The following is a 57671-nucleotide window of genomic DNA, read 5'->3' as shown; positions in this document are numbered from 1 at the left end:
TCTGCGTCGCCGCGCCGGTGATGCTTTCACCGAGACTTTTGACGCCTCCGCTGTACACCCCCAAGAATTCTTTGAGAGCCTTAATGTCGGCCACAAACACGCGGCGCTGGTGGTCGACCACTCGCACGAGCGCGCTGGTCGAGACCAAGACGTCGTGGAGTGGCTCGCCAGCGACGACGCCAGCTCGCTCGAGTTGTGCCTGGATTCGGGCCAGCTGAGCCTCCAAAGGACTCGGGGGTAGCGGGGAGACGGCAGTCTGCTCACGATAGGTCACGGCGCGACCCTCCAGTGCGACCGGGCGGCGGCCTTCGCCGCCAGTTCCCTGTCGAGGACGGCAACGAGGTCGCCGATCGGTGCGAAGCTCATCCAGTCGGCGATAGGCGCGAACGCCTTGGGCAGTGCCCGCAGCCACTTGGCGGTGGCTGCGGCGGCGAACGGCGCCAGGCAACGACCGTTGGCGTTGGGCCGGCCCAACGCTGCGTCCATGTATGTTAGCCCGAGCGTCTCGATCTGCTCAGCGGACGTCAGGCGCGGAAGCCGTACGAGGCGGCCACCCCGTTCGAGCGCAGCACGGATCTGTTGCGTTTCGAGATACGGATCGAACGCCGAGATCTCGCGACCGGGATCGGTCAATCCCTCGTTGCAGCAGATGACGAAGTCGGCTGAAGCCAGTGAGGGATGGTTCAGGTACGGTTCGATGTATGAGACATCTCCCCGTGCAGGACCGATCATGCTGAAGATAAGCAGTTGCTTGCCGTAGTCCCTCATTAGGCCAGAGAGATCGACCTCGTCGAGGATCCCTTCAAAAACCGGATTGCCTGCGCCGAAATCGATCAGGCTCGATCCGTTGCCTTCCAGCTGAGTTTCGAGTTTCCGTTGAACGAAGGTTCGTAGATCCTGCAGGCTGGCGCTCTCCGGGCCGTCGACAGGCTTGTGGACGTCTTTCAGACCTGCGTTGGCGCGATCGGCGTCGCTGAAGCTCAGGGGACGCCCTGCGACCATCGCGCACTCTACCATCAATCGGCTGACCAATGTCTTTCCCGACTTTCCTCGACCGTGAGGGATGGCGCATGTACTGCTGAGTAAATCCTCTTTGAGATCGAAATCGTCTCGCGCGACCCCCATCCCATCGAACTTACCATTCAGGCGCGCCGCGGCGGGATCGGAGATCTGGGTTGCAGCGCCGCTCTTGGCAGCGCCATTATTCTTGGTCATGATTACTGTCCTTTCGAGTACTTCTATCACTTGGTCGGAATTTCGATGGTGCCGGGCATCGGCCGAGTTCCGGCACGTTGATCGCGGCGGAACCTTGCGATCTGCTCGTCAGCGCTCAGACGCGGCGGAGCTTGATGTCTCACAGCGGGCTGGCTCGGCCCGGATCGGGAAAATGAGCTCAGTGTCGGCGCCTCATGCGGCGAGACGGGAGCCGGCACTGGCCGCGGGGCGATTGAGGGTCTGAAGACACCCCCGTGAGGGTCACTCCTCTCAGAAGCAGTTCTGCTCGAGGAGGCCAGCGCGACGATGCCGGGCGGGAACGTTGGTTTCGGGGCGGTTGGAGGTTTATCGCCCCCTGCTATTTGCTGTCGGACGCGCGCCCAGGTCTTCGAGATCGTCGCTTCGCTCAGCGGTCCGCCATGATCGTTGTTCAGTCCTAGCGTGCGCACGACCTTTGTGAGTTCACGCAGGTCCAGCCTGGCGGAGCCGTACTCCTTGATAAGGACGGGGAAGTTATCCACCATCCAGGTCGTCAGCCTGCGATCGTCGGCACGGATCATCTTGATGACCCTGCGGGTTTCTGAACGGCGGCTCATATGGCCGCCCCACCGTCGCCGAGAATGGCAGGTTTAGGACCTTGAGCAGCCACTCTGCATATCGCCGAGGGTGGCGCTTGAGATGGTATGGGCACACTTAAAGAAGCCGGTCTGGACCAGTTCATCAGGATTATCTCGCCGTTCTTGGCGGCGAATCGACTATTCGATTGCCGTCAGCCCATTTTTGGAACAGCACCGGATTGTTTAGCAAGTCATACGCCTGCTTTTTACCGAGGGCTTGACGAGATAACCATTTGTATGCGTCGGCAAATTTCGGCTTGTAGCGGCCTAAAATGGTCAAAAATCTACCGCGAATCGCTACTTAAGCACTTAATATCGGGTGCGCGGTCCTCGACAACGTTGTGAGTCGGCAACACTTGGTGTTGTGAGTCAGCAACGCTCGGGAGAGTCAGGTGGATCGAGCTCAGTAGTGGCTGCGTAGGCCACAGCCCATCGAACGGCCGGGGACTCTCACCGGTGAGAACGAAGGTCATCCACCGGTCATTCACATCATTGATCCGGCTTCAAAGCCTCGGAGGCATCAGCACGACTGCGCTTAAAAAAATTGGGCCGCACCCGCTCAGTCCAGCATGCTACGTCGGCGAAGCTGGCTGCCAAAACTCGGGTGTGAACCGCACCAAGCTGTTGCAAGGTTTGTAGTTTTGTAATTCCAGGCAGCCGTTTTGCGGCCTGGAGCTGGCGATGCCAGACCTGTTCTGGCTCTCGGATGAGCAGTGGGCGGTATCAGCGGCCGAGGACGGCGCCGGTGGCGATGTCGAGGGCGGCAAACAGCGAGGTCGTGCCGTGACGTGTATAATCGTGGCTCCGGCGCTCGATTTGACTGGGCCGCATCGGCAGGAGGGGCTGGGTCCGGTCCAGCGCCTGAATCTGGGACTTTTCGTCGACGCACAGCACCAGCGCCCGTCAGGCGGACTGAGGTAGAGCCCGACGATATCGCGCACCTTTTCGGCGAACAGCGGATCGGTGGAGAGCTTGAAGGTCTCGCTGCGGTGGGGTTGCAGACCAAAAGCCTGCCAAATGCGATGGATCGTCGAGGGGGCATAGCCCACCGCCTCGGCCATGAAGCGCAGTGATCAGTGGGTCGCGCCGGGCGGCTTCGTCTCCAGCGTCAGGCGAATGGTCTCGGCGATCTTTCGTCGCCAATCGTGCGCGGTGCGCCTGGACGGGGTTCGTCCAAGAGCCCATCGAGCCTGCGTTCAGCAAAGCGTCGCCGCCACTTCGAGACCGTGTCGGCATCCACACCGACCGCCGTGCAGATCGCCTTAATCTCAAGCCCCGAGGCCGCCGCGAGCACGATCCGCGCCCGCCGCGTCAGCGCCTGTTCGGTCTTCTGAGCCCGGGCCAGCGACTCCAGTTCGCGCCGTTCCGGCTCTGTTGGGTCGATGCCAACCGCGGCCTTACCCATCGCGCCGTCTCTACGATCATCATTCCAATGATCGTAGAAACTTCGCAATGAGGACACTAGGGCCGTGACAAGCCCTCGCTTAACGGCACAGTGCACAGAACGACCGCGGGTACGACAGGCGAAACGCTCCTGAGCGCACCGCGTAGTTCCGTACCGTCAGCTGAACAGCGGAATGCGGACAACTGACCCCTAGCCGACCTCTGGGATGTCTGCACTAAGGTAGCCCAATTGTGGGGCGGTCCGGCTGCCGGATGTGACCATTTGCAGATCTTCGACAGAACCGCTCGTGTGCCTGAGCAACCTCAGATTCCCATTTCCGCTAGGAACCTCGAAGGCGCCTTAGTCCATCCTTTGTAAGATTTGGCGCGCGACAGCGTCAGCGTCTCCATGCAACGGGTGATGGCGACAAAACAATTCCGTCGTTCTTCTTCAAGCTGCGGACTGTTATCTCCCTGTTTTTTGCTCTGGAAGGATGGAATAACGTCTTCGGCTAAGCCCAATAAATAGACGTGATCAAACTCATCACCCTTCGACGCGTGAATTGTCAGAAGCGGAATAACACCAGCCTCTAAAGGCGGCTCCTTCGATCTCAGTTCAAGTTCTTGGAGAAATGCTTCGAGGGGCGCCGCACGACCGACCGCGCCTGTGATTTCCTTATAAAGTTCTTTCCACGCCCGCGCATCCTCGTCGACCGAAGGATATTCTTCGAGCAACGTTGGCACAGCCGCGCTAAGGGTCGCGTTCGCTGCCCTTAGATACTTCTGATAGTCCAAAACCTCTGCTAGGTCGGACCTCAACAACGGGATGATCCTAGCGCCGAGCGGAGTTAGGGGCAGATCAGCGGCCGCCTTAGCCCAGGTTCGCAGCAAGTCTCCGGTTGTGGATTTTGCTCTTGCCGCCAGCTGAGAAGTATCTAGATCAAAGCCCCACATGGCGTTGCCGACTTCGACGAAGTTCTTGAACTCTCTCTCGTCGGAACGGCGATTGGCCACTTGAAGGCTGGTATGGAGCCATTGGTACGGAACGCTTGCGAAGCTGTCCCTTCGCTGGGCGAGCTGGGCGTGAATCCCGCGCTTCCCAAGCTCCCCTTTCGTCGCCTGAAGAATTGCTTTGGTTCGCGCGATAATGACGATATTGCTGGGGGCGTTGCCGTGGCGGGCTTCGATATCGGCCGCAATGCCGTCGGCCTCGTGGGAGTCCTCGTCGAATACTAAAATCCGCACCCGATCCGGCGCCGTTGGCATCGCTTTGCCGGAGAGAAGGGGCTGCTTGTTAGCGGTGCGGAGCCGATTGTTGGTCACCAAGCGGTTCGCCATTTCGACGACCTCGCCGGGGCACCGATAATTCGTCGGCATCTGTAGGAGCGCTGGCTCGTAGTCCTTGGCGAATTGCTGCAGCCGCTGTGGACTTGCACCGTTCCACTGATAAATTACCTGATCATCATCCGCGACGACGAATAGGTTTTTATAGAGATTCCCAGTCAGAGCGCGCAAGAAGGCGTATTGCGCCAAGTTGGTATCCTGAAATTCATCGAGACTGATGTATCGGTAGGTCCTGCGATATCGCTCAGCTATAAGGGGGAAATCGGTGAAAAGCTTATGCGCCATGTAGAGGATGGCGGGAAAATCAAGAGCGTTCTCGTGATCAAGATGGTCCACGTAGGCTTGATAGGCCGCCGCAAACCGGGTGCCACGATCTGGATCAGCGAAAAACCGGAGGCAATTATCTGGTCCCGCCAACCGCTCACGCAGACCATCCAGCACGGGGAAGGCCTTGGATAGGGGTTCACCGAGATCAAGTTTGGCTACGCGTAGCGCTTCTGACAGCAGCAATTCACGGTCGCCAGGATTTGAATAAATTTTGAAGTCCGTCTGAACGCCGACATGAGATCCGGACTGACGGAGAATTTCGCAGGCGAAGGCATGGAACGTGCCGACGTACAGCCGCTCAACGGCGTCGGGCGCTAATTGCTCGATGCGTCTTCGCATCTCGTCAGCGGCGCGAGTCGTAAACGTTAAAGCCAAAATGCGCCATTTGGCGGCGGCCTCGTTGGCGAACAACCGCGCCACGCGGGAGGTAAGAACTCGCGTTTTCCCCGATCCAGGCCCGGCCAGAAGCATGAAAGCTCCATCTCCCCAGCTTGCAGCTTCGCGCTGGATTTCGCTGAGGGTCTCGAAAGCTCCGTCGATAGTGTTCTGATCGCTCATTCGCATGCCCCGATCCGAACAAAAATGCGCCGGAATTGCGCAGGGATATGATCCCGATGTGCGGTTAGCCGGATCTGCGCACCAACCCGGACAGCAACGACCTCTTTGTGTGCCGCTGCATACGTTAGGATTGCTTGATCCGTGTCCGCGACCCTCGCGTCCAACTCTCGGATTGCCGCTAACAGACATGGGCGGAGGGCGCTTGCGAGAATCAAGCGCTCGAGATCAACACCGGCAGGAAGCTGCGTCACTCGGTCCGCGATCTCAGCATCGGTAAAGTTGTGGTTGCGAAGTTGACCAATGTGATCATTCCCACCCTCGTCCCCGTCGCAAATCATAGACCAAGGATACTCAAGGGCGCGCGCAAGAGCCGCGAATGCTCCGGCGCTCCCATTATTCTGATAGTCAATAACCGCGATACCGTGGGCATCAAGAGGACAGCCAAGTTTTTCCGCCACGGCGCCTAAGATGGCATAGTCGGCCTGGCCCTCGCAGAGCAGCCACTTAGACGCGAAGAATATCTCACCGCGGATGCGCTTCGCCCAGCTCTCAAGCTTGGAGATTTCCTCATCGGCGATGAAGGTCCGGCCCGCCTCACGCAGGGCCCTTAAGGCGGCATGATGCGGCTGCCGATCTGTGGCGGTGTAACAGCGGAGCAGCGCCCGATATTGTTCCTCTGTCAGCGTCTTCGAACAGACAAGCATCCCCTTCGCGTGGTCCCATGCTAAGCTTTCGGGATTGTTCGCAATCTCGTCGGCTAGGGCGGAATTGTACGGCACCTGCGCCGACGCCGTCCGGGGGATGACGGCGGCCCGAGGTCCCCCGGGGGCCCGGCGAAGAACAACGATGTCATTGAAGGGGACGTTCTGAACGAAGAAGGGCGAATGCGTCGTAATTAGCTTCTGACCCGGAAGCGCCTTGACCGCCTCCCACAATGATCGGCAGGCCTGCGGGTGGAGGTGAGCTTCGGGCTCCTCCAGCGTGAGAACCGGCTCGGTCTCTTCATGGAGGGAGGCAGAAAGCGCATTTTCGACGAACGCCCGAAACAAGAAAATAACTGCAAGGCTTTGTACTCCGTGTCCATGTTTTTCGATTGGCAGCCAGGGGTCTTGAGCTTGGCCTTGTACCACGACCTCAGCCTTACTGATGACCTCCCAAAGATTTACGGGGATAGCACGTACGTCCACGTTACCGGCGGCGCCGTTTGCGATCACCGCACTAATAGCTCGGAGCGTGGTCTTGATAACATTAAGCTTAGGATCGGCGCCCAACAGCTCAGCATTTAATGCAGCGAAGCGTTGCTCAAGGTCAGCGGCCACTTCGTCGTCGACTTCGATTGTCTTAAGTAGGCTGCCCCAAAATCGAGAGCGTCCGCCAAACTCGGTGCTGGCGTCACGCATGGCGGACATTGAGAAGCACGGAACGTAGTCGAAGAAGCGCGAAAGGTTTTGGTTTCAAGCGCCGGCTCCGGCGAGTGGGACGTCCTGATCGTTGATGAACTGCCAGACCGGCTCGACCGATTTGGCGACGCTTTCAAACGTGCAAACGACCTGCATGCAGATTGAGTTTAGCCCGGTGTGCGGATCGGTACGCACAATGCTAAAAAGCTCGTCGATCAGCGGCTGAGGCCATTCCGCCGGTTGAGCCTCGGCGAGCCACAACTTGATTAGGATTTCAGGCCTCGGTACGCCAGCGTCGCGTTGGTACGGAAAATCATACTCTGAAAAGCCCGTCTGCCCCGATCGCCCCCATTTCCGGCCGAGGGCGATCTTTACAGCATCAAGTACCGCTGACTTGCCCGCGTTGTTTTCCCCGATGATCACTGAGGTTGGCGAGAGGGAGATGTCCAGATCCCGAATGCACCTGAAATTCTTGATGACGAGGCGGCTAATGTGCATTGCGGTATATCCGGGCGACAGTTAGGTACATTCGTACCGTCCATTACGCCTCCAGGGTAAAGATGGCAGGCTATCGCATTTCAGGTTGCGATGGCAGTGCCACAATTGGTCGCCAACCATCGAACCGCATCGATATCACCACCCTAAAATTTTTTACCGCTCGGCTTCCTTAAGCTCAGTCGGGTGTCTGCTTATCTCGTGCCAAATGCCAGCGCCCGCGTTTGCTCGAGTGATCCTCCAAGGGCCGGCGACGATCCAAGCAGATCTTATCTGCAGCCATGTCTTCTGTGGCGTTTCAAAGTTAGGTCCGCGTTAGGCGCGGATCCGAATGTCGAGGACTGACACGAAGCCGAACGTCTGGTTTCGGGTAGCAAGCTCATGTCGGCTCTTGGCGCTTTGCCGACGAAGACTCGTTCATATCTGTGGCTTAAAGCGAGCGTCCATTCCTCCGAGTTTCGGATCACTACGATCCCTTGTGGAGCAGCGGAATGCGCCCTTGGCACTGGGCGCAGGATCGTATCAACTGCCTGTTCGCACTAAGCTAAAGCGCGTGTAAAATCAATGACTTGTACTGAATGAATGGCCGTGTTCGTGCTGGGTGAGAATCCTGGCGCCCCAGCCAAAAGCTCACGATTCTCAGCCGACCGTTGAATTCTCGGCTGTTTTCGGACCCGCCCGGGCCGACCGCTCCGTCCAGGTCCACTCGGGAGGTCCACTTGTCCGGACGGCAGGGATTCCTGCCTTGCCTCGTACTCACCTCCGCCATCGCCGACAAACGGTCTTTTTTCGACGTATCATCCCCCATGATCTGCGCCAGCGGTTCGGCCAGCGTGAGATCCTGCGCTCACTCGGTCACGCCACACCCGGCGAGGCTCGTCGGATGGCGCAACGCCTGTGGGATGGGACAGAGACATTGTTCACCCTCGTCCGTTTCAACCGGTCGCTCACGCGCACCGATATCGCCCGGCTCGCGGAGCAGTACCTCGAATCCGAGTCTCTCAAGCACGATGGCCTGCTCGCCACCATCGGGCACTTTCCGGAACTCGAGGATCTCCCTCCGTCCGACAGCCCAGCCTCCGAAAACCAGATAGACGACAGCAGCGATACCGCATCGGACGCCCCAAAGGGGACCCTCAATGACCCAGCTGAATGGCTAGGCCTTTATGAGAGCCGATTGGACGGCCTGAAACGCGACCGGTCACTCAACAATTTTACCGCCGTTCGTGATACCGCAAAGGATCTCGCTGCGCGCAACGAGATCGACCTCGACTCATACCCCCATGAAAACGCGCTTTGCCGCGCCTTGCTCGACGCCGCCATCACGATCACCGAGGAGAAGCTGACCTTTCTCCGCGATGTCGTCCTGCCCCATCACCCTCGGCACGCGACGACCCATCGTACGACCGCACCTGCTCCGCTCTCCCAGCCCGGAGCACCAGAGACCGCGATGCTGCGCGGTGCACATAAACTTTTCAGCGAGAGTTGGGCGCTTTATGCGCGGGACCGCGTCGACAGCGGGAACTGGAAAGCGTCGAATGAACGGCAAGCCCGGTCTACGGGACGCATGTTCGTCGAGATCTGCGGGGACAAGCCGCTCAGCGCCTATGGGCCGGCGGATGGGGCTGCGTTCAAGCGTGCTCTGCTAGCGTTGCCGGCCAACTACGACAAGAACACCGAGTGGCGCGACATCCAGCGCACGCGCGGCATCGGTGGCTTGATCGAGCATTGCAGCGGCAAGCCCGGGATCAATCGACTGAAGCCGCAAACCTTCAATCGGCACTTGGCCGCCTTGTCAGGCATCTGGCCTTGGGCCCAGACCAACGAAGTCGTCGCCAAGGGTCTCCCATCGATCTTTGAAGGTCTGCACATCAACCTGAAGCGCACGCGAGCAAAGCTCCACAGAGCGCGAGACGAACGGCCGATGTGGGATCAGGCAGAACTCGTGGCCGTGCTGAGTGCACCCTTGTTCACGGGTGTTCGAAGTCGTCGGAGCTGGAAAAGGGCGGGACCGAACGTCCTGCGCGACGAGCGGTACTGGGGCGTCCTGATCGGCTGCCACAGCGGTATGCGTCGTGGCGAAATCTTCCAGCTCCGGGTGCGGCACGTCGTGCACGATGCAGAGACCGGTATTTGGTACTTCAATTTGACGGATCCGACCCTCGAGCTGAAAGCGGAGGGCAGTGCCCGCTGGGTCCCCCTCCATCAAAACCTGTTGCAGCTGGGCTTGCTTGAAGCGTTGGTACAGAAACGAGGAGAGCATGAATTGCTCTTACCGGAGGGCGAGGAAGGCCCCGAGCAACAGGATGATCTCGCCGACGGCGACAACGCGTCATTCGGCAGCGCTTTTGGCAAGTGGTTTCAGCGCTTCAAATCGGAATACGGCGTGCGTAATGAAGTGGTTTTTCATTCCTTCCGGCACACGGTGACGACGCTCATTTGCAATGCCGGGGTTCAACGAGAATTCGTGGAGGAGCTCATCGGCCATGAGAGCAAGGAAAGGCGGTCCGAGCTCAAGCGTTACAACAAAGGTCAAACCCTGATGATGCTCAAAGGTGTCATCGACCACCTTGTTCTGCCGATTGACATCAATAAAATGATGGATGCGGCGCCCACTGGCCAACCTCGCCCCTCGTTCGAGCCAAGACGGTCGTCGACCGCATAGGGTGCGAAAGAACGGCTCGTGTTGGCCTTTGGTCGGCACGGGCTCAAGCGAGCTGTAAAAGCTGAACCGTTCCCACAAGCGCGCATTCTACGCTCCGCCCATCGCGGTTGTACAAATGGCTTTGTCAGCGTCCCATGAGCGATCACGCCTGGCTGCGACCAGTCGTCCGCATAGGGTCGTTTGCAGAGCAAGGCGTCGACCCTGAATTACCGCTTACAGGCTGCCCCCGAAGCAAAGACGTATGACTGGGTCGGGTGGAGAGCAGTCTGGCTGCTTTCAGTGGTGTGCTGACATGCCCGTCGGGATGACGGGCACCGAACCCGTAGGTCGGTCGACCAAATCGACGGTCGACAAACCGACGCCTCAGTCGCGTGTCGCCGAGTGGTGGAACGCCACATGGCGTTCCATCCGACGGATCGCTTTTGGCCGATGAACCTGATCCTCCAGGGACGGCATCGCGACCGTTTCAGTTTGCGCCGAGTCGTCGGACGGCATCATGGCCGCACCTGCCGAGACGAAGCCGGCCATCGTCTTGACGTCCTCGGGCTGGCGAGGATCCCGTGCGATCAGTGCCGCTTCCTGCTGAAGGCGAAGGTTGCAGGCCTTGGACGCCAAAGCGCCGTTCGGCGTGCAGGCGTCGTGACGGGCACATGCGGCGTCGAGTGCATCGACGGGCGCCAACGGAGCGTTGTTGCCCGGTCCGCAATAATTCCCGTGAAGCATCGGGCTTGGCGGCGACGCCGATTGGGCCAGCGCGGGACCTGCAAGGCAGGTCAGGAGAAAAACCGAGGTCGAGAACTTGATGATCATCTTGAGGGTACCCTGATGCGTCTCACCCCCTCAGGTGGTTCGCAACGAGGCCCGCCGGACGGCGGACGTGTCGACATCGTCGGGAGACGGAGCCGGCACACCCGAGTTGGGAATATGCCGGCCGTCGCATCGACCTTTGGGACGAAGAAGCGGCTAGCTGGCGCGCTTGTTGGTCCGCGCCTCGGAGATTTCGGTGTAGCGCGTGTCGAAGGCGATCATCTCGTCGGTCATGCGCTTGAGCTCCGCGGCGTCCTCTTCGCGACCGAGGTGCTTGGCGGTGGACGCAAGGGTGCCATAGACGGCGATGTAGTAGTGGATCGAGATCTGGGCCGCGGCGACGCCGCTGGCGTCCTTCACCTCGGGGTCCTTAGCGGCGTCCATCGTCTGGATGGTACCGGCCCGGATGCCTTCCATGATAACGTTGGGCATGCCGCCCGGCTGGCCTCCGGCATCCTTCAGGAGGCGCGAGATCGTCTCCGAGTGCCGTTCGGCGGCGGCGGCGCCTTCCTCGGCGATTTTCCGAAGCTCGGGATCGCTCAGGTCCTTAGTGGCCGCCTGCGCGGCCTCCTTGCCCTGCTCGTCGGCGCTTTTGATTGCCTGCAGGCCCGTGACGTACCAGTCGGCGTATGCGTTCTCTGCCATGTCGAATATCCCGGATCATTAAATGAACGGTAGCGTTCATTTAATGAAGCGTTTGGGGTGTCTGCTTGTTCCGGGGCCAGGGAGATAATTGTGAGTGAGCGGATCGAAGATCCGACCGGCATCGTGTCGGTTCGCCGACGGGGGCGGCCTCGCGCTGACCAAACGGGCGAGGTCGAGGCGAGGGTGCTCGACATCGCGACCCGTCTCTTCCTACAGCAGGGTTTCGACCGAACGACGTACGAGGGAATCGCGGAGCTGGCCCATGCCGGCAAGGCGACTCTGTACGCCCGCTACCCGACTAAGGAAGCGTTGTTCAAGGAGGTGGTCCGGCGCAGGGTGGCGCTCTCGCTCGCGCGGATCTCGGACGGTGGCCACGGCGGTACCGTCAGGGATAGGATACTGCGGGCGTGCGTCATGCTCGCCGACGAGACCTTCGTTCCGGACGTCATCGCGCTGATGCGTATCACCATCGTCGAGACGGAGCGCTTCCCCGACATGGCCCGGGCCTCCTACGAAATCGGGTTCGGGGGATGCGTCGGATGCGTCGCCGAGGCCATCGCCGGAGGCGTCCATGCGCCGGACCGGGTTTCTGCGGCCATCCCCATCGCCACTCGGATCGTTGAAATGGCGTTGCTACCGCTTCAGATCCACGCGCTCTACGGCGTCGATCTGGCCCCGCTGCGCGAGCGTGCCCGCCGTGACGTTTCAAGCGTCGTCGACATGGTGGCGGACGGCCTGATCCCGTTCGGGGAAACGGGTCCGGACGGGATGTCCGATTGGGGTGGGCCGGGCGTACGCTGACCTCGGGATCGACGCGACGCCCCCCAAAATGCCTTTATTGAAGGTGGTGCCATCACACGGCCAAGCCAAAGCGTTCCATGCGGCCGATCACCTATCATGGTGAGCGGCGACCGACCTGCGCGAGGGGGCGGAGCGCTGGTCGGTCGCCGTCATCACGAGGCCAGTGGCCCCGTGATCCCTGTCGCCCGAAGGGCTACCTGCGGATTGGTGCCAACCCTTTCCGGGATACCATCCCTACTATCCCGGCCGCCGCCGGCAGGCGCCGGTCTTCGCCGTCCTGGTCGAGGCCTTGCGCCGCCGAGGCTGACGGTCTGTCTCCCGTATCCAGGCAGCTCGGTAGGATACGGGCGTCATAATCGCCGGAAGCTGAGCGCAAGCTTCCTAATCCATGCTCACGACGCCCTTGCCGCCGATCCGGGTACGCGACATCAGACCCGCTAGGACCGATGTCCAAGGTGGGTGGGAAGCAGCTTGGCTGCTTTGAGTCGCAAGACGTTCATAAGCGGACCTAGGATGACCCGCCGTCTCCGGATGGACGGTCCAACCCATCGCAGGGTCGAAGTTCGTTAAAGTCGGATGCCGACATCATCAGAGGCGATGCGACCAGCACGAAAGTGCTCTGCCTCGGGAGACAGCGTGATTCACGATTGCAAAGCCCCGGTCACGCGACATCTCGTGCTGGTCCGGCATGGCCAGAGCGTAGCCAACCGATCCGGCCTGTTCACGGGATTGCTGGACTCGCCCTTGACCGAGCAGGGCCGGAGGGAAGCCGAGGCAGCCGGCCGGCGTTTGGCAGAGTGCAACTGGCGCTTTTCCGCTGCCTTCACCTCGACGCTAACGCGGGCCGTCGTGAGCGGCCGGCTTATCCTCGATGCGCTCGGGCAACCCGGATTGGTCCCCCAAAGCTTCGCCGCGCTGGACGAGCGAGACTACGGGGACCTCAGCGGGCTCGACAAGATCGCCGCCGATGCGCGCTGGGGGGCGGAGCGGATCGAGACCTGGCGCCGCTCCTACGCCGAGGCGCCGCCGAACGGTGAGAGCCTGCGCGATACCGTCTCCCGTATCGTGCCATGCTACCTCCGAACCATCCAGCCGGCGGTCATGGGCGGAGACGTGCTCGTCGTCGCCCACGGCAATTGCCTGCGGGCGCTTGTGATGGCGCTCGAAGACCTGAGCCCGGCGGAGGTCGAGCACCTCGAACTCGCGACGGGCTCCGTCAGGATCTATGAGCTTGCCGCGGACACGACGATTAAGGCCCACTGGATCGAAAGGTGAATCCGCCTGTCGGCGTCTCACAATGGGTCTCCGTGATCTGCGAAGGGGCACTTATTTCATCTATTTCAGTGATGGGAAGCATCTAATCATTCCGTTGGAGTGAATGAAAAGAACATGGGATTCTCCGGCATCACATCGGAGCCACCCATGTCCGCGCCCAGACTTTTCTCCCACGCTCGGTCAATGCGTGCCTTGGCCGGCACGAGAGCCATCCTTCCGGGACTGGGTCTCTGTATGGCGGTCACCGCCGCAGCGGTCGGCTTCGAGGCCGTCGAGGCGCATCTGTTCGGTCGCGCCTGGCTCGAAGCCCTGGTGCTGGCGATCCTGCTCGGGAGCGCGATCCGCACCGCCTGGACCCCGTCGCAACGTTTCTTTCCCGGCATCGCCTTCGGGGCCAAGACCGTACTGGAGATCGCGGTCGTTCTACTCGGGGCCTCGCTCAGCCTCACGACGATCCTCGCCGCCGGTCCGGGTCTGCTTTTCGGCATCGCGGGCGTCGTCGTGGTCGCGATACTTTCGAGCTATGGCATCGGCCGGGCGCTCGGGCTGCATCCGCGCATGGCGATCCTCGTGGCCTGCGGGAACTCCATCTGCGGCAACTCGGCGATCGCCGCCACGGCACCGGTGATCGGCGCAGACGGCGAGGACGTCGCCGCCTCCATTGCCTTCACTGCGGTGCTAGGCGTGCTGGTGGTGCTCGGCCTGCCGCTGCTGGTGCCGCTGCTCGGCCTGTCGCCGATGCAGTACGGCGTGCTCGCCGGCCTTACCGTCTACGCCGTGCCGCAGGTGCTCGCCGCCACCGCGCCGGTCGCGGCGCTCAGCGTCCAGGTCGGAACCCTGGTGAAGCTCGTCCGGGTGCTGATGCTAGGCCCTGTCGTCCTGGTGCTCTCGCTCGGCGCGAGCCGGCTGCGCGAGGAGACCGACGAGGCCGCCCCCGGCGTCACCGCGGGCGACCGCCCGGCCCGCGGCGGCCTCGCGATCCACCGCCTGGTGCCGTGGTTCATCCTCGCCTTCCTTGCGCTCGCGGGCCTTCGCTCGACGGGCCTGATCCCGCCGGTTGCGCTCACGCCAATGTCGGAGACCGCCAACGTGCTGACCGTGGTCTCGATGGCGGCGCTCGGCCTCGGGGTCGACGTGCGCAGCGTCGCCAAGGCCGGGGCGCGGGTGACCCTCGCAGTGGTCGCCTCGCTCCTCGCCCTCGGCGCCGTCAGCCTCGGCCTGATCCGCGTGCTCGGCCTCGTCTGATCCGCGCTATGGCATCGATCCAACACCTTGATGAAAGAACTGCCGTGACACGTTCGTCCCAATGTTCGTCCGAGGCGGTCGCGCAGGCGACGGGATGGTTGATGGGGCCGGGTCGCGAAGCGGCGGACGCGGCAGCCCTTCTCGACGGGTTCAGTGCGTGCCTCTCGGGGCTTGGCCTGCCACTGGCCCGCGCCACCACCCACGCGCCGACCCTGCATCCGTCGTTCCGCTGGGTAATGCGCGTCTGGCATCCAGGAGCGTCGAGCCTAGCCCTGCGTCGCCGCCACGGCATCGAGAGTACGCCGACCTTCCACGGCAACACCGTCGAGCGCGTAGTCGAGACCCGTACCTTATTCCGATGCCGTCTCGACGGGGATGGGCCGCTGCCGTTTCCTGTGCTCGGCGAGCTTCGCACCGAGGGTCTAACCGACTACCTCATCGTGCCGCTGCGCGCCGCGCGTGGACGCATGGGCGCCGCCTCCTGGGCCACGGCGAGACCGAGCGGCTTCACGCCGATCGAGATCGACACGTTGCTGGCACTGGTCGAGCCGTTCTCGCTGCTGTTCGAGATCAAGGCGCTCGACGACATGCTAGGCGCGGTGCTGAGCGCCTATGTCGGACGCGACCCGGCGCGGCAAATCCTGGCCGGCACGGTGCGGCGCGGCGACGTACGCTTGATGCGGGCCGCGATGATGCTGACCGACCTGCGCGGGTTCGGCGAACTGTCCGACCGGCAAAGCCCCGACCGTGTCGTGGCCGCCCTCAACCGGATGTTCGATGCCATCGTGCCGGCCGTCGAGGCGGAAGGCGGCGAGGTGCTGAAGTACATCGGCGACGGGCTACTGGCCGTGTTCGATGCCGATCGCGACGAGGCCGAGGCGCGCAGTGCCGCCTTGCGTGCCGCCGAGGCCGCGCTTGATGCGCTTGCGAACCTGCGCGACGGTGACAGGGCTGCCTTCGAGGTCGGCGTCGCACTTCATGTCGGGGAGGTCGCCTACGGCAATATCGGCGGCGGCGACCGGGTCGATTTCACGGCGATCGGCCGCGATCTCAACGTGCTCGCCCGCGTCGAGCGCCTGTGCAAGACCTACAACACGCCGCTGATCGCCACCGACACCTTCATCGACGGGTTGGCACATGCCCTTGAACCGCTCGGCACCGTCGCCTTGCGCGGTTTTTCCGAGCGTCACGCCCTGTTCGGGTGTCGCAGGACCGCGCCCGTCGGCGCGCCGGCGGCGTGACGCCGAGACGGCGTCCTTGATCGTCCCATTGGAGATCGAAACTTCTCAAATCATCGCGTTTGGAGATCATTCGTATCGCGAAAGACCGTTGGTGGGAATAAATCGTATCCCGTAGCATCTCCCTGGTCGCGAGGAATCGCCACGGGTCCGATGCCTTCGAACGCATCGACGCCGACATCCTTCAAGGGGAGAGACCATGCACGGACTGGACAGACCGATGAACCGCCGCCTCGTCCTGGGTGGCCTAGGGCTCGGAAGCCTCGGCGCCGCCATACCGGCCTGGGCGGCGGGCTCGGTGAAGCTTCCGCTGCCCGGCGGCCCGGACGAGCGGGCGCTGACCACGGCCTTTCCGGGCAAGGCCGAGATGATCCTCCAGCGCACTCATCCGCCGCTACTGGAGACGCCGTTCTCGGTGTTCGACGAGGGTGTATTCACCCCCAACGACCGCTTCTACGTCCGCTGGCACTGGGCCTCGATCCCGACCGAAGTCGATGCCGGCACCTTCCGGCTCAAGGTCCACGGCCATGTCGAGAAGGAGCTCTCGCTCTCGCTCGACGCCATCGCCGGCCTGCCGCGCTTCGAGATCGCCGCAGTGAACCAGTGCTCGGGCAATTCGCGCGGGTTGTTCGAGCCGCGGGTGACCGGCGCGCAATGGGCAAACGGTTCGATGGGCAACGCCCGCTGGACCGGCGTGCGCCTCAGGGACGTGCTCGAAAAGGCCGGGGTGAAGGCCGGTGCCGTGCAGGTGCGCTTCAACGGCCTCGACGAGCCGGTGGTCGACGACGCGCCCGACTTCAAGAAGTCGCTCGATCTCAAGCACGCCAACAATGGTGAGGTGATGATCGCCTACGCGATGAACGGCGAGCAATTGCCGCTGCTCAATGGTTTCCCGCTCCGGCTCGTGGTGCCGGGCTGGTACTCGACCTACTGGGTCAAGATGCTGTCCGACATCGAAGTGCTGGACAAGCCCGACGACGGGTACTGGATGAAGACCGCTTACCGCATTCCTGACGTGCCGGGCGCTAACATCAAGCCCGGTCAGACCGGCTTCAAGACGGTGCCGATCAACAGGATGGTGCCGCGCTCGTTCGTCACCAACCTGACCGATGGCGCCAAGGTGGCGGCCGGAACGCCGGTGGCGTTGCGCGGCATCGCCTTCGGCGGCGATTGCGGGGTGAAGGCGGTGGACTTCTCAGGCGACAGCGGCGCGACGTGGTTCCCGGCGCAGCTCGGCGCGGACGAAGGCCCCTACAGCTTCCGCCGCTTCGACGGCAGCTTGCCGGCATTGGCTGCCGGCAGCCACACGGTCAGGGTCCGCTGCACCAACACCAACGGCGTCGCGCAGCCCCTGGACCGGGTCTGGAACGGGGCCGGCTTCATGCAGAACGGCATCGAGGCCGTGTCCTTCCAGGCCGCTTGAGGAGAACAGCCATGAACCCGATCCGCCCTGCGGCCCTCATCGCCGCCCTCATACTGTCTCCCCTGGTGGCGTTCGCCGCTTCGGCTCCCGAGCCGATGCGCTTCACCTCGCAATCGATCGAATTCCCGACTTCCGACCGGATCTTCCCGGACGGGCCGGGGGCCGAGGCGGTCAACAACAACTGCCTCGCCTGCCACTCGGCCGGGATGGTGCTGACCCAGCCCAAGCTCACGAAGGCGCAGTGGACCGAGACCGTGAACAAGATGGTTCACGTCTACAAGGCGCCGGTCGATCCGGCCGACGTGCAGACCATCGTCGACTACCTCACGGCGTTGAAGCCGACGCCCTGAACCCCCGAATCCCGAGGCCGCCGCGTTTTTTTCGCCGGCCTCGGGGAATAGACCGCGCCCTCCGGCATCTCCCCAGGGCGATGCACGGCCAAACCGGTCTCGCATCACGCAATCCGAATTAGAACCATGCCTCACGGCAGGCCCCGGCCGCCGAACGAGCGCGCATGCCAGAGAGACACGCTTCATGACCCACGTCCGCACCAGCCTCCGCGCCCTCCTCGCCGGAGCCGCCTTGCTCCTCGCCCAGGGCCAGCCCGGGTCCGCCGCTGGCTTCGACGGCGCGATCAAGAACAACGCCCTGGCGCTGAACGCCGCTGGGACCGTCGCCGCTGTGTCGAACAGCGAGGAGAGCGCCGTCATCGTCTACGACGTCGCCAAGGGCACGGTGCTGCGCCGCCTCGACGGCTTCGTCACGCCGCGCAACATCGTTTTCGCGCCGGACGGCGCCCGCTTCTACGTCTCCGACAGTGGCACCGGCCGGATCACGGTCTATGAGACCGCCACCGGCAAGGAAGCCGGCGTTCTCGCCGCCGGCCCCGGCGCGTTCGGCACGGTGCTCTCGGCCGACGGGGCCAAGCTCTACGTCAACAACGAGGCCGCGAGCACGCTGACCGTGTTCGACACCAGGACCATGCTCGCCGAGGCCGTGATCCCCGGCTTCGCGCAGCCGCGCCAGGGCGTGAAGCTGTCGCCTGACGGCAAGACCGTGTTCGTCACGAACTTCCTTGGCGACAAGATCACGTTGGTCGATACCGCCACCAACAAGATCACCGGTGAGATCGCCGGGTTCGACAAGCTGCGCGCCATCTCGATCACCAAGGACGGCAAGACGCTTTTTGCCGCCAACAGCGGCCGTAATACCATCGGCGTGGTCGATGTCGCCGCCCATAAGGTCACCTCCGAAGTGGAAGTGGGCAAGGACCCCTACGGCGCCGCACTGACCCCGGACGGGCGCTTCGTCTATTCGGGCAACCTGAAGGACAACTCGCTCTCGGTGATCGACACCGGCACCCTCAAGGTCGTCGCCACGGTGACCGGCCTGAACGAGCCGCGCCAGGCGATCGCGTTCTCGGCCGACAACGCCCATGCCTACGTCCTCAACCGCGACCTCAGCGTCGCCGTAGTGGACCGGGCGAAGAACGCGGTGGTCTCGACGATGAAGCCCTGAGGCGACGCGCGCCGGGGGCCTTATCGCCCCCGGCGCGTTCTCGTCGTCGATACGTCACGAACGCAGGACAAAAACCCCATGCTCGGCCTGTTCCAGCGCAAGGACCGCCTCATCGTGCACGGCGAGGCGCCCTACAATGCCGAGCCGCCGCTCGATCGCCTGCGGGCGGCCTTCCTCACCGACCAGGCCGACTTCTACGTCCGCAGCCACGGCGACATCCCGGACCTCGACGCCGACGGCTACCGCCTGACTGTCGACGGGATGATCGCGACGCCCCTCGAATTGTCCGTCGCCGATCTGAAGGCACGCTTCGCGCACGTCACCGTCACGGCGGTGATGCAATGCGCCGGCAACCGCCGGGCCGACATGCTGGCGGTGGCCCCGGTCGCCGGCGACCCGTGGGCGGCCGGCGCCATCGGCAACGCGGAATGGACTGGGGTGCGGCTCGCCGACGTCCTGCACGCCGCCGGGATCGATGCGGGCAGTCCGCGCCACGTCGCCTTCGAGAGCCACGACCGTATCGCGGGGTCGGACATACGCTTCGGCGCCTCGATCCCGCTCGCCAAGGCGCTGGCGCCCGAGACGCTGCTCGCCTTCGCGATGAACGGCGAGCCTCTCGCCCCCGAGCACGGCTATCCGTTGCGCGTGGTGGTGCCGGGATTTGCCGGCATCCGCAGCCCGAAATGGCTCGCCCGCATCACGGTGCAGGACCACCCCTCCGACAACCCGATGCAGGCCGACGACTACAAGCTGTTTCCGCCCGACGTGACCGCCGAGACCGCGGACCCCGCCCACGGCATCACCATCGAGGCGATGCCGCTCAACAGCGCGATCTGCGAGCCCGCCCGCGGCGCAGCGTTGAAGCCCGGCCGGCACGCGATCCGCGGCTACGCCATCGCCAGCGATCGCGCGGTCGCCCGCGTCGACGTCTCGACGGATGGCGGCCGCAGCTGGGCGCAGGCCCGGATCGACCGCGATGCCGACGCGCCCTACGCCTGGACGTTCTGGGAGATCGACCGCGAGCTGACCGCGGGCGAGCACGAACTCGCGGTGCGGGCCTGGGACTCCGCCGGCCAGACCCAGCCGGCCGCGCCCGACGACACCTGGAACTACAAGGGCTACCTCAGCGCCGCCTGGCACCGGGTACGGGTCACTGTGGCCTGACCGTCACGCCCAGAGCAGGGCGGTGGCCGCAAGGCCCGAGATCGCGATCAGCAAGGCCACGATCCCGACGGTGAGGATGCGCGGCATCATCGGGATCTCGGCATCGGCGAGACGCGCCCGGATCGCCCGGTCCCGCCATGCGGCGCCGGCGAACGAGGCAAGCGCGCAGGCGATCAACGTGAGCGACAGCACCTTCAGCGGCCAGACCGCCAGCACCTCCCGCAGGAAGCGCTGCGCGGCCAGGCCGACGCCGAGGAAGGCGAGCCCGGTGCGAAGCCACGCCACGAACGTACGCTCGGCTGCCAGAACCGTCCGGTCCTCGGCGAGCCTCACCCGGGGATCGTCGGGGTGCACGGGTTTCGCAGGATCGCTCATCCGGCATCCGCCGTCGCGATCAGGTCGAGCAACGCGTCGGCGGCCCGGCTGCGGTAGCGCTCCTTGTGGCGCAGCACCCGGAACGGCCGGCTCGGCAGGGCGAACGCCGCCCGCACCAGGGTTCCGGTCCGAAGCGCGGCGGCGACCACGGTCTCGGACAGGACGGCGGCCCCGCCCCCGGCCTCGACGGCGGCGCGCACCGCCTCGTTAGAGGGCAGTTCGAGCGTGACCCGAAGCTGGGCGGCTGCGAGGCCGGCCGCACCCAGGGCCGCCTCGAAGGCCGAGCGGGTTCCCGATCCCGCCTCGCGCAGCACCCAGTCGGCCCCGGCGAGATTTTCGGGTTCGAGGTCGGTCGCCCCGGCGAAGGCATGGCCAGGGGCGACCACGAGGACCAGTTGGTCCTGCGCGATGGTGGTGCTCGCAAGCGTCGGGTCGTCGAGCGCCCCCTCGACGAAGCCGAGTTCGGCCTGCCCGGCGCGCACCGCGTCGGCGGCGTCGGTGGTGTTGCCCACCGCCAACCGGATAGCGATCTCAGGGTAGGCCCGGCGGAAGGCGACGAGGTGGCGAGGCAGCCAGTCGCTGGCGATGGTCTGGCTGGCGTAGAGCGCCAGCGTCCCGCGCCGCAGGCCGCTGAGGTCGGCGAGCACCAGTTCGGCGGCCTCGGCCCGGGCGAGCACGGCGCGGGCCTCGACGAGAAATATGCGCCCCGCCTCAGTCAGCTCGATCCCGCGGCCGACCCGGTGAAAGAGCTTGGTGGCGTGTCGCCCCTCGATGTTGGCGATCGCCGTGCTGACCGCCGACTGGACGAGGTTCAGCGCTTCGGCGGCCCGCGTCACGTGCTGTCGCTCGGCCACCGCCACAAAGATGCGGAGTTGGTCGAGGGTCATGGTTGCCGCTGCGGAACCGGCAGTCCACGGACTTGCGCGTCGACCGACTGCGCGACGATCAACAGCCGCGCCTCGTCGGTGCGACCCGTGACGACGTAGGACATGCCGCCATCGACCCAGGAGAAGGCGGCGATGTCGCCCTCGCGGGCGAAGCGGAACACCGTGCGGCCATCCGCATCGCCTACGCGGCTGTAGAGTGTCAGCCGGGTGCCGTGGTCGTCATCGTACATCAGCATCGCGGCGGATTCGGAACCCGCCGGCAGCAGCCGGCCGCCCATCAGGCGGAAGCCGTACGCCGTAAGGTCGGGGGTGGTCACCGCCCGGCCGAGGCGCTTCGAGAGCCACGTAACAAGGTGCGGCTTCTCGTCGGCGCGCACCTCCACCGGATGCACCGCCTCGACCACGTAGGTGCGGAAGGCCGCCACCGCGTCGTCGGTCGCTGGCTCGGTTCGCGCGAGCGTGACCGTGGGTACCTGCCGCGCGGCATGGCCGAACCAGCCGGCGGCGCCGCCGACCGCGAGGCAGAGCACGGCCGCAGCCGCGACCGGAAGCCAGCGGTAGGTTATCGGGCGATGTCGCGAGCGGATGTTGGCCACCCGGAGCCGCGCCGGAATCGCCTCCTCGGCGATCGGCGCGAGGCGGGCACGCAAGCGCTCGCGTAGGGCGCGATCCGCCGAGACCTCCGCCGCCCGCGCGGGGTTTCCCCTGAGCCATGCCTCGACCAGCGCCTGCCGCTCCGGTTCGAGACGACCGTCGATCAGGCCGTGGAGGTCGTCCTCGCCGACCGGGCGCGGATCCCCGCTCATTTCACCCTCCTCAAGAGTCCGGTCCGGCCAGTTTCCAGAAAACCGCGCATCCGCGTCCGGGCCCGGCTCAACCGCGACATCACCGTGCCGAGCGGTACCCCGAGCACCTGGGCCGCCTCGGCATAAGACAGATCCTCGACCGCGACGAGGAGCAGCACCGAGCGCTGCTCCTCGGGCAGGGTGTCGAGCCCGGTGAGCACGTCGCGTGCCCCCATAGCGGCCTCGGGGTCGGCACCCGGATCGGGCACCTGCTCCAAAGCCTCAGCGCCGACATCGATGCCGCGCCGGCCCCGGCGTCGAACAGTGCCAAGGAACAGGTTGCGCTCGATCGTGAACAGCCAGGCTCGCAGGTCGCCGTCGCGGCGACGTCCGGACCAGGCGGACAACGCCCGCTCCAAAGTGTCCTGGACGAGGTCGTCCGCCGCTTCGCGGTCCCGCAACAGTGCGACTGCGTAGCGCCGCAACGCTGGGATCTGCGGTTCGATGAGGGCGGCGATCTCGTCCACGAGGCTTTACCGATTAGGGCTTGGCGATGTGCCATGCACCGTTGAGGAATCCGTCGCCGGTGATGTCGCCGGGCTTCGTATCCTTGGCGAAGGTGTAGAGCGGCTTGCCCTTGTGGGCCCACTGCATCGTGCCGTCGTCCCGCGTCACCATCGTCCAGTCGCCACTAGCAGCCGAGCCGGAGGCGGCCATCAGTGCCGGCCAGTTGGCGGCGCAGGGGCCGTTGCACATCGACTTGCCGCCCATGTCCTTGTCGAAGGTGTAGAGGGTCATGCTCTTGGAATCGACGAGCGCCGGCCCCTTGGCAGTCTCGGCCGTTATCGCAGGCGCAGCGGCCTGGGCGGCGACGGCGGAGAAGGCGAAGGCCGCAAAGGCGGCGCGGATCAGCATGGTGCGCATGAGTGAGGTCTCCGGCGGTCTACCATGACCGCATCGGGAGAGATGCCGAACGGGCGCGTCTATTCCACTGACATTTGGAAAAGATCGATCACATCGGCAGGGCCACCAATTCGTCCCCGGCCAGGGAATAAAGCCGTTTCCCCGGCATCTCTCCCATCGACAACGAACGAGGAGGACGGCCCATGCGCGGAGCACTGGGATTTGCGCTCACGGCCGCCGTGATGGCCGGCGGCCTCGTCGGCGGCCGGATGATGATGCCCCCGACGCTGGCCGCCGCCGAGCCGCCGGCCATCGTCTCCGCGTCCTTCGACGCGATGATGGCGCAGTCGATGACGCGGATGCATGCCGACATGATGGTCCCGCCCTCGGGCGATCCGGACCGCGACTTCGCTGCGATGATGATCCCGCACCACGCGGGCGCGATCGCGATGGCCCAGGCAGAGCTGCTCTACGGCAAGGATCCGGTCCTGCGCCGCCTCGCGCAGGGGATCATCGTCGAACAGGGCCAGGAGATCGCGGTGATGCGCCGGGCGCTCGCCGATCTCCCTCCCGCGCCGGATTCGTCTGCCGCAGCCACCCACCTTCACCACCATGGCACGGCCCCTGCCGCCGAGATGCCTTCGGAGATCTGCCGATGAAGACCGCCCTCACCCTCCTCGCGCTCGCGATGCTCTCCGGCTCGGCTCTCGCCGGGCAGGCCCCGGGTGCAGCCTTTGCACCGGACGTGCCGGTCAGCGGCAGGGACCGGTTCTATACGTCGGACCAGTTCTCCAACACGGTCTCGGTGGTCGATCCCGCCGCCAACGTCCTGCTCGGCGTGATCCGGCTCGGCGACCCGACGCCGATGAACCTGAGCCCGCTCTATCGCGGCCAGCTCCTCGTCCACGGCATGGGCTTCTCGCCCGACCACAGGACGCTGCTCGCGGTCTCGATCGGCTCGAACTCCGTGAGCTTCATCGACACGGCGACCAACACGGTCCGCCACACCGCCTATGTCGGCCGCGCGCCGCACGAGGCCTTCTTCACGCCGGACGGCCGAGAGGTCTGGGTGAGCGTGCGCGGCGAGGACTACATCGCCGTGCTCGATGCCGCGACCGCCAAGGAGACGCGCCGAATCACCGTGCCGAACGGGCCCGGCATGACGATCTTCTCGCCGGACGGCGCCTACGGCTATGTCTGCTCCAGCTTCAGCCCCGAGACGGTGGTGATCGACACGAAGACCCACTCCATCGTCGGGCGCGTGAAGCAGGAGAGCCCGTTCTGCCCCGACATCGCCGCAACACCGGACGGCAAGCAGGTGTGGTTCACCCTCAAGGATGTCGGCCGGACCCAGGTGTTCTCTGCGACGCCGCCATTCGCGCCGCTGAAGACGATCGAGACCGGGCCGATCACCAACCACGTCAACATCGTCTCGACCAAGGCCGGCCAGTTCGCCTACGTGACGATCGGCGGCCTGAACCAGGTCAAGGTGTTTCGCACCGACGACTTCACCCAGGTCGCCACCATTCCGACCGGCGCCCTACCGCACGGGCTCTGGCCCTCGGGCGACGGCAGCCGCGTCTATGTCGGCCTGGAGAACGCCGACAAGGCGGCGGTGATCGACACCGCGTCGAACACGGTGATCGCCGAGGTGCCGATCGGGCAGGGTCCGCAGGGCGTCGCCTACGTCCCGAACGCCGTGCCGGAGGGCGACGGAATGCAAAACCTCCAAGCGCTGGGCGCAGCCGGCAAGACCAGCGCGCTGACGCTCGCGGGTACCGATGGCAAGCCGGCGACGCAGGTCACCCTGTTCGACCAGGGCGTGTTGCAGACGCTGCAGGCCGCGGTAACGGGACTGCCCTCGAAGATGCCGTTCGTGCTGGCGCTGGCCGCCGATCCGAAGGGGGCCGCAGGCCTGGAGCCGCTCGCCGCCTTCATGACCAACCCGGCCGGCGCGGCCATCGTCAACGCGATCGGCCCGATCCGCCAGATCACCCGCACGGATGCCGGCGCGAGCCGGCGCTACCTCGTGGTGGTCTCGGGCAAGCCCGGTGAACTCGGCGGCGTCGTCCAGATGCAGACTGTGGATTGAACGGGCGGCCTCACGAGCGCGGGAAGCGGGAATCCGAGAGCATGCGTTCGCAGCGCGCGTCCAGCTGCAACGTCTGCTTTCAAGGCCGCCATTGGCTTGCTTCTATGACCGAGTAGGGTCGGGTGCGGAACGTCCGCTTCCGGACCTGGAAAGGCGCTATGCCGACGAGGCGGCCGAGCCTGGCGAGGATTTGAAGTTGCACATGTAGTATACCGGCGCCCTCGAGTGACGGATCCAAAGGCAGCCTCCCGTTTGCCCACAGTTGGGGCTCTCGAGCCCTTTTGGGGTTTGGATCAGTACTCATGCCTGTACTGCAGCGGCGTCCGCGACTTAAGTCGTGACCGCACGTCTAACGCGATCACCGCCGATGCGTTGGCACCGGCGGATATCAAGATCGTCGCGCTATGCTGCTCGGCGGCGCAAGTCCGCGATCCGGCCATTCAGCACGGCGCGCAGCTCCTGCACCTCGACATAGGCTACTTCGGCCTTTTCGAAGGCGGCCAAGCCATCCTTGCGGATCTCCTGGGTCAGGGCCTCGATGCGCTTGACCGCCGTGAGGAAGCTGGGCGTCTTGGGTAAGTGGGTCTCGGTCATGATGTCTCTCCTCGGTGTGTGATCAGTTGTAGGCGACGGAGGTCGGCACGACCTGGACGAAGATCGTTCCGTCGCGGAAGTGCAGGAACAGCGGCATGTTGGACTTGAGCTCGTCGTAGCTGCCGATGACGAGGCCGGTGCCGGCCGCGGTCACCAGGGCCCAGCCCGCCTCCACGGGCGGGTGGTCGTGGTCATCCCCGTCCCCAAGTTCGAGCGTGTCGACGGGCGCGGCGTTCGACCCGATGCCAGCAGCCATGCCGGTCGCGCCCCCCGTCGCGGCAGCAAGGCTCGTCAGCAGACTCTGCTCGACCGCCCGATCCAGCTGCCGCAGCCGCTGTTGGGCAAACTCCGCGAGATCGCGCAGGCTCTGGTCGAACGCCTGCGTTGCCCGTGCCACGGCGATGCGGCCGGCCGCCTCCAGATCGTCGGCGACGGCAGCATCATAAGCCGTGAGCGCGCGCTCGGCCCGGACGCCTGTGGCCTCGACCAGCTGGCGTACGAGCATGGCTGCCGCCGTCGGGGTCGGCTCGGATCGCGCCGCGACCGCATCCAAGGCGGTGACAGGCGTGCCGGCATGGCCCAGACCGGCGATGAGGTTCGGAGCCTCGACCGCGGCGCGTACCGTCGCATAGGCGTTGAGTGCCTGGAACCCTTCGACCGGTCCCCCGCCCCGGCAGACCAGGGTCGCCGACAGGCCGTGATCGCGGTGCCGGTCTCGTACACAGGCGAACGCTTCGCCCAGCGCACGCTCCGCACCCGGCCCCTCGAACGTCGCCCACACCCGGTGGATGCGGACCAAGCCGCTCTCTTCGAGCGGACGCAGGACATGCTCGACGTCGCGGCGGGCTTCGCCGAACTCGGACACGATGAGCGCAACGTGGTGGGGATCGTCCGGTTTCACCCAGGTCCCGGGACCAAAGCGGCGCCCCTCCCGCCGCAGGCGCTGCAGGGTGCGCTCACGCTCGAGTTCGCCATCGAGCGGCACCGCGCCGATCGTGAGAAGCTCTGTGACCCGGGCCTGCACCCCGGCCCCACGCCCGTAGCGCTGGCGCAGGCTGGTCTGCAGCCTGACCACGACGGTCCGGTTCACCAGGGCCGCGGGATCGAGGTCATCGCCTGTCGTTGCTCGGAAGGCGGCAAGGTCGGCCGCGGCGAGCCGGACCTTGAGCCGTGGCGGGTCGGCACTGCCGCTGGCATCGGCCTCGCCGAGGAGGAGCAGGGTGCCGTCGGACCCGAGGGGTTCGACGGTCAGCACGCAGGCCCGGACCGTGTGCTCGCCGCGCAGGCGCTGACGCAGCCAGCCGATCAGGTCGCGGAGCTCGCAGGTCCCGTCGGCGCGCCGGGGCCCATCCGTGTCGTCCGGGCGGCCGGGAGGACGGGTTGCCGCGCGCGATGGCGCCGAGCGCAGGGGCGGCCCTCCGCTCAGGTTGAAGAAGTTGTGGTGTCGCATCGGGTCATTCGTGTCCGTCGGGAAGGATGAGGCGATCCGGCGGCCTCCGTGGGCAGCCGGATCGTGGGGAGGGCGTCAGTCGAACAGCGGCCCCTGCACGAAGGGCTGCGTGTCTGCCGTCGCGTCCGCAGCGGGAGGCGCTTCGACCAGCTCGGCGATTGCCGCGAGACGCGGCCGGTCCGCCCGGCGCAGCTCTTCCCGGAGGATGCCGGACAGGAAGGCCAGGATCTCGTCCGAATGATCGAAGCTGCGGAACGCCAGGTCGTCGATCAGCGTCGGCGCGCCGGCACGATGCGTCACGACCGGCACCGGCAGGACCGCGACCTGACGCATCAGCCCGTCGTCCGACAGGGCGCGGAACGCGAAGCCTGCCCCCGGCTCGACGATCACGAGGTCGAGGGAGCCCCACTCGTACTGATCGATGGCGCAATCGAACGCGTGCCGGAGCGCCGCAACCGAGCCCGGCTGCTCGAATGCGACCGGGTGCCGGATCAGCTCGATCGCCCCGCACGCCCACCAGCGCGCGAGTTCCTCGCCAAGCGGGTGCAGCGCGCCGTCATCCGGCTCGATCAGGAACACCCGCCGCAAACGGCGCGGCAGCGGCAGGTCATGCTGGCGCTGCCAGAGGTAGGCCGCTTTCAGCGCTTGGCGGACCGCAGCATCCTGTTCCACCCATCCCGGCAGGAAGGCCCCCCTGTCGAAGCCGATGATCTGCCCGCGGACGCCGAGCAGCGGATCGACCACCAGGGTCAGCATCAGCATGTGCTCGCCGGCGAGGCCGTCGGCATCGAGCAGCACGCCGCTGGCGTCCTGGATCTGCTGGATGAACGCAGCGGACAGGAAGGCGGTGAGGCACCCGGCTCGGCCGGGATCGAGCGGCCGGAGATCGAACAGCAGGCCGTCCTTGTGCCGGCGGGGCCGATCGACCCGTGCGCGCACCCAAAGGCCCGTGGCCTCGAGAGCGCAACCGGTCTCGTTCGCGCCGGTGAGCGGCGTGTCGTCTCGTGTCATCTTGGGTATCCGTGATCAGAGGGAGGAATGAGGGCGCCTCATCGACCTCAGCCGACGCTGTCCGAGCGTCGCGCCGTGCCGTCCCCGTCCTCCTGGGCTTTGGGGCGAAGGGCCTTCGCCAATCCGTTTTGCTTGCCCCCTCCCCTCCGCTTCCGCGGCCGCAGAGGCCCGGGAGCACGTCGTCTCGTTGTTCGCCTTGATGTTTGAAGCCGCTATTCCTCCCCGCGTCGGCCGCGCAGCGATGCGTCAGGGATTGGCCGTTTCGCTTACCCATCTTCGTCGTACCCCCTCGAACCTCCGGCGCCCTGCCGGGGTCACGGGCACGACCTCTGGCAAGACCGCACGATCAACGAACTCGGGCGGGAAGCCTGCTCGCATGTCCCAACGGCCTGCTTCGACTCAGACGATATCGCTGGCGAGTTTCCACCGAACGCTCGAGCGCTCTCCTCCGCGTCGTGATGCAACACGTGGATTGCCGCGCTCCAGCCGTATCGGGTCCAGGCATGGCCCCAGATGCGCACCCGACACGCGCAGGCGGTGATCACGGCAACGAACGCATCCTCGCTGTGCCCAGTGCCGAGCTTCCGGGACCGGATCGAGCATTCGCAGCGTTCTTCCGCGGGAACGCCGTGATGCTGGAGTGCGATGGACCCGGCGCTTCACGGCATCGGACCCTCATGATGCCGGAGCGCTGTGATGCTGTTGCATCGTGGCGCCGTAATGCCGGTGCGAAGGCGCTGACGCGTTCAGCGCACGTCGCGCGAGGTCGAAGTGAGCGGGTAACCGCTCTCGCGAAGGACGGCCGCCGCCCCTTCAACGAGGAGGTCGTTCACTTTGCAGTCGCGAGCGAGCGCGAGTTGCTTCAGCTGTCGCAGCATCGCTGAAGACAGATAGACCGAGGTTCTCCGCGTCGTGTTCGAGGGGCGGCCCGGGGTCCGAACCTCGCGAGGCGGCTCTGGCATGGCGTGGTCGGCCGGGATGGCGGCGTAACCGGCCGGAGTGGCGGCGGCCCCGGCGTCGGGTTGCCCTCCCGTCAGATCGAGGCCGCTGAGCAGGCTAAGGCGCTTCGGGGGACGGCGGGTCGTCTCACTCATGGGCAGGGTTCCTTCAGGCGCTGCTCTATCCAAGCCCACAGGGCGCGGATCTCCCCGGCCGCCTTGCCGGCCGGTGCGAACTCGGTGACGCCCTGCCCGCCGAGCAGCGCGTCCTGGTAGTCCACGCGCTGGGTCAGCGGCGGTTCGGCGAGATGCCCCCAGCGGCGAAGTCGCTCGGCATAGGTACCCGCGCGCGCCTGACCTTGCGTCGGACACTGGTTCAGCAGCAGGGCCACGCGGTCGGCGAGGTCGATCTCAGCGAGTGCGCGCAGTGTCGGCTCGGTCGCCAAGAGATCAAGTAAGGTCGGCCTGGCGGGGATCAGGACGAGGCTGGCCGCGCGCAGGGCGCGGTATGCGGTTGGGTTCAGGGCACCGGCGCTGTCGAGGACGACGAGGTCGTAACCCTGCCGCTCGAGCGCGGCGAGGATCTCGGGCAATTGCCCGATCCGCTCCAACCCGAGATGGTCGACGGCCGGATCGTCGGCCTCGCGTCGGGCGGCCCAGCCGGCGAGCGAGGCCTGCGGGTCGAGATCGAGGGCGGCGACGCGCCGTCCAGCCTCCGCGGCGGCGACCGCAAGGTTGACGCTGACCGTAGTCTTGCCGGTACCACCCTTTTGGGTTGCGATCGCGAGCACGTCCATCACGCGATCCCCTCGCGTGGGCGATAGCTCCAGGGTGTTCCATCACAGCACTTCGGCACCGAAGTGCCACGATGCGATGGCATCCTCGCGCCTGGACGCCTTGGCATCACGGCATCATCGCGCCACGGCATCGGAGCCTCACGGCGCCGTCGCGCCATGATGGCGTAGGGCTGCAGCGCTGTGGTGCTGTCCGGCCTCACCGGGCGACACCGGCCGCTCGCCACGCGCAGCGCGCGAAGGCGGTGTCCAGCGCGAAGGCGGTGTCCAGCGAGAAGGGGATGGGGTGTGCGCATCTCAGTCTCCGATCTCGCGGCCGCCGCGTCCGGTTCGCGATGGTGGTGAGCGCCGACGGACGTCCGTACGGCTCTTGGCCCGTGAGGCAGGCACGTCCGCGCCGTGAACGGCCGAGATCGGCACGCTCAGCGGTGGGGCTTCAGTCGGCGCTGGGGCCGGGGGCGCTACCCGAACGGCCGGGGCTGGCGCTTCGACCCGCGGCGGGAATGGCCAGGGGGCGTCGCCAGCGTCGTCGCGCTCCACCGTCTGGATGGGCTCCTGGAGCGCGACAGGTTTGCGAGGTGCCATCGGCGTCTCCGCTTCACGCTCCGCTCCGCCCTCCGAGGCGGAGGTCGGGAGATGCGGTTCGATCGCAGTCGCTGCACGCTCGATCGGCGGGAGCCGGGTCGCAGCGGACGCCGCGGGCGCGGACGTTCGCTCGGCGATGATCCGCGTAGCAGGCAGCGCCGGTGCGGCCTGCTCGACGGCGGCGGCGACCGGAGCCGGCACGACGGACGCGGCTTCGACCTCCTGCTGCAGCGGTGCCAGCACGATCGGCGGCTTCGCGATCGCCGTGATGGTCAACCCAACGGCCGTCGGTGACGCTGTTGTTGCTGACCTCACAGCCGACGCGGGCATCGGGGCCGAAGCCATCGTCGCCGTGCTCTCAGTCAAGGCTGCTGCCGGTGCTGAGCCCATAGCCGACGCGGGCAGCGAGGCTGGACGACGCGCCTCGGTCTGGGACGCGATCGGCAGGTCCTCTCGGAGATTGTCAGGAAAGGCGGCTTCAACACCGCGAGGGGCGGGATGCCCGGGTGGGATCAGCGGCGCACCGTTGGAGCGGCGAGCCTGACCGAACCGGAGGGTAAGATCGAACGGTGGCTGTCGACGCGAGCGCAGCGCCGGTTCACCGGCAGCCGGTCCCGCGGGCGTCGACCGCGCGGCGTGACGTTCGGCCGCCTGCTCGACGGCGTCGGACCAGGTCGGGGCGTGCGAGGCGGCGCGTTCGACCGCAGAGCGGTCGGGCGGAAGACGGGCGGCGGGGACGACGATCGGCGTCCTCTCGCGCAAAATGGTCGCTGGCGACGGCGTCACGGCGACCGCTTCGGTCATCTCCGGCTCGACCGCGGCGAACCGCGCCCAGAGCGCGGCGGTGCCGGGATCGAGGCTTGCGCGCACGCGGGCGGCGAACAGCGTCGCCGGGACTGGATCGGCTGCGGTCGCAGGATCGCTGTCCCCCGTCAGAGCCGGATCGATCCGACCGATGCTCGAAGCTGAGCTCCGAACCGGGCCGGTCGATGTCTCTGGCCCGGCGAGGTCGGCCCGGATCAGATTTAGTCGCCCGCGCCGCTCGGCGATCCGTGCCTCGTAGGCGGCTGCGAGCTGCACGGCACCTTGCTCAAGGTCGTCGCAGAACCGGACAAGGTCGCTCCGATGAGCGTCACCGGAGCGCTCGCCTTCTGGCACCGCAGGATCCGCGGGCTTGGGATGCGCGGTATCAACGGTCGCATGACGCCCGTGCACGTGTGCCGCGTCCGCTGCGAGAAGCAGCCGGGGCCGGGACAGGGTCCGCGTGAGGACCAGTGCTGCCAGATCCCGTGCGAGCTCCAGCCGGCCAATCTCCTCGACGAGGGCGAGGCCGCGCCGGATCAGGGTGCGCACCGGCCCGACCGCGACGCCGTCCCCATGGCGGTCCGCCGTCCCTCCGTGGCTGAACGCAGTGAGTTCGGCATGACGGCCCTGCACCAGCAGCAGGCCGAGCTTCTCCCCGGTCATCCGCGCCCGGTCATCGAGGATCCGGTCCGCCTCGGCCTGCCACTGGCGCCGGGCGAGATCGGATCCCGCCTCCGTCAGGCTGCCCTTGCGCTCCTTGTTGTATTGGCGTGCCGGGACGTGCACGCCCGGAGCTTGGTCGATGCCGATCGCGGCGTAACTGCGCAGATCGTAGCGCTTGCCGATCCCGGCTTCCGTCAGCACTGCGTTGCAGCACGTGCCCCAGTGCGTACGCAGATCCTTGATCCAGGCGCGATCATGGCTCGCCCGGTCCTTCGGTTGCCGATAGGGCCGCTCCAGAACCTTGGTGCGGTTCGCGCGCCGCTTTTCCTGCGTGATCGCGAAGTCCCAAGTGGCGACGCCGGTGTCCGGGTGCGGCATGCGCCGGGCGGGGCGGTCGTAGTAGATGATGTGGACGTGGTAGTTGCGCCGGTCGTTGTTGGCGTCGGGCGCGTGCACCACGGCCCAGTAGGGAAAGCCTCGGGCCGCGAGTTTGCCCGCGAACGCTCGCACGATGGCCAAGCGTGCGTGGCCGTCGAGCTCGTGCGGCAGCTCGGCAATGATCCGGGTCTGCGTGCGCCCACCGCGCCCCGGCGCGATCTTGATCGGCGCCCCGGTACCCACGCCCTCGGCCCAGCGCCATAGCGCCAAGGCGTCGTGCGTCGGCAGCGTCAGCTCCACGGGAGCCGGATCCCCCGCGCTCGCAGCCCGCAGCCGGGTCCGGCCCATCTCCGGCGCTCCGTCGATCGCGCCCCGGGCTTTCGCCCACCAGTCCAGGTTCTGTGCCGGATCAATCGTGATGCGATCGCCCTGCGGCGAGCGTTCGGTTTCCTCGACGAGGTCCCAGAAGTGCGTGCGCGCCTCGAACGTGTCGCCGATCGTGCCGAACGAGGCCAGCGCGAGGCTGTCGTCCGGGTCCGCCTCGACCGCCCCGTCCCGCTCGAGATAGGCCTGCTGCTGAAGCCCGTCGCGTCCGCTGACGGGGCGGCCCTGTGGCAGGGTAAGCCGCTCGGCGGCGCCCGGCCGCTCGATGTAGCTCTCGTGCGCGCACGCCCCGGATCCGCTGTAGCGCCGGTCCGTCCTGGCGGCCCGGATCATCGCCCGGATCGGCGAGGTCTTGGAGATCGAGGTCTGGGCGAAGTGGCACGTCACGGCCCCGTCACGCGACAGAGGGCGCTCGCGGCCCTCGCGCGTGGCGAACCGGATGCCCGGCTGCTTGTGGAAGCGTAGTGCCGTCTCGAGCGCGCGAGGAGGGTCGAGACGGTGGCCGGACGTTCCGCGGTCGGTCGCGCTGCCGCAAACGGACGCGAGTGTTCCGCGCACGAACAGGTGCGTGTGGGACTGATCGAACATGAGCGGTGGCTGCCTGGAAGCAACGTCTCGTAACGGAGGCCAAGCTTAGGCAGCTATGCTCGATTCGAGCAAACCGATCGTCAGTGTAGCGATTCGAAGCTCGAATCGATGCTCAGGATTTAACCCGAGACCTGCCAGGGGTAGCAAATTGCTAACCATCGTAGACTGAGAGGCCGGTTCAGAGTGCGCTCAGACTACCTGCGTGTTTCCGCCGCACCCTTGCATTTTGTCGGCCGCTGGACGCGCGCAAAAAGCCCGGCGGCAGGTCATCCGCGGAAGGCCGCAGGGCCTCGTCGGACAGGTTGGTTCGGCCCGGCGTCGAGCCGTCGGCCGTACCTCAATCCTTGGGGTGACGGCCCGGTCAGCCCGCCTCCGTTTGGGAAGTCGAAGCCGGCTCGAAGGAGCCGCTTAATTTGGAGCTGCCGCCGGGCTGCTCCGTATTAGGGGAGCTGAGCCCTGTTCCCGGTTCGGCTGGGGCACGCAGGTGAACCGGGAAGTTCTTTTGGGTCCGTCCTTCCGGGGGATCCTGTCCTTCCGGGGTCCTGGCCGGGCTTTGGTTCGTGGTCCCGCACGAACGGCAAAGCCCGGCCGCTGCCCGTCGGGGCGGGTGTCTTTTGGGGTTCAGGTTCTGGGGTTTTGATGGCTGCTCAGGCCGCGCACCGTGGCTGCCCAAAGGGCTGTTCCGGAGCACGCGCGGTCCGGCACGAGGCTTGACCGTTCGCTCTTCCTCTTGTCGCCTTCACGCATGAGGCGATTGATGAGGTTGGAGACTCGTGGAACCCCTATCCTACACCCTGATGATTCAGACGGCGTTCGCACCCGTTCGGATCGAGCTCGGCTTGAGATCACGCACCCTTCAGCCCGCCGACCCCCACCCGTGGGGCCAGCAGAAGGCCGGCGCTCGCCGGGCCGCACTGAAGAAGGGCATCGCGGATACGAACGCGAAGGTCGAGGCCCTTCTCCGGGAGTTCCTCGAGCGTTCCGAGGTCCTGATGCACAAGCAGATCTCCTACGCGGTCGATCTCGCCGAGGTCGAGACCTTCACGGCAATCAAGAACGAGGAGCGTGCTCGTCGCGCGGGTCGCAGGATGCGATCGGCGCGATCTGCCGGTTCGGCGGAGCATCTTTCGCTTTCCGGATGCCATTCTGAATGGGAAGCCTGGGACGATCCGGACCCTGAGGAGGACCCTCGGGAACAGGACGACTGTGACAGTCTCTACGAGGTTCCCAGTCTCGCTGCCATCATGGATCGCGCCGACGAGCTGGACGAGGAGGAACCTCGCTTGGATCTGGAGGGGCTGTACGCGCTTGTCGCCGCATCAACACCCGGTTGGCTGGATGTCGACGCGCCGCCGCCCTGCGTCAGTGCGCGGTTCCCGCTGTGCGGGATGCGCATTGGTGACCAATGGGAGCTAGGCCCTCTCAATATCGGTGAGCTCTTGCCGCTGCTCCCGGAGATCGGCGACATGCCTTCGTCTGCGCTGCCAGTCGCTGAGGATGAAGTGCTGACTTGGCTCTTGTCCGATGAGGGAGCTGGCTACCGAGAGCCGATCCAGCAGGCGATCTGGCGCGAGCAGGCGCGACGCCACGTCTGGCCCGCTCTCCTCGAATTGTATGGGTTGGTTCTGGCAATAGCGACGGGCGGCCCGGGCGGAACGACGACGCTTGAGGAGGCTGAGGAGAAATTTGCTTCCTACAAAGACTGGTGTCGCATTCCCATTGACCCCGTTTTGCATCCGGTTTGGGAAGAACTCGTCATGCTCCTTCCAACACGTCCTTGGCTCGCGTCGGGCGCCGGGCTGCAAGCGGTGCCCAAAGGCTACGGCAACGACGCCTCCGCCTACGAGGTCGACGTTCACGAGGGCGCGCTGTCGACCTGAGGCCGATGGGCTCGCCGAGCCTCTGTGGCGGCTCCGGTGCAGTGCTAGCACCGGAGCCGAGCCAATCATCGGTCCACTGGATACATGCCTCAGGCCGATCCGACCCCGACGACAGGTGATAGTTCGACGTCCGGCCATCCAGCCGTACGAGTGGAGATCCCTAAGGCCGACCTCTACGACATGCCCAGAAACGCTAGCGATAGCTACACTGTCTAAGAGGATGACGGCGAAGTCGAGGGTCGAGGCGCGCTAAAAATTATTATGACATCGCACGCTGCGCTGCCGCGGCGCGCGAGGATGTTGATGACTGCCATCGGACGAAAATCAAGCTCCCTGCAATCTTGAGTGAGCCCCCTGGTCCCGGCATTATGAACTTTGAAAAGGAAAATCCCTTGCAGCACATAACCGCTGATTCAGAATGGCAGACAAAGCTTCTTCGCGCGGTGCGCTCGCCTGAGGAATATCGGATCTATAAGGCAGCCCTTGAATGGGACCTGACCGATCCGATCGTGATCGAGTCACGTAAGGACGTGAAGTCGGAAGCGCAGTGGCGTGACCGGGTCGAGCCTTTCCATCATCAAGTCAGCAACCTGATTACTTTTTGTCGCCGCCTGCCTGTAACGCTGCTCGCGGACGATGTTGGGCTAGGCAAGACGATTAGTGCGGGCTTGGTGATGAGTGAGCTCATCGCGCGTTCACGGCTGTCGCGGTCCCTGATCGTCTGCCCCAAACTCCTTGGACCACAGTGGAAGGAGGAACTGGAAACGAAGTTCGATATTCCGGCCGAGGTCGCAACGGGCCGTGACCTGCTAAGCGCAAACCCGGACGGCGTCGGCGCGATCATCACAACGTACAATTCAGCGCGGCTCTACTTGGAGAAACTTCCTGCCGATCGCTTCGAGATGCTGATCCTCGACGAGGCGCACAAGCTACGAAATCTCTACGGTACACCTGAGCCGCCCAAAGTGGCGCAGGTCATTCGGAGTGCGTTAGCGGCGCGGCGGTTCCGGTTCGTGCTGATGCTAACGGCCACGCCGATCCAGAATCGGCTTTGGGACCTCTATTCGCTAGTCGATCTGCTCACCGTGGCGAGGGGACACGAGAACCCGTTCGGCAACGAAGGCCAGTTTGCCCGGCGCTTCATCGCAGGTGACCGAGAGCAGGCGCGCCAGCTGAAGCCGGAGGCGGCCGAGGCGTTCCGGTCGATCGTCTATGGTTACATGTCTCGGGTGCGTCGCGGCGATGCCAAGCTCCATTTCCCCGACCGCAAGGTGCAGCTGCACCGGGTGCAGCCGACACCAGCCGAGCTCGAACTGATCGCAATCGTCGCCAAGGGTATCGAGAAGCTCAATCGTCTGGCGCAGATCGGCATCCTCCAGGCGCTGACAAGCAGCCCGCATGCGCTCAGCGCCCAGCTCGATAACATGGAGCGCAACGGCACGATTGCGGCCGATTTTGCGGGCGCGGTGAGGGCAGTCGTGCGGGGCATGACGACGAGCGCAAAGCTGGACGGCCTCGGACGACTGATCACCCAATTGAAACACGAGAATCCGGACAGCTGGCGGCTGGTCGTCTTCACGGGACGGCGGGAGACTCAGACCACCATCCAGGAATTTCTGGAGGGACACGGCCTGACGGTGGGGATTATCAACGGCACGTCTGGTGCGCGCAACCAGGAGACAATTGGACGCTTCCGGGCCAATCCGCCCGGCTACCGCGTCATCGTCTCGACCGAGGCTGGGTCAGAGGGCGTGAACCTGCAGGTCGCCAACGTGCTGGTGAACTACGACCTACCTTGGAACCCGATGATCGTGGAACAACGCATCGGCCGGGTACAACGACTCGCATCCCAGCACGCCCATGTCAGCATTCTGAATGTCACGCTGCAGGGGACTTTCGAGGAGTACATCGTTGGGCGGCTCATGGAGAAGCTGCAGATGTCGACGAGCGCCATAGGCGACATCGAATCGTTGCTGGAAGGCTCCGTAGGGGGCGAGGATGGCGCCGCGGGCTTCGAAGAACGGATCCGCGAACTCGTGGTGGCAGCGCTCAAGGGTGCGGACGTCAAAGCAAGCGTGGCAATGGCCGAGCAGAGCATCGCGGCGGCTAAGCAGGCGCTCATTGAAGAAGAAAAGCGCATCGATGCGATGCTGGGGGACACGGACGGCCAGGGTTATGTCGGGCCGCGGGCACCGAGCCTGCCGCCGCAGACCCGTTCGATGGAGTACCAACCCTTTGCTCTTGGCGCTCTGGGCCAGCTCGGCGCGCGGGTCACGCCACTGGCCGATCGTCTGTTCGCGGTTGAGGATGAGAGCGGCCAGGAAGTGATCCGCTTCGAGCGCGAGGCGATGAGCGGGACGCGGTCCTCCCTTTGCCAGCCAGGCTCGCCTGCTTTCTGCCGGATGGTGCAGCGGATGGTGGCCAGCGGCCGCTATGCGGTCCGTGACCTCGACGCGGATCCGCGGCATGGGGCTGATGCAGCGGCGAAGCAATGGGTCGAAAGCTTCGGGGGGGCACTGGTCGGCACGGAAAGCGCCATCGCGCGCCGCTGGTTCGAAGGCGTTATTCTAGTTCGTGTTCGGGCGACTGTTGCGCACGACGGCTACGAGCGGCTGCTCGAGGTGCGTTGTGCACCGCGTAATCGGACAGAGTTTCCATTCACCCGTGATGCTTTGGCTCCGCTCCCTTTAGTTCTCGACGCAGCCTCCAAAGCGTTGGGGCTTAGCGTCGACCAAGTCATGGAGGCGGCCCGTCAGGACCCCGGCATCGCGGAGTTCACGCGGTTCTATCTGGAACGGCGCGGACAGGAGATGGCCTCGGCGGGTCAGGACGCCCGAAAGCGTGCCAAGATGGAGGAGGATTTCACACCGCGCCTGTCGTTCGTGCTGGCAGGCGCGGAAGGCGCTGTTCTCCGGGACGTGCAGCTGCGGGTCAGCTACCGGGTAGGCGACGGCGGCTATGCGGATGAGCTGACGATCGTCCCCTCCTCTAGCCACATTTTAGCGGCGCCGGCACTCGCATCATGCGGCACTAATCAGCAGGCCGTACCGGAGACCTGCCTTGATGCGTGCGCGATCAGCGGGCAGCGAGAACTGCGGCATCGCTTGCAGGCGTCGGAACTTGGTGGCCGTCGCGCGCTGCCCGAGTACGTGGTCCGGTGTGCGCTGACAGATCGTTGTCTACTAACCGATGAGGTCGAGCGGTCGGCAATGTCCGGCAAACTCGTAGGACGTGACCAGCTCAAAACATCAGCAGTCAGCGGCAAGCATGCAGAGGCCAACTATTTTGGGCGCTGCGCCTTCTCAGGCGACGAAGCGTTGCGGAGCGAGCTCCGGACGAGTGATCTGTCAGGCAAGCTCTTCCGGGAGGATCGGGCCGCGTCGTCGGCTGTATCCGGGCGCACTGGTCATCAGGACGAATTCGTGGCCTGCCACGAGACGCGAGGCCTCCTCGCCCCAAGCGAGGGCGAACGGTGCGGCATGACGGGACATCTGGTTCGCCCCGGTATCCTGGAGTCCTGCGCAACCACGGGAACTCGCGCCCTCCCATCGGAGCTTGGCCGCTGCGTCGTTACCGGAAGCCGCGTGTTGAAACGCCTCCTCGTGCCGAGCAGCGTTTCTGGGGCGCTAATGCTCGAGGAGAAAGCCGTGCAGGCCGCGCATGGATTATATTGTTTACCTGCCGAAGCCCAACCGTGCGGCTGGAGTGGACAAGCCGTGCACCCAGAGGATGTCAGGATCTGCGCGCTTACAGGAATCGGGATCCTCTACACGTTCGCCACGAATACTGCTCCACCGCGTCTCGCGCCACTTGTTGCTCTGCTCGACGGCGTCAACCGCGCCACTGATCGACAAGATACCTGGGTCATGGCGGCAGCTCAGGAAGCAGTGACCCTTCGCAAGGGTAAATGCCGGATTGAAGCCGGTGTTGTGTCACCGAACGGCCTCCGAGTCGCCATGGCGTCTGAGGTCCGCACGCTATTAGGCTTGAAGTCACGCCAAGCAGGATTCGTCTACGAGCCCTCCACCAACCAGATACAGGGTCGGGTAGCGCTGGGAAAGCGGGGTACTACCGGTTGGTCCGCAGATAATGTGAATTAGTAGTTGAAAGCGCGCGTGAGTAAGCCAGCCGCGATGGTCCAATTCTGGTTAGGGTCTGCAGGCTGGCTTCTGACGTAAAGCCGAACAAGCAACATGCGAATTGCTGACCCATTTCGGCCCTTGGGAGCGTCCGCTCTAGGGTGAGCCGATTGGCAGCTACGCCAGCCGCCGACATGACCATGACCGACCTCCTCCCCGTCCGGCTTTGAGCTTTGGGCAGGCTCACGAGGGCGCTGACCTCCGGGCGGAACGAAGCAGAGGAACTGCCTGACCAAATCCTGCCTTGACGCCGGCGAACCGTTCCTCGTTGCATAATTTCCATCCAACGTGCATATTAGGTGGCTACAAGCGCATAAGGTCTGCCGTTGGTGCAACATTTTTCGGTCATACAGTCGCTTTGCCGCCTTGGGCTGAAAGCCCAGGATCCGGCTTTTCGCCAACAGGTCGAGCGGTTGCACGAGCGGCTGGTCAAGGCCGGCGACACGAAAGATGCCGAGACGCTGGCGCGGCTGCTGAATGCCGCGGCGACCGCGACAGCCATGCAACCAACCAAGGTCGAGTTGTCGCGCTTCCACATCACGGGCGAGCCGCTGACACCGCAGGTGCATCCGCCCGTTGATCGGGAAACGTCTCAGGCCCTGTGTCGCATCATGCTCAAACCGTCCGAGATGGCCCGACATCCTGTCTTGAGCGAGCGGAGCAGAAAGGCGGTTTCCGACCTCATTGACGAATGGAAAAGCTTCGAGCGCTTGAACGCGCTCGGCGTGCCACCCGGCCGGTCGCTACTGATTTTCGGACCGCCGGGCTCTGGCAAGACCTTGACCGCGTTTCACATTGCGGACGCGCTTGGCTTGCCGCTGATCGACGCGCGGATCGATGGGCTGATCAGCTCGTTCCTCGGCACCACGGCCCGCAACATCGCGAACCTGTTCGCCTTCGCCAATCGCTACCGCTGCGTGCTGCTGCTCGACGAATTCGATGCTATCGCCAAGCTTCGCGACGATCCGCAGGAGGTCGGAGAGATCAAGCGCGTCGTCAACAGCCTCCTGCAAAGCCTCGACGCACGCGCCGATATCGGCATCACCATCGCTATTACCAATCATCACCGGCTGCTCGACTCCGCCGTCTGGCGACGCTTCGACACGCAGGTGCAGCTCGGCCTACCCGACGAGCCGGCACGCGCCGAGATGCTGGCGCAATTCCTGAAGCCTCTCGCCGTCAATCAGGCCTTCGTGCAGCTGATGACCTATGTGGCAGATGGTGCCTCGGGTGCCGATCTGAAACGCTACGCCAACGCCATCAAGCGACAGATCGCGTTGCGGGGCGAGGACGATTCTCCGACCCATCATTTCAAGGCGTTGTGCGAAGTGCTCGCGCGCGAGCCGTCGATGCGGGTCCATCCGCGCGCCCAACTCATGATCGATGACATTGAGGCGTTCGTCGCCTCTGCGATGCATGATGCGGCATTCCCAGTGAAGCAGAAGCCGCTCGCCTCGCTCATCGACGTCAACCAGGCAACCGTCAGCCGCTGGCTTGCGCGCGCGGACCCGTCGGAGGCGCGTCATGCCCAATAATCCCGTCCAGTTCGTCACCAACGGTGACGACTACATTCAGGACCGTGATCCTGGCCGCAAAGGCGAGGAGAAGGATTTTTTCGAGGATCGCGATGCCGATTTTCGAGCGCACCAAGATGTGCTTGTGCAGACGTTGGAGACCATCAACCAAGCCATCACGCGCGCCGGGTATGGCCCAGCGACCTATGTGCGTGTGACCTTGCGCGAAGCCGCACTCGCAAAATCCTACCGCCCAAACTCCGCGCTGTTCACGCCCGACCGGTTTCCATGCGTTGGCGCTGGCGCGATCGGCGAAATCTTTTTCTTCCTGCCTCAGGTGCAGTTTCCCGAGCTTGTCGCGCGCATCCATAGAGCCGAAGTGACCGTTCCCGTCACCACGTCCCGCACGGGGCGCGTCTACCGCACAACCACACGCTTGCGCTCCGAAGTCGGCGCGATTGAGAGCATCGAAATTCTGCCTGCAAACGATAAGCGCCTGTTCTCGGCTGCCGAAGCCGTGCAGGCCTTCGTCGATCCTAGCGCATTTCCCGGCTATCAGGTCGAATTGTTCGAAGTTCCGCCTCTCAATGCGATCGAGACCGACCGCTGGGGGCGCCGGCAGCTCTTCGAGAGCCTGTTCAAGCTCCTCACCTCGCTCGGCAATGGAACGCGCAGCTATCTGCTCCCCGCTGTCGGCCGGACTCCGATGCTGGAAGTGCAATTGACGCGCTCGCCCGACGAGCCCGCGCTTCTCGACCTCAGCCAACTGGTGACCACCAGCGCCGATTTGCCGACAACGGTGCCCGAGGTCGATACATCCCTCGACCGTCACGAAGCGGCACTCGATCGGCTTGCCAGCCACCCGCTGGTGCGCCGGATTGATCCCCCTGTTCGCCTCACCTTGGAGCAGGCGCTTCGCCCAACCGAAGCGCGCGCCTTCGCTCTGCCTGCTCCGGCCCCAGGCAGCAGCTACCCCAAGATCGGCATCATCGACAGCGGCGTCGGCGCAGCCTTCGCCGCCTGGACACTCGGACGCTTCGATCACCTGACGCGTGATCAGGTCGATGCCGCGCATGGCAGCAATGTCGCCGGCATCGTTATCGCCGGGCAGGCCGCCAACGGACCCGCCATCGCTCCCGAACGCGACGGCTGTCAGGTCTACGACATCGCGCTCTTTCCCAGACTGCCCTTCAACTTCGTCTACAGCGGCGGCTTCAGCGATTTCCTCGAAGAAGTCGAGCAAGGCATCCGCGAGGCAAAGGAAGAACACGGCATCCGCGTCTTTAACATGTCGATCAACACCTGGAACGCCGTTCAGCGCCACGGTTATTCGACTCTCGCCGCACGCCTCGATGCAATCACAGATCGACTTGGGGTGATCATTGTCAATTCCGCCGGCAATCTTAAACCTGCCGACGCTCGAACGCCATGGCAGAATACGCCACGGGACAATCTTGCCTATTTTGCTGCCCGCACATCGCCCGACACAATCTGTCAGCCGACGGAATCGGTGCGTGGTCTCTCCATCGGCGCTCTTAATTGTCCTGGCGGGCCGCAGATCGCCGAGACGCCCGCCCGCTACAGTCGACGCGGTCCGGGTCTGCAAGTCGGCATCAAACCCGATCTCGTGCATTACGGCGGCAGCGGCGCACTCGTCGCAGGGCATCCGACCGGGCTCATATCGAGCAAAGCCGACGGCGCAGCCATGCATGTCTGTGGCACATCGTTCGCGGCCCCGCTCATTGCGCGCACGCTCGCCGAACTCGACCTCTCGACGTCACATTTTCTGACGCCGCGAACATTGCGAGCACTGGCCATTCATCACGCAGAAACGCCGGAGCCGATGACGAAGCGCGGCCTGAAGGACCTCGCGCGCCAATTCACCGGCTTCGGTCGCCCGCCTTCAGCCGCCGAGATGCTGGAGACGCCGGATCACCGCATCACCATGGTCTTCGAAGGCAGCTTGCCCAAGGGTGCCGATCGTCCGCAGATCATGCGGTACGAATTTGCCTGGCCGGCAGCCCTCGTCGATGCCGCGACGCAGGCTTGTTCGGGACGCGTCCGCATGACGCTCGTCTACGATCCGCCACTCGATCCAGCCTTCGGTGCCGAGTTCGCACGCGTCAATCTCGACGCCGCGCTCAAGCAGCAGCAGCCCATCCCGCGCAAAGACGGGCATCCGTCTTTCTCGGACCAAACGACGATGCTCGGATTGCCGCAGACGAGCGGCCTGCCTGTGCGCGAACGCGCCCTGATCGATCACGGCCTCAAATGGTGGCCGACCAAAAAATACGTGGCCAATCTCGACGGAAAAGGGACCAGCGCGAACTGGCGTCTGGAAATCTCCAGCCTCACCCGCGCCGAGGCAACGTTTCCCGCCGAGGGCGTCCCGTTTGCATTGATCCTGACGCTGGAAGACGAGAGCGGTACGAAGCCGATTTTCCAGACATTCCGCCAATATCTGCAAACCCGTGCCACGGCCGTCACCGACATCCAGGTCGCGCACCGCGTGCGCCAACGCGCCTAAAGGCCTCATAGGACCATGGCCGACTACGACTTTCACCAACTGTCCCCAGACGACCTCGAGATCCTCGCGCGCGATCTGCTGCAAGCGCACTGGGGTGTCACGATCGAAAGCTTCAAGACCGGCAAGGACGGCGGAATCGATCTGCGATACGCTGCCGGTAGCGGCAAAATCATCGTTCAAGTGAAGCACTTCGTGAGAACTGGCCTTGCGGGTCTGCTGAGGGAGTTGGCCAAAGAAGCAGCAAAGGTCCGTCGCCTTAAACCAACCCGCTATGTACTGGTCACGTCGGTTCCGCTATCGGCCGTCAACAAGGATGCGATCGTCGCTCTTATTGGTGCCGACGTGCTGACGCCGAGCGACGTAATCGGTCAGGAAGGGCTGAACAATCTGCTCGGTCAGCACCCGGAGATCGAGGGCAAGCACTACAAGCTTTGGCTCGCCAGTCGCGCCGTTCTTGACCGCGTCCTGCACAATGCCGCAGTCACGCGGAGCGAATTCAAGGCCCGTCAGGTTCACGAGGAAGCCCGACGCTACGTTCAAAGTGGCGCATATCCGCAAGCGCAGAAAATGATCAATGAGCAGCGCGTCGTCGTCGTGACAGGGCCGCCCGGCGTTGGCAAAACAACGCTCGCCAATCTCCTGCTTTACGAGCATCTTGCGCGCGGCTTCCAGGCCGTGGTGATCCAGCGCGACATTGAAGAAGGGCTCTCCCTCTTTCAGCCCGGCACGCCACAGATTTTCTATTTTGATGATTTCATGGGAGCGACCTTCCTCGGCGACAGGTCGTCTGCGCTGACCGGCACCAGCGACAAAGCCCTTCTAGAATTTGTCGCGATGGTACGCTCGACGCCGACGGCGAGAATGGTTCTCACGACGCGTGAGCATATTTACTCGCTTGCGATGATTAGGTCGGAGCGGTTGCGCCATTCCGACATAGACGATCTCCGTGTCTACCTGCAGATGCCGAGCTACTCCTTCGCGCAGAAGGCTCGTATTCTCTACAATCACCTGTATTTCAGCGACCTGCCGGCCGAGTATCAGGATGAGCTTCTTCGGGGCGACTATTATCTTCGCATCATCAAACACGAAAAATTCAATCCGCGTTTGATCGAATGGTTGTCCAGCTTCCGCAGGCTTCGTAGCGTCACCGTCCGCGACTATCGGACCTTCATCGACAATCTGCTGCGCGATCCTTCCGAAATCTGGCGTCATGCGTACGAGCAGGAAGTCACCGACGCCGGACGGTCCATGTTGCTCGTTCTCTTCTCCATGGGCGGCAAAGCAGCGGGGGTCGCGCTCAAGCCGGCGTTCATCAGACTGCACGAGCACCGGGCCAGGCGTTACGGTTTTGCGACCCGTCCGGAGGACTTCAGGTCGGCGCTACGAGAGATAGCAGGCACCTTTATCAAGCCGTTCGGCACCCATGGAGTTGAAGTCATCGACCCGTCCGTTCTCGACCTCTTGAACGCAATTGTCCGTCGAATCCCGGAGAATGCGATCGACGTGGTGGCCGCAGCTCAGAACTTCGATCAGATCGAACACGTCTGGTCCTTTGCAAAGGCTCGGAGCAGCGGCGCCGTCCTGGACGCTTTCCGGCACAACGATGGCCCGATTGCCGCCTCGGTCGCGCGCTGCATGACCGAAGCTCGGCGCATCGATATGGGTAATGGCTCGGTCGGCTACCGAGGGCCGACATTCGAACGGCGACTGAAGGTCATCATCGACGTGGCAGATCGGCTTGCGTCGCCCTCGATCGCGTCCCTCATCGCGCCGCTTTTCGCGCGTCTCCAAGAGGAATGGGTCACCGAGCGGCCCGACATCAATGGTGGGGTTGACGCTATTCGCTTACTCGAGAGCACTCATTCGGTCGATCCTGTTACTTTGGATGGCATGACGACGGCAATTAAAGCTGCCCTGCTCGAAGATATTCAAGATGGTTGCCGCTCTGACGAATTGCGCGAGCTGATCAGTGTGATCGACACCTCCGAAGCCCATCCCGATTCAGCACTCTCGGCTGCCCGCGCGGCGTTCGACGCCTATTGCGGAGAAACGTTTCAGGAAGAGCTGCGCGAATGCCGCTCGCGTGAGCAATTTGACGGTCTCGTTGAGGATCTCGAGCTCTTCCGCGACGAGCTTGGCGTCGATGTGTCGTCGTTATTGACACGAGTAGAAGAGGCGAAGGGCGAATTCGAGGAGCGTGAGGACGCCTATGCCGATCACATGCAGGACGAATACAAAGAGCGATGGCGCGACGAGCGTGCCAGTGAGCGGAGCGTGTCCGACATGTTTGGCTCCCTTCGCGGCGATAGGGGCTGAGCGTCAGCTAGATATAACTCGCCGCCCTTGCGCACTGTCCATGCCATCAAGGATCCCGAAAACGTCGGCCTTGGCAGTCTCTGCCATCGCATGAGTGATTTCGAGCGCGCGGCCGGGGACGATGAGTTCTTTCGCAAGCTGGACTGGGTCAGCGGCGAAGGTCTGCTTTCGGGCGGGCACCTACCGTCAGCTATTGGCGCTTTGCGGATCTACCATCAATTTTTATAGGTTGTGGAGCGCTTAAAGCCGAGCGTTGACCAGGGTCCACTCCGATGGTCCATTCCCCAGGTCCGATGCCGCGCGAGAGGGGGGATCGAGAGCCTAACCACTTGATGTCGTACCCCTTCGGTTTTGGCTGAGAATCCTGGCGCCCCAGCCAAGCCTTCACTAAATCATCGAATTCATTTCAATCTGCTATAGGCCACTTGCATTGAGAGGCGGAATTGACGCGCTTGCTCAAAGAAGCAAGCCGGTAATGGTTTAATAAAACGTGTCCCGCCGTTGGGCGGTATACTGGTGGCGACGGCGATTCTGTTGTGATGAGCAGAGACGCCCTAGGTCGATCGAAAGCGGAGCGTGCGATCCCCTGGTCGGGGATTGGTCCTCTTTCATGGAGAAGCGTGAGTGCCTAAGCGGCCCACTCTCTCCGTCGAACCCCGAACACAATCCAACCAGAGATCGTTGCCCTCCGGCCGGCCACAGCAACGGTGAAACAGCAGACTCTCCCTCGGCCCATACCAAGAATCCTGGGCCGGTCACTTCCAAACCCATAATTTGCTGCTATGCATCATCTGCCGCAGCCGACCGGTCAGGAGAAGGTGGCGCACATCCCCCGCCCCGTCCGGGTGTAATGGCCCAAAAACGAGAAAGGGTGGAACGCATGAGCGTCCCACCCTGTCCGGAGCTCGCCGCCGGGCTCGTGCGTCCCGGCGGCATGACGATCACATGCGGTGACCGCGGTGGTGGCCCATCATGTGGCCGCGCATGTGGTGACGGCCCATCATGTGGTGGCCGCGATGGTGGCGCATCATGTGACCACGCATGTGACGGTGGCCCATCATGTGATGGCTGTGCATGCCGTCCATCCGAACCTCGGTCACGGCGGTCGGTGCCTCGACCGCGCCGACCATGCCGGGGGCGGCGGATGCGGGGGCGACCGAGGCGGCACCCAGGGTCGCCAGGATGGCGGCGGCGAACAGAGACTTCCTCATGAGCGTCCTCACATCGTTATGGCCGGCGGACCATCGGATGTGACATCCGCCAGGCTCGAGGAACGGCTCAGCTTCGATACCCGTTCCGTGGAGTACGTTCTTCTCCTCGACGGTCCGTCCGGTGCCGCGCCACCAGTGTCGGACCCATCGCCGGGGACCGGCCCTCAGCCCTGCCGGGACGGAGCCGCGCCGGCGGCATGATCGGCCGGGTGCCGGTCGATGCCCTGCCAGCCCAGCCAGCCGGTATAGACGCCAACCATCACGATCAACGCGGCCGAGGCATAGGGGGCCCGCCGGGCGAAGGCGCCGAACCCCGACCAGCGGGAGGCGACGTGCTTGACGCTGAGCGCCGCCAGCACGCCCGCCGAGACCATGGTCAGCGCGAGGCCGATGCTGAAGCACACCACCAGTGCGAAGCCGAGGCTCAGTTGCTTCAGCTGAATGCAGAGCAGCAGCACGGTGATCGCGGCCGGGCACGGGATGAGCCCGCCGGTCAGGCCGAACATGACGATCTGGCCCGTGGTGACGCTGCGGCCCGCGAAGCGTCGCCGGATCTCGTCGGCATGGGCGCGGGCATGCGCGTCGTCCTCGTCGCCAAGGTTCATGTGAGCGTGGTCGTGCTCCTCGAACGCGATCTCGTGCGATTCCATCCCGCCCGGGACGTCGATGCGAAGCCGCGCCCTAAAGGCATGCGGCTCCGGGATCTCGTCGCGGCTTTCCAGATGGTCGCCATTGCGCGCGAACCCGAAGGTCTGCCGGGCGCCGTCGGGGCGCAGGGTCTCCACGGTCAGCGCCGAAGCGGCTGGCAGCCGTCCATGCTCGCCGCGGACGCGCCAACGGGGCGGCACGCCGTCCTCGAACACCTCCAGCGTCAAGGTCCCGTCCTGCGTCGCGATACGATGCGCCTCGTCGTGATGATGATGGTCATGATCATGGTCGTGCGGGTGGTGCTGCTCGCGCCACGTCCGCCATGCCATCCAGAGGGCGATGCCGACGATGATCACGGCGGAGGCGAGCTGGAAGTACGGTTCGGTCGCCTCCGTCCCCCATTCCTGCCCGAGGTACCGGCCGCCCAGGGCGATGACCCACACCACCGCCGTGTGCGAGAGCGTGGCCGCGAGCCCGAGCAGGACCGCCTGTTTCACGCTCCCCCGCACGGCGATGATGAAGGCGGCCATCATCGTCTTGGAGTGACCGGGCTCCATCCCGTGCAGGGCGCCGAGGAGGATGGCGGTCGGCACGAAAAGCCAAGCGTGCGCGGTCCCCTCCCGGAGCAGGTCGGGCAGTGCGGTCATGGGTGCGGCCTGCGTTATTTGAGGTAGGTCCGCACCACCTCGATCAACTCGGCGGCTCCCCGGGCGCGCTCGGCGTCCGGCTCGGCGTCCGGATTCACGACGTGGTGGCGGATGTGGTCTTCCATCAGCTCGGCGGTCAGGCCGTTGATGGCCCCGCGCATCGAGGCGACCAGCATCAGGACGTCGGAGCAGCCGATCTCCGCCTCCAAGGCGCGCTCGACGGCCTCCGCCTGTCCCTTGATCCGGCGCACCCGCGCCAGGAGCTTGGTCTTGTCCTTGATCGTATGGGCCATCGGACGGTTCACCCTTGCCGCACATTATATAGGGGGGTACCCTATTTCTGTCGAGCCCTGAGTGACGCTCCGGGCCAGCTGACAAGGTAACGCAAGAAGGTCGACCGATCGTCCTCCGTATCGCCGTGTTCGTGGCGTATGGGGCCTTGCCGTCGGTCCAGGTCCAATTCGGGCGATCAACCCCGGCAGGGAACGCCCCGATGCTCAACACGGCACTGGCCATCCTCGCGGTGATGGCGGTCCTGCTCGCCCGGGCCGTTCTGAAGCTGGCGTTCCTGCCGTTCCGAATCCTGCGGGGGCTTTTCCGACGGCGCCCCTCGGTCCCAAGTTCCCGGTAACCGTGGCGGGAGGGATCAGGAACGCGAAGGCCGAGCTTCGGCCAAGGCCCAGGAATTCCAGGGCGACTTCGGGTATCGTCCAGGCAAGGCGATCGCCAGGCCGGTGGCTCAGAACGGGTAGTAGCGCAATGAGGTCAGGCCGGTGACGAGGTGCGTCGTGGGCTGGACGCCCTGCGCCCCGCGGAAGGCGTCGCGTTCGGTGTAGGAGACCTGCGCGCCGGCGACGAGGCGACCATAGGCACCCTTGTAGAGGTCATGCCAGAAGCCGCCGGTGATCTGGCGGATGTCGCGGGTCTCGGCTTGGCAGCTTCCACTCGCGGCGCCCTCGACGTCGCAGCCGGTGACGACCAGGGTCGGGGAGCCGTACCCCGTGGTGTTGAGCGCGCCCGTCCGGGTGGCATGCTCCCAGCCGGCATAGAGATAGACGTCGGTCCCGGACTGGACGTGGTAGACGCCGCCCGCCAGCAGCTGGAACACCGGAATCGGCGCGATGGAGCCGTCGGCGCGCAGGGCGAAGTCCGGGAGCTGCGCCGAGCCGTAGCGGCCGATCCCCTCGCCGACGAGGCCGCTGACCTGGAGGTCGAGGCGCTTGTCGATCACCGGCAGGGTCGCCGCGCCGCCGACGCCTTAGCCGACCGCCGTCTCGGAGCGGCCCGCGGTGCGAAGCCCGCCGGTCAGCGTGCCGGGCGCGATCCGGTCGTCGAAGAAGCGTACCAGCCCCTTCACTTCGTAATGGCCGAAGCCCGGCTCGACGGCGAGCTTGCCGGCGATGTCGGGGATGCTGTTGTTCGAGTAGGTCGTCGCGTTGTTCAGCAGCCCAGCCGCGTCGCCGTTGTTGTTGACGTTGACGGTCCCGGGCGCCGCGAAGGGGCTCGGCGGCAGGACGCTCTGGGGCGACTCGACCGAGAGGCCCGCCCACAGGCCCGGCGCGATGTCCTTCACCACCCGGATCTGCGGGTTGCGGGTCCAGTTGAAGCCCGGCACGTACTGGGCGTCGATGGTGAGGGGGATCTGCTCCTTGAGGGGCGTGATCCCCGAGAGATCGGTGGTGATCAGGCTCCAGGCCTGCCCCGCCAGGACGTGCCAGCCGGTATCGAGGGAATCGACGGTGGTGAAGATCTGGCGGATGCGCGGGACGTAGCTGTTGCTCTCGCGGGAATTCGAGGTGACGCCCGCCGCCAGGAAGTCGATCTCATAGTAGCCGGAGATTTGGAGCGTCGGTTCGACGCGCGCGGTGAACAGGCCGGAGAGCCGGCTCTGGCGGGCGGAGAGGCGGAACTCGCCCTCCCGCGATTGTGGGCTGTTGCGGAAGGGGATGCCGTTGAAATCCGTCGCGACGTCCGAGACGGTGTTGGCGCTCCGGTAGAACCCCGCCAACTCGACGAAGCCGCCGGGTGTGAAGCAGATCGCCGATCCGAGGGCGTAGCTGCCGGAATTGCACACGAGGTCGTTGGCCAGGATCGCCGGCGTGTGCTCGCTCGGCGCCGGCCGCGCCCCGCCGGGGCCGCCGGCCTGCGCGACCTGCTGCTGCCGCGACTGCCGCTCGGCCAAGCGTCCCTGCTCGCGAGACAGGGTGCGGCGCTCCCGCGCCTCGCCCGCGAGGGCCTGCTTCTGGGTCCCGGCCTGCCGTCGGAGCGCCGCGAGTTCCTGCTGCATCGCCTGCATCTGGCGCTGCATCGCATCCATGCGGGCGGCCATCTCGGAGACGGTCTGCGCGGAGGCTGGAGGGGGAGCCGCCGCCGCGACGAGGACCGCGAGAGACGAGATCCGTAAGACGTGCCGGCGAAGCAAGGGCATGGCGGACGGTCTCCGACGGGGCACGGTGCCCGTCCGGTGAAGCGGGTGCGCCACGGTCAGTTGCGCAGTCGTCCATGACGCTGCGTTGACTTAGAACGAAGCTTGCAACGAAAAGTATGGATACCCGGGTGAGGGCTAGGGAATTCTTGGCCTGCGGACAAGACCCACGGGCGCGGTTTTCCGTCGGGACGACGGCGCCCCCTTCACGGTTTCACGCCGCATGGACGCGGTGGAGGAAAGTCTCGATCGCGGACCGCATGTTGTTTGCGCTGGCCGCGACGTGATTGGCCCCGTCCCACACCGTCCCGGCCTGCGTCTCGTTCGAGGCGGCCGCCTCGCGAACGCTGCCGATGCTGCCCGAGATCGTGCGGGCCTCGGCCGCCGCGTTCGCGATCGCCTGGGCGATCTCCTGGCTGGCTTGGCCCTGCTGCTCGGCGGCGGCGGCCACCGTGGAGGCGGCGTCGCTCATCTTCGCGATGGTCTGTCCGATCGCCCCGATGCCCTCGACCGTCCCATCGGCGGCGGCCTGGATCGCCGCCACCTGCGCGGTGATGCGATCCGTCGCCGAGGCGGTCTGCCCCGCGAGCGCCTTGACCTCGGCGGCGACGACGGCGAACCCCTTGCCGGCCGATCCGGCCCGCGCCGCCTCGATCGTCGCGTTCAGGGCAAGCAGGTTGGTCTGCTCCGCGACGCTGCGGATGAGGGAGACCACGGCCTCGATCTCGGTGGCCGCCCTCGCCAGTCCGGCCACCGTCCCTTCGAGGGCCTGCGCGTCGGAAAGGGCGGTGCCCGCGATGTCGCTGGTATAGCGCACCTGCTCCTCGATCGCCCGGGCGGAGCTGGACAGCTCCTCGGCGGCGCCGGCGATGCTGTTGACGACTTCCACGGATTGCCCGGAGGCGAGGGTGGCCCGGCCGGCTTCGTCGGTCGTCCGCCGCGCGGTGGCGGACACCGTGTCGGCCGCGCCCTGCATCGCCTCGGCCGCGCCGGCGAGGTCCGCAAGCGTGCGTCCGGTCTCGACCTCGAAGGCGTGCGTCGCCTGGGCCAGGGCATCCGCCCTGAGCGCGTCCCGGCCGGAGCGGGCCACGGCGTCGGCATCGAGCGTGCGCTTCTCGATCAGGGAGGTGCGGAACCCTTCGATGGCGCGGGCCATCTCGCCGATCTCGTCGCGACGCCCGGTGAACGGCACGCGCTCCTCAAGCCTGCTGGCCCCCAGCGCCAGCATCGTCGCCCGGAGGCGATGGAGGGGGCGCCGAACCTGCGTGGAGATGATCCAGAACGCGGCGAGGAGGCCAAGGATCAGCGCCACGGCCGGGACGGCGAGCAGCATCAGGGTCGTCCAGCGGCGGGCCTCTTCAGCGGCGGCGCGCTGGGCGTCCAGACGGGCCAGGGTCTCGCGCCCGAGCGTGCCGATCTCGGCCACCATGCGCTCGCGGTTCTTCACCGTGGCCTCGTCGGTGGCCTGGATCAGCGCGGCCTTGGGCGACAGGGTGAGGCCCATCTCGGCCGTGTCGGTCTGGTAGGCAATGAACTCCTTCACGGCGAGGTCGAGCTTGCGCTTCCGCTCGGCCGACACCTGCTCAGCCATGGCCGCGAGGAAGGGGCCGCGGGCCTGCTCGACCGCGGCCAGGGCCTCCTGAAGCGCGGAGAGCCGGGTCTTGGCCTCGTCGATGTCGGTGGCGATGTAGATGGCGGTGGCCTGGACGACGGCGTGCTCGATCGCCTGCGCCAGCGTCTTGGCCTGAAGGCTGGCGTTCCAGGTGGCCTCGGTCGCGACGGCCTGCCGCCTCTCGCCCTTGGCTTGGCGGAGGGCGAAGGCCGAGATGCCGATGGCGACGAGGCCGAGCAGGCCCACGACGCCGGTCAGCTTGTGGCCAAGGGTGAGGCGCATGGGGCGTCCGTAAGCAACCGAGAGATGACGACGCCTAAGAGCGCGACCAAGCGTTGCCGGCGGGTTAAGTGTAGCCGAGCACATATCCCTGCAACGGTAGATTTTACTTCCGTTGCGGGGATCGTTCACCCGACCTTGCTTGATCTTCCCCGGCGTCCATTGCGGATCGACTTGGCAGTGGCGACACGATGCCCCGGCCTATCGGGCAGCCTGTCGCCAGCTCGTCGGATCGTCGAAGACCCCGGCCCACAGGCCGACACGCTGTCCCCAGGCACGATCGGCCGCCTTCTTGTAAGACGCAGGCGCGTCGCTGGTGGGGACCGCGTAGCCACGGGCGATCATCCAATCACCGAGGTCTTCGGCCCCCATCCGGCAGACCGCCACGGCCGATCGATCGTCCGCAGGCCCCGACCGCTCGCAGGTCAGCCCTTCCGTTCCGATATGCGCGGTCAGTTCGGCGGCGGCGCGGCGTCCGCAGGTGTAGGGGGCCTCGTGGGCATCCCAACAGGTCGTCTTCGCGGCCGGGGCGACGATCCCGCTGAGCGTCACGGGAACGCCCCCGACCACGAGGGTCGATCCGTCGACGACCGTGGCCCGTCCCTGAAGCAGATCCCCGGCTTCGGCCGGCCTGCCGGCGAGGGCGAGAGCCAAGCCGGCGGCCAGTGCCAGCGCGAGGCCGGGAACCCGGTGGCGGTTCGAGGACGGCGGCGACGGGCACAGGAGGGTGCCGGCGATTGCGGCGGCGGCGGTGAGGAGGATACCGAGGATGAGGGACATAGCTGGTCAGTTCCGCGAGTGAGGTTTCTGCGGAGCGTTCTGCCGGATGCGAGACCCGCCACCCTGACGGATCCTGTCAGCCTCTCGTCAGGTTCAGTGTCCCAAAGCGCCTGGACCCATGACCCACTGCCGAATCCTCCTCGTCGCCCTCCTGTGCTCCGGCCTCGCCGGGGTCGCGCCGTCGCGCGCGGACGACGACGCCGACCGGGCCCGGGGGGCCCTCGAACGCGGCGAGATCCGGCCCCTCGAAGAGGTCCTGCGGGCCGCCCGGACAGCCGTGCCCGGCGACGTCGTCTCCGTGGACCTGAAGCGTCACGACGGGCGCTGGCTCTATAAGCTGCGCATCCTGGACGCGGACGGCAAACGCCGCACCGTGAAGGTCGAAGCCCGCACCCTCAAGATCCTCGACGAGGACGACGATGACTGACCTCACAGGGGAGTCCGTCCGGTGCGGGTGCTGATCGTCGAGGACGAGCCCCGCATCGCCGCGGACGTGAAGGACGGCCTGGAACGGGCCGGCTATGTCGCCGACGTGGTCGCCGACGGCGAGGCCGCGTGGTTTCGCGCCGACACGGAGGTCTACGACGCGATGGTGCTCGATCTCGGCCTCCCCCGGCTCGACGGCCTGGGCGTCCTGCGCCGCCTGCGCGCGGCCGACGTGGCGATCCCCGTCCTGATCCTCACCGCCCGTGACGGCTGGCGCGAGCGCGTCGAGGGCATCGATGCGGGCGCGGACGATTACCTCGTCAAGCCGTTCCGGATGGAGGAGTTGACCGCGCGCCTGCGCGCCATCCTGCGGCGCACCGCAGGCCATGCCTCGCCGGTCCTCCGCGCCCAGGCCGTCGAGCTCGATACCCGGACCCGCGCCGTCAGCGTCGCCGGCCGCGAGGTCGATCTGACCGCATTGGAATACCGCCTGCTCAGTTTCCTCATGCACCGCCAGGGACAGGTGGTGCCGGCCGGCGAACTCCTCGACCACCTGCACGGGGTGGGCAGCGACCGCGAAGCCAACGCCCTCGAAGCCCTGCTGACGCGCCTGCGGCGCAAGCTCGGTTCCGGGGTGATCGAAACCCGGCGCGGCCAGGGGTACCTCGTGCCTGCGGATCACCCGAAGGCACCGACCCCGTGAGGGGAAATTCCCTGCGCCTGCGGCTCGGGCTCGCCGCCGCCGCGTTGATCGGCCTCGCCCTGCTGCTGGCGGGCTTCGGACTGACGATCATCTTCGACCGCGTGCTGGAGGCGCGCACCGCCGACGAACTCGACCGCGCGGCCAAGCTCCTCGTCGGACGGGTCGGGCTGGCCCCCGACGGCGCCCCCACCCTGTCGCGCGAGCCCCCCGATCCCCGGTTCGCGACGCCCTATGGCGGTCTCTACTGGCAGATCGAGGCCCCGGACCGGAAGCTGCTCCGCTCGCGCTCGCTCTGGGACAAGCAGCTCGACTTGCCCGACGATCGCGGCGGGGATGCAGCGACGGTCTCCGACGCGACGGGTCCGGACGGGGGGCGGCTGATCGCCCTGTCGCGGTCCATCGAGATCGGCGGAGCCGGCGGGACGGCGACGCGCCTGCGGGTCGCCGTGGCCGAGGATCGGCGCAGCTTGGCCGCGAGTCGGGCGACGTTCCTGAGCCTGCTGGTGCCCTCGCTCGCGGCACTGTTCGGGGCCCTCACCCTGGCGATGGCGGTGTTCGTGCACCGGGCGCTCGCGCCGTTCCGCGCCCTCCGGGCCGACCTCGCGGCGATCCATGCCGGAACGCGGGAGCGGCTGCCCGAGGCCTTCCCCGACGAGGTGCGCCCGCTGGTGTCCGATCTCAACCGGCTGCTCGACGCCCAGGAACGGGCCCTCGTGCGGGCGCGCGCCGGTGCGGCGGACATGGCGCACGGGCTGAAGACGCCGCTGGCCGTGCTCGACGCCGTGAGGCGCGGCCTCTCCGCCGCGGAGCCGGTGCTGGCGGAGGAGATCGCGGAGCAGACGCGGGCGATGAACGGGCAGGTCGAGCGCGCCCTGGCCCGCGCCCGCCTGACGGAGCGGGCGAATCTGCAGAAACGGGTCTGTGCGGTGTCGCCCGTCGCCGAGCGGCTGATCGCGACGATGCAGCGGCTGCCCGAGGGGGGCTCGCTGAGCTGGGATGTCGCGATCCCGGCCGGGCTGACCTATCCAGGCGACGAGGGTGAGTTGATGGAGGTGTTGGGCAACCTCCTCGACAACGCCCGGAAGTGGGCTCATCGGCGCGTTCGTGTGACCGGCACGGGGGACGGGTCACGCGGCTGCCTGTCCGTCAGCGACGACGGGCCGGGGATGAGCCAGACGGCGCTCGCGGGGTTGGGGCGCGGGGTACGCTGGGACGAAAGCCGTCCGGGCACCGGATTCGGGTTGGCCATCGCCCGCGACGTGGCGGGGGCGGCGGGCGCGCGGATGGAGTTTGGCGTCGGGCCCGGTGGGGGGCTGGAGGTGCAGGTGCTCTGGAACGCCGGCTGACGTCACCAGCCCCTGCCCCGGGTGACAGGCCGCCCAAGCGGCGGTGTCGGCGAGGCACGCGGCCTGCCTGACCTGTCGTCGAACGGTGATGAAGCTGTGGCGTTGCTCGCCCGTCCCACCCAGGCCGGAGATCGAGGTGCGTCCCGCGTCCCGCACCATCCTCTGTTTGCTGACCGCGCTTGGCCTCTGGCTTCAGCCCGGCCCCGCCGCCGCGCAGACCGAGGCCGCCCGGGTCGCCGCCGAGGGCATCGCCATCGGCGCGCCGACCGGCGCGGGCGGCGATCCGCAGACATCGGTGGCCCAGCCGGTCTTCTCGGTGGGACGCGCGGCGGAGGTGACCACCTCGTTCCAGCCGCTCCTGGGGCCGGCGGGCGACCCCGGCGGCTACCGCGCCTTCCTGGAACGGCACGGGATCACCTTCGGGCTGATCGCGGTGGCCGAGACCTACCGCAACCTGCGCGGCGGCCTGCGGCGGGGTCCCACCGGCCTGACGCTCCTCGACCTCGACGTCGATGTCGATCTCGACACCTTCGCCGGCTGGAAGGGAGCCACGGCCCACGCCACGCTCTACCAGATCCAGGGGAGCGGGACCTCGCGCAGCCGGGTCGGCAACCTCATGACCGTAAGCGAGATCGAGGCCCTGCCCGCCTCGCGCCTGTCGGAGATCTGGCTGGAGCAGAGCCTGTTCGACGACACGCTATTCCTGCGCATCGGCCAGCTCTCCGCCGACACCGAGTACATGGTGAGCCAGACCAGCATCCTGTTCGGCAACGGCACGTTCGGCTGGCCCGAGATCTTCGCGGCGAACATGGTGGATGGCGGCCCGGCCTATCCCCTCTCGGCACCGGCCGTGCGCCTGAAATACGTGCCGACGCCGGAACTGTCCTTCCAGGCGAGCCTGATCGACGGCACGCCGGGCGGCGGCGACCCGCGTGCGGCAATCGACCCGCAGCGCCGCAACCCGAACGGCCTCCGCTTCCCCGTCTCCGACCCGCCGCTCGTCATCGGGGAGGTCTCCTACGCCTACAACACCCGCCCCGGCGCCCCGGGCCGGCCGGGCACCGTGACGCTTGGAGGCTGGCACCGGTTCGGCCGCGTCGATGCCCTCACGCCCGATCCGGCGAGCGGCCTCTCTCGACGGGTCTCGGGGGATTCCGGTTTCTATGGGTTGATCGACCAGACGATCTATCAGGAGCCGGACGATCCCAACGACGGCGCCAGCGTCTTCCTGCGCGCCTCCGCCTCCCCCGGCGACCGCAACCTCGTGGACCTCTATCTCGACGCCGGCATCGCCTATCGCGGCCTGTTCCCCGGCCGGTCCGACGATACGCTGGGCCTCGCCGTCGGCGTCACCCGGATCTCCCGCGCCGCGCGCCGCCTCGACACGATCGCCGCGGTGCTGGGTGACGCGCCCACCCCCCGCCGCAGCGCCGAGACGCTGGTGGAGGCGACCTATCAGGCCGTGCTCGCCCCCGGCATCGCCCTGCAGCCGATCGTCCAATACGTCGTCCATCCGGGCGGCGGGATCGCCAACCCGCGCGATGTGGACGGCAAGCGGGTGCGCAACGCCACGGTGTTCGGCCTGCGCTTCATCACCCGCTACTGATTGGGTGGTTCAATCCCGCGGGGGGCGGATGCCGAGGCCGCGGATCACGCCGAAGGCCACGAGCGCGGAGAGGCCGGCGACGGCCATGGCCACGAAGGAGCCCCCCTCGGCCTCGGTGAGCGGCAGGCTCTTGGTGTTCATGCCGAACAGACCCGTCACGAGGGTCGGGGGTAGGAACAGGGCGGTCATCACCGACAGCGTGTAGAGCTGCCGGTTCGAGGCCTGCGCGAGGTAGGAGGACAATTCCTCCTGCATCAGACG

General features: G+C 65.7%; 49 protein-coding genes (2 of these 49 cut by a window edge). 21 read left to right on the top strand and 28 right to left on the bottom strand.

What is annotated here, in order from left to right; translation table 11 throughout:
• From MKK52_RS09600 to MKK52_RS09575, 7 genes are all read right to left on the bottom strand, one after another.
• Positions 1-274 carry the beginning of a hypothetical protein gene (locus MKK52_RS09600; RefSeq protein WP_243953566.1) on the bottom strand. The gene continues 389 nt to the left of window position 1, outside the view, so 274 of the gene's 663 nt are visible here — the first part of the coding sequence; its start codon is at positions 272-274; the stop codon falls past the left edge of the window.
• Positions 271-1215 carry a hypothetical protein gene (locus MKK52_RS09595; RefSeq protein ID WP_243953565.1) on the bottom strand — a complete coding sequence of 315 codons (945 nt, stop codon included), beginning with the start codon at positions 1213-1215 and terminating at the stop codon, positions 271-273. Before MKK52_RS09595 ends, MKK52_RS09600 begins: the two co-directional genes overlap by 4 nt.
• A gap of 1340 nt (positions 1216-2555) precedes the next feature.
• Positions 2556-2726 carry a hypothetical protein gene (locus MKK52_RS27245; protein ID WP_409564644.1) on the bottom strand — a complete coding sequence of 57 codons (171 nt, stop codon included), beginning with the start codon at positions 2724-2726 and terminating at the stop codon, positions 2556-2558.
• A gap of 214 nt (positions 2727-2940) precedes the next feature.
• Positions 2941-3237 (bottom strand): helix-turn-helix domain-containing protein, encoded by a 297-nt coding sequence (locus MKK52_RS27240; protein WP_409564290.1) that lies wholly within the window; start codon positions 3235-3237, stop codon positions 2941-2943.
• A 302-nt stretch (positions 3238-3539) separates the two neighbouring features.
• The gene (locus MKK52_RS09585; protein WP_243953564.1) at positions 3540-5444 is read right to left on the bottom strand and encodes an ATP-dependent helicase; all 1905 of its coding nucleotides are present in this window, start codon (positions 5442-5444) and stop codon (positions 3540-3542) included.
• The gene (locus tag MKK52_RS09580) at positions 5441-6844 is read right to left on the bottom strand and encodes an ATP-dependent nuclease (protein WP_243953563.1); all 1404 of its coding nucleotides are present in this window, start codon (positions 6842-6844) and stop codon (positions 5441-5443) included. Before MKK52_RS09580 ends, MKK52_RS09585 begins: the two co-directional genes overlap by 4 nt.
• A gap of 54 nt (positions 6845-6898) precedes the next feature.
• Complete coding sequence (locus MKK52_RS09575) at positions 6899-7342, bottom strand: ATP-dependent nuclease (protein ID WP_243953562.1); 444 nt, start codon at positions 7340-7342, stop codon at positions 6899-6901.
• A 598-nt stretch (positions 7343-7940) separates the two neighbouring features.
• Between MKK52_RS09575 and MKK52_RS09570 the strand changes: the two genes are divergently transcribed.
• Positions 7941-10004 (top strand): DUF6538 domain-containing protein, encoded by a 2064-nt coding sequence (locus tag MKK52_RS09570; RefSeq protein WP_313898744.1) that lies wholly within the window; start codon positions 7941-7943, stop codon positions 10002-10004.
• A gap of 363 nt (positions 10005-10367) precedes the next feature.
• Here MKK52_RS09570 and MKK52_RS09565 read toward each other — a convergent pair whose 3' ends face one another.
• Both MKK52_RS09565 and MKK52_RS09560 read right to left on the bottom strand, forming a co-directional pair.
• Positions 10368-10814, bottom strand: a complete 447-nt coding sequence (locus MKK52_RS09565; RefSeq protein WP_243953560.1) for a hypothetical protein — start codon at positions 10812-10814, stop codon at positions 10368-10370.
• A 153-nt stretch (positions 10815-10967) separates the two neighbouring features.
• Positions 10968-11456, bottom strand: a complete 489-nt coding sequence (locus MKK52_RS09560; protein WP_147840893.1) for a DUF892 family protein — start codon at positions 11454-11456, stop codon at positions 10968-10970.
• A gap of 90 nt (positions 11457-11546) precedes the next feature.
• Here MKK52_RS09560 and MKK52_RS27110 point away from each other — a divergent pair, with 90 nt between their 5' ends.
• The 8 genes from MKK52_RS27110 (at position 11547) to MKK52_RS09515 (ending at position 20120) form a co-directional block, all read left to right on the top strand.
• A complete protein-coding gene (locus tag MKK52_RS27110) occupies positions 11547-12257 on the top strand; it encodes a TetR/AcrR family transcriptional regulator (protein WP_243953559.1) in 711 nt (236 codons plus the stop codon).
• A 636-nt stretch (positions 12258-12893) separates the two neighbouring features.
• Positions 12894-13532 carry a 2,3-bisphosphoglycerate-dependent phosphoglycerate mutase gene (locus MKK52_RS09545; protein WP_243953558.1) on the top strand — a complete coding sequence of 213 codons (639 nt, stop codon included), beginning with the start codon at positions 12894-12896 and terminating at the stop codon, positions 13530-13532.
• 183 nt (positions 13533-13715) lie between these two features.
• Positions 13716-14777 carry a YeiH family protein gene (locus MKK52_RS09540; protein ID WP_409564643.1) on the top strand — a complete coding sequence of 354 codons (1062 nt, stop codon included), beginning with the start codon at positions 13716-13718 and terminating at the stop codon, positions 14775-14777.
• Positions 14778-14878: 101 nt separating this feature from the next.
• Positions 14879-16018, top strand: a complete 1140-nt coding sequence (locus tag MKK52_RS09535; RefSeq protein ID WP_243953556.1) for an adenylate/guanylate cyclase domain-containing protein — start codon at positions 14879-14881, stop codon at positions 16016-16018.
• A 196-nt stretch (positions 16019-16214) separates the two neighbouring features.
• The gene (locus tag MKK52_RS09530) at positions 16215-17438 is read left to right on the top strand and encodes a molybdopterin-dependent oxidoreductase (protein WP_243953555.1); all 1224 of its coding nucleotides are present in this window, start codon (positions 16215-16217) and stop codon (positions 17436-17438) included.
• Between the two features lie 11 nt (positions 17439-17449).
• Positions 17450-17788 (top strand): c-type cytochrome, encoded by a 339-nt coding sequence (locus tag MKK52_RS09525; RefSeq protein ID WP_056160265.1) that lies wholly within the window; start codon positions 17450-17452, stop codon positions 17786-17788.
• Positions 17789-17972: 184 nt separating this feature from the next.
• Positions 17973-18956 (top strand): beta-propeller fold lactonase family protein, encoded by a 984-nt coding sequence (locus MKK52_RS09520; protein ID WP_056160267.1) that lies wholly within the window; start codon positions 17973-17975, stop codon positions 18954-18956.
• A 78-nt stretch (positions 18957-19034) separates the two neighbouring features.
• The gene (locus MKK52_RS09515; RefSeq protein ID WP_056160270.1) at positions 19035-20120 is read left to right on the top strand and encodes a sulfite oxidase; all 1086 of its coding nucleotides are present in this window, start codon (positions 19035-19037) and stop codon (positions 20118-20120) included.
• 3 nt (positions 20121-20123) lie between these two features.
• Here the strand turns inward: MKK52_RS09515 and MKK52_RS09510 are convergent, their stop codons facing one another.
• From MKK52_RS09510 to MKK52_RS09490, 5 genes are read right to left on the bottom strand one after another with little or no spacing between them, the layout of a single operon-like run.
• Positions 20124-20495, bottom strand: coding sequence for a YidH family protein (locus MKK52_RS09510; protein WP_056160273.1), 372 nt, complete (start codon positions 20493-20495; stop codon positions 20124-20126).
• Positions 20492-21382 carry a LysR family transcriptional regulator gene (locus MKK52_RS09505; protein ID WP_056217684.1) on the bottom strand — a complete coding sequence of 297 codons (891 nt, stop codon included), beginning with the start codon at positions 21380-21382 and terminating at the stop codon, positions 20492-20494. Before MKK52_RS09505 ends, MKK52_RS09510 begins: the two co-directional genes overlap by 4 nt.
• Positions 21379-22188, bottom strand: a complete 810-nt coding sequence (locus tag MKK52_RS09500; protein ID WP_056160280.1) for an anti-sigma factor family protein — start codon at positions 22186-22188, stop codon at positions 21379-21381. Before MKK52_RS09500 ends, MKK52_RS09505 begins: the two co-directional genes overlap by 4 nt.
• Positions 22185-22694, bottom strand: coding sequence for an RNA polymerase sigma factor (locus MKK52_RS09495; protein ID WP_056217681.1), 510 nt, complete (start codon positions 22692-22694; stop codon positions 22185-22187). The genes MKK52_RS09500 and MKK52_RS09495 overlap by 4 nt, the downstream gene beginning before the upstream one ends.
• Before the next feature lie 13 nt (positions 22695-22707).
• Complete coding sequence (locus MKK52_RS09490) at positions 22708-23091, bottom strand: hypothetical protein (RefSeq protein ID WP_056160287.1); 384 nt, start codon at positions 23089-23091, stop codon at positions 22708-22710.
• A 182-nt stretch (positions 23092-23273) separates the two neighbouring features.
• On the opposite strand from MKK52_RS09490, the gene MKK52_RS09485 reads away from it, so the two are divergent.
• Both MKK52_RS09485 and MKK52_RS09480 read left to right on the top strand, forming a co-directional pair.
• Positions 23274-23729 carry a DUF305 domain-containing protein gene (locus tag MKK52_RS09485; RefSeq protein WP_056160290.1) on the top strand — a complete coding sequence of 152 codons (456 nt, stop codon included), beginning with the start codon at positions 23274-23276 and terminating at the stop codon, positions 23727-23729.
• Entirely contained in the window at positions 23726-25162 is a 1437-nt protein-coding gene (locus tag MKK52_RS09480; protein WP_056217678.1) for a YncE family protein, read from the top strand. The genes MKK52_RS09485 and MKK52_RS09480 overlap by 4 nt, the downstream gene beginning before the upstream one ends.
• 402 nt (positions 25163-25564) lie before the next feature.
• Here the strand turns inward: MKK52_RS09480 and MKK52_RS09475 are convergent, their stop codons facing one another.
• The 6 genes from MKK52_RS09475 to MKK52_RS09450 all read right to left on the bottom strand — a co-directional run bounded on the left by MKK52_RS09475 (position 25565) and on the right by MKK52_RS09450 (position 33351).
• Entirely contained in the window at positions 25565-25756 is a 192-nt protein-coding gene (locus MKK52_RS09475; protein ID WP_243953554.1) for a hypothetical protein, read from the bottom strand.
• A gap of 22 nt (positions 25757-25778) precedes the next feature.
• A complete protein-coding gene (locus MKK52_RS09470; protein ID WP_243953553.1) occupies positions 25779-27206 on the bottom strand; it encodes an exodeoxyribonuclease VII large subunit in 1428 nt (475 codons plus the stop codon).
• A gap of 75 nt (positions 27207-27281) precedes the next feature.
• Complete coding sequence (locus tag MKK52_RS09465; RefSeq protein ID WP_243953552.1) at positions 27282-28217, bottom strand: hypothetical protein; 936 nt, start codon at positions 28215-28217, stop codon at positions 27282-27284.
• 746 nt (positions 28218-28963) lie between these two features.
• A complete protein-coding gene (locus tag MKK52_RS09460) occupies positions 28964-29311 on the bottom strand; it encodes a hypothetical protein (protein WP_243953551.1) in 348 nt (115 codons plus the stop codon).
• Positions 29308-29952, bottom strand: a complete 645-nt coding sequence (locus tag MKK52_RS09455; RefSeq protein ID WP_243953550.1) for a ParA family protein — start codon at positions 29950-29952, stop codon at positions 29308-29310. The genes MKK52_RS09460 and MKK52_RS09455 overlap by 4 nt, the downstream gene beginning before the upstream one ends.
• Before the next feature lie 294 nt (positions 29953-30246).
• Positions 30247-33351, bottom strand: a complete 3105-nt coding sequence (locus MKK52_RS09450; RefSeq protein WP_243953549.1) for a MobA/MobL family protein — start codon at positions 33349-33351, stop codon at positions 30247-30249.
• A gap of 773 nt (positions 33352-34124) precedes the next feature.
• Between MKK52_RS09450 and MKK52_RS09445 the strand changes: the two genes are divergently transcribed.
• From MKK52_RS09445 to MKK52_RS09425, 5 genes are all read left to right on the top strand, one after another.
• Positions 34125-35231, top strand: a complete 1107-nt coding sequence (locus MKK52_RS09445) for a hypothetical protein (RefSeq protein WP_243953548.1) — start codon at positions 34125-34127, stop codon at positions 35229-35231.
• Between the two features lie 368 nt (positions 35232-35599).
• Positions 35600-39331 carry an SNF2-related protein gene (locus MKK52_RS09440; protein WP_243953547.1) on the top strand — a complete coding sequence of 1244 codons (3732 nt, stop codon included), beginning with the start codon at positions 35600-35602 and terminating at the stop codon, positions 39329-39331.
• Positions 39332-39699: 368 nt separating this feature from the next.
• Entirely contained in the window at positions 39700-40905 is a 1206-nt protein-coding gene (locus MKK52_RS09435) for an AAA family ATPase (protein WP_243953782.1), read from the top strand.
• A complete protein-coding gene (locus tag MKK52_RS09430; RefSeq protein ID WP_243953546.1) occupies positions 40895-43411 on the top strand; it encodes a S8 family peptidase in 2517 nt (838 codons plus the stop codon). Before MKK52_RS09435 ends, MKK52_RS09430 begins: the two co-directional genes overlap by 11 nt.
• Positions 43412-43426: 15 nt before the next feature.
• Positions 43427-45727: a restriction endonuclease gene (locus tag MKK52_RS09425; protein WP_243953545.1), complete on the top strand. Its 2301-nt coding sequence runs from the start codon at positions 43427-43429 to the stop codon at positions 45725-45727.
• A 941-nt stretch (positions 45728-46668) separates the two neighbouring features.
• Here MKK52_RS09425 and MKK52_RS09420 read toward each other — a convergent pair.
• The 3 genes from MKK52_RS09420 to MKK52_RS09410 form a co-directional block, all read right to left on the bottom strand.
• On the bottom strand, positions 46669-46938 hold the full coding sequence (locus MKK52_RS09420; RefSeq protein WP_243953544.1) for a hypothetical protein: 270 nt from the start codon (positions 46936-46938) through the stop codon (positions 46669-46671).
• 164 nt (positions 46939-47102) lie between these two features.
• Positions 47103-48233 carry a nickel/cobalt efflux transporter gene (locus MKK52_RS09415; RefSeq protein ID WP_243953543.1) on the bottom strand — a complete coding sequence of 377 codons (1131 nt, stop codon included), beginning with the start codon at positions 48231-48233 and terminating at the stop codon, positions 47103-47105.
• Positions 48234-48247: 14 nt separating this feature from the next.
• Entirely contained in the window at positions 48248-48526 is a 279-nt protein-coding gene (locus MKK52_RS09410; RefSeq protein ID WP_243953542.1) for a metal/formaldehyde-sensitive transcriptional repressor, read from the bottom strand.
• A gap of 200 nt (positions 48527-48726) precedes the next feature.
• Here MKK52_RS09410 and MKK52_RS09405 point away from each other — a divergent pair, with 200 nt between their 5' ends.
• The gene (locus MKK52_RS09405; RefSeq protein ID WP_243953541.1) at positions 48727-48864 is read left to right on the top strand and encodes a hypothetical protein; all 138 of its coding nucleotides are present in this window, start codon (positions 48727-48729) and stop codon (positions 48862-48864) included.
• A gap of 108 nt (positions 48865-48972) precedes the next feature.
• Here MKK52_RS09405 and MKK52_RS09400 read toward each other — a convergent pair whose 3' ends face one another.
• The 4 genes from MKK52_RS09400 to MKK52_RS09385 all read right to left on the bottom strand — a co-directional run bounded on the left by MKK52_RS09400 (position 48973) and on the right by MKK52_RS09385 (position 53329).
• A complete protein-coding gene (locus tag MKK52_RS09400) occupies positions 48973-49464 on the bottom strand; it encodes a hypothetical protein (RefSeq protein WP_243953540.1) in 492 nt (163 codons plus the stop codon).
• Between the two features lie 27 nt (positions 49465-49491).
• Positions 49492-50661 (bottom strand): hypothetical protein, encoded by a 1170-nt coding sequence (locus MKK52_RS09395; RefSeq protein ID WP_243953539.1) that lies wholly within the window; start codon positions 50659-50661, stop codon positions 49492-49494.
• Positions 50662-50872: 211 nt separating this feature from the next.
• A complete protein-coding gene (locus MKK52_RS09390; RefSeq protein WP_243953538.1) occupies positions 50873-52552 on the bottom strand; it encodes a methyl-accepting chemotaxis protein in 1680 nt (559 codons plus the stop codon).
• 198 nt (positions 52553-52750) lie between these two features.
• Positions 52751-53329: a thermonuclease family protein gene (locus MKK52_RS09385; protein WP_243953537.1), complete on the bottom strand. Its 579-nt coding sequence runs from the start codon at positions 53327-53329 to the stop codon at positions 52751-52753.
• 118 nt (positions 53330-53447) lie between these two features.
• Here MKK52_RS09385 and MKK52_RS09380 point away from each other — a divergent pair, with 118 nt between their 5' ends.
• The 4 genes from MKK52_RS09380 to MKK52_RS09365 all read left to right on the top strand — a co-directional run bounded on the left by MKK52_RS09380 (position 53448) and on the right by MKK52_RS09365 (position 57410).
• The gene (locus tag MKK52_RS09380; RefSeq protein WP_243953536.1) at positions 53448-53756 is read left to right on the top strand and encodes a PepSY domain-containing protein; all 309 of its coding nucleotides are present in this window, start codon (positions 53448-53450) and stop codon (positions 53754-53756) included.
• Positions 53757-53777: 21 nt separating this feature from the next.
• Positions 53778-54458, top strand: coding sequence for a response regulator transcription factor (locus MKK52_RS09375; RefSeq protein WP_243953535.1), 681 nt, complete (start codon positions 53778-53780; stop codon positions 54456-54458).
• Positions 54455-55804 carry a sensor histidine kinase gene (locus MKK52_RS09370; RefSeq protein WP_243953534.1) on the top strand — a complete coding sequence of 450 codons (1350 nt, stop codon included), beginning with the start codon at positions 54455-54457 and terminating at the stop codon, positions 55802-55804. The genes MKK52_RS09375 and MKK52_RS09370 overlap by 4 nt, the downstream gene beginning before the upstream one ends.
• A 136-nt stretch (positions 55805-55940) precedes the next feature.
• Positions 55941-57410: a carbohydrate porin gene (locus MKK52_RS09365; RefSeq protein ID WP_243953533.1), complete on the top strand. Its 1470-nt coding sequence runs from the start codon at positions 55941-55943 to the stop codon at positions 57408-57410.
• 9 nt (positions 57411-57419) lie between these two features.
• Here MKK52_RS09365 and MKK52_RS09360 read toward each other — a convergent pair whose 3' ends face one another.
• A protein-coding gene (locus MKK52_RS09360; protein WP_243953532.1) for a transporter crosses the window boundary here: on the bottom strand, positions 57420-57671 show its 3' end. 786 nt of this gene lie beyond the right edge of the window; the window shows 252 of its 1038 coding nt (coding positions 787-1038); its start codon lies beyond the right edge, outside the window — the gene reads right to left on this strand; its stop codon occupies positions 57420-57422.

Source organism: Methylobacterium sp. J-067, assembly GCF_022829465.1.
Taxonomy (GTDB): Bacteria; Pseudomonadota; Alphaproteobacteria; order Rhizobiales; family Beijerinckiaceae; genus Methylobacterium; species Methylobacterium litchii.
Note: the sequence above shows the minus strand (reverse complement) of the source record. Positions and strands in the feature narration are given on the sequence as shown.

Excerpts from the sequence above, each read along its gene's own strand:
- MKK52_RS09595 (WP_243953565.1), bottom strand. The coding sequence starts at position 1,215 with ATGACCAAGAATAATGGCGCTGCCAAGAGCGGCGCTGCAACCCAGATC.
- MKK52_RS27240 (WP_409564290.1), bottom strand. The coding sequence starts at position 3,237 with ATGGGTAAGGCCGCGGTTGGCATCGACCCAACAGAGCCGGAACGGCGC.
- MKK52_RS09585 (WP_243953564.1), bottom strand. The coding sequence starts at position 5,444 with ATGAGCGATCAGAACACTATCGACGGAGCTTTCGAGACCCTCAGCGAA.
- MKK52_RS09580 (WP_243953563.1), bottom strand. The coding sequence starts at position 6,844 with ATGCGTGACGCCAGCACCGAGTTTGGCGGACGCTCTCGATTTTGGGGC.
- MKK52_RS09575 (WP_243953562.1), bottom strand. The coding sequence starts at position 7,342 with ATGCACATTAGCCGCCTCGTCATCAAGAATTTCAGGTGCATTCGGGAT.
- MKK52_RS09565 (WP_243953560.1), bottom strand. The coding sequence starts at position 10,814 with ATGATCATCAAGTTCTCGACCTCGGTTTTTCTCCTGACCTGCCTTGCA.
- MKK52_RS09560 (WP_147840893.1), bottom strand. The coding sequence starts at position 11,456 with ATGGCAGAGAACGCATACGCCGACTGGTACGTCACGGGCCTGCAGGCA.
- MKK52_RS09540 (WP_409564643.1), top strand. The coding sequence starts at position 13,716 with ATGCGTGCCTTGGCCGGCACGAGAGCCATCCTTCCGGGACTGGGTCTC.
- MKK52_RS09535 (WP_243953556.1), top strand. The coding sequence starts at position 14,879 with ATGGGGCCGGGTCGCGAAGCGGCGGACGCGGCAGCCCTTCTCGACGGG.
- MKK52_RS09530 (WP_243953555.1), top strand. The coding sequence starts at position 16,215 with ATGCACGGACTGGACAGACCGATGAACCGCCGCCTCGTCCTGGGTGGC.
- MKK52_RS09525 (WP_056160265.1), top strand. The coding sequence starts at position 17,450 with ATGAACCCGATCCGCCCTGCGGCCCTCATCGCCGCCCTCATACTGTCT.
- MKK52_RS09520 (WP_056160267.1), top strand. The coding sequence starts at position 17,973 with ATGACCCACGTCCGCACCAGCCTCCGCGCCCTCCTCGCCGGAGCCGCC.
- MKK52_RS09515 (WP_056160270.1), top strand. The coding sequence starts at position 19,035 with ATGCTCGGCCTGTTCCAGCGCAAGGACCGCCTCATCGTGCACGGCGAG.
- MKK52_RS09510 (WP_056160273.1), bottom strand. The coding sequence starts at position 20,495 with ATGAGCGATCCTGCGAAACCCGTGCACCCCGACGATCCCCGGGTGAGG.
- MKK52_RS09505 (WP_056217684.1), bottom strand. The coding sequence starts at position 21,382 with ATGACCCTCGACCAACTCCGCATCTTTGTGGCGGTGGCCGAGCGACAG.
- MKK52_RS09500 (WP_056160280.1), bottom strand. The coding sequence starts at position 22,188 with ATGAGCGGGGATCCGCGCCCGGTCGGCGAGGACGACCTCCACGGCCTG.
- MKK52_RS09490 (WP_056160287.1), bottom strand. The coding sequence starts at position 23,091 with ATGCGCACCATGCTGATCCGCGCCGCCTTTGCGGCCTTCGCCTTCTCC.
- MKK52_RS09485 (WP_056160290.1), top strand. The coding sequence starts at position 23,274 with ATGCGCGGAGCACTGGGATTTGCGCTCACGGCCGCCGTGATGGCCGGC.
- MKK52_RS09480 (WP_056217678.1), top strand. The coding sequence starts at position 23,726 with ATGAAGACCGCCCTCACCCTCCTCGCGCTCGCGATGCTCTCCGGCTCG.
- MKK52_RS09475 (WP_243953554.1), bottom strand. The coding sequence starts at position 25,756 with ATGACCGAGACCCACTTACCCAAGACGCCCAGCTTCCTCACGGCGGTC.
- MKK52_RS09470 (WP_243953553.1), bottom strand. The coding sequence starts at position 27,206 with ATGCGACACCACAACTTCTTCAACCTGAGCGGAGGGCCGCCCCTGCGC.
- MKK52_RS09465 (WP_243953552.1), bottom strand. The coding sequence starts at position 28,217 with ATGACACGAGACGACACGCCGCTCACCGGCGCGAACGAGACCGGTTGC.
- MKK52_RS09460 (WP_243953551.1), bottom strand. The coding sequence starts at position 29,311 with ATGAGTGAGACGACCCGCCGTCCCCCGAAGCGCCTTAGCCTGCTCAGC.
- MKK52_RS09455 (WP_243953550.1), bottom strand. The coding sequence starts at position 29,952 with ATGGACGTGCTCGCGATCGCAACCCAAAAGGGTGGTACCGGCAAGACT.
- MKK52_RS09450 (WP_243953549.1), bottom strand. The coding sequence starts at position 33,351 with ATGTTCGATCAGTCCCACACGCACCTGTTCGTGCGCGGAACACTCGCG.
- MKK52_RS09440 (WP_243953547.1), top strand. The coding sequence starts at position 35,600 with ATGAACTTTGAAAAGGAAAATCCCTTGCAGCACATAACCGCTGATTCA.
- MKK52_RS09430 (WP_243953546.1), top strand. The coding sequence starts at position 40,895 with ATGCCCAATAATCCCGTCCAGTTCGTCACCAACGGTGACGACTACATT.
- MKK52_RS09425 (WP_243953545.1), top strand. The coding sequence starts at position 43,427 with ATGGCCGACTACGACTTTCACCAACTGTCCCCAGACGACCTCGAGATC.
- MKK52_RS09420 (WP_243953544.1), bottom strand. The coding sequence starts at position 46,938 with ATGAGGAAGTCTCTGTTCGCCGCCGCCATCCTGGCGACCCTGGGTGCC.
- MKK52_RS09415 (WP_243953543.1), bottom strand. The coding sequence starts at position 48,233 with ATGACCGCACTGCCCGACCTGCTCCGGGAGGGGACCGCGCACGCTTGG.
- MKK52_RS09410 (WP_243953542.1), bottom strand. The coding sequence starts at position 48,526 with ATGGCCCATACGATCAAGGACAAGACCAAGCTCCTGGCGCGGGTGCGC.
- MKK52_RS09405 (WP_243953541.1), top strand. The coding sequence starts at position 48,727 with ATGCTCAACACGGCACTGGCCATCCTCGCGGTGATGGCGGTCCTGCTC.
- MKK52_RS09395 (WP_243953539.1), bottom strand. The coding sequence starts at position 50,661 with ATGCCCTTGCTTCGCCGGCACGTCTTACGGATCTCGTCTCTCGCGGTC.
- MKK52_RS09390 (WP_243953538.1), bottom strand. The coding sequence starts at position 52,552 with ATGCGCCTCACCCTTGGCCACAAGCTGACCGGCGTCGTGGGCCTGCTC.
- MKK52_RS09385 (WP_243953537.1), bottom strand. The coding sequence starts at position 53,329 with ATGTCCCTCATCCTCGGTATCCTCCTCACCGCCGCCGCCGCAATCGCC.
- MKK52_RS09380 (WP_243953536.1), top strand. The coding sequence starts at position 53,448 with ATGACCCACTGCCGAATCCTCCTCGTCGCCCTCCTGTGCTCCGGCCTC.